This is a genomic window from Methylobacterium sp. WL119 (assembly GCF_008039875.1).
Classification (GTDB): Bacteria; Pseudomonadota; Alphaproteobacteria; order Rhizobiales; family Beijerinckiaceae; genus Methylobacterium.
Map to the genome: position 1 here is coordinate 1 of NZ_VRUU01000022.1, position 55,829 is coordinate 55,829.

The following is a 55,829-nucleotide window of genomic DNA, read 5'->3' on the forward strand; positions in this document are numbered from 1 at the left end:
CCCCCCTCGAAGCCGCTGCGCGAGTACCGTATCATCAGCAACAATGCCCGCACGATGCTGGGCACGATCTACCTGCCAGCCGGTCGGCTCATCATCGACGGCAGCGCGGCCGTGAGCGATCAGTCGGCCTACACGGTCATCGTCGTGCAGCTCCTCGACCTTTACGACGGTCCAACACTGTATCTGAACGCCAACTACGACGCGACGAGCGTGCCGGTGCCCAAGGGTGTCGGGCCCGTCAACGGCAAGGTCGTCCTTACACAATAGAACACAGGCCGGCGGAGATCTATCCAACCCGACCGTAGGCCTTTGCCTCGTCGACAGTCGCAAGCGACCTTTCTGATGTTTGCAAGGGATCGAATGCGAACCCTCGATGTGGGTATCACCCGTCAGGGTTCGACCATCAACGAACGCCCCCCCGGCGCCCGGCGAACGAAAACGCCGTCGCACGGATCACCTCGGCGGCCCGCTCGGCGCCGGCGCGGTCGACGTCGAGATGGGTCGTGACCCGGATCTGGCTGCCGATGGCGCGGATGCGGACGTCGTGCGCGAGGCAGGCCTCGGCGAAGTCCGAGGCGGTGACGCCGAGGCCGGCGACGCCGAAGCACAGGATGTTCGATTGCCCGGCCGTCGGGTCGAAATGCAGGCCGGGCACGTCGGCGATCGCCGCGTGGATCAGCCGGATATGCGCGTTGTCGGTCTTCAGCTGATCGACGTGGTGGTCGAGCGCGTAGAGGCCGGCGGCCGCGATCACGCCGGATTGGCGCATGGCGCCGCCGAGGCGGTACTTCCAGCGCCACGCCTCGACGACGAAGTCGCGGGAGCCGCACAGCACCGCGCCGACCGGGCAGCCGAGACCCTTGCTGAGGTCGAGCCAGACGCTGTCGAACCCCTCGGCGTAGTCCTTCGCCGGGATGCCGGTGGCGGCTACCGCATTGAGGAGACGGGCGCCGTCGATGTGCGCCTTGAGGCCGTGCGCGCGGGCGATGTCGCGGATCGCCCGCATGTCGGCCAGGTCCCAGACCGAGCCTCCGGAGAAGCTGGTGGTCTGCTCGATGGAGACGAGGGCGCTGCGCGGCGCGGTGCGCGCCGGCGGACGGATCGCTGCCCGGAACGCCTCGGGCGTGTAGACGCCCGCCGACGTCGGGAGCGCCCTCACCGAGACGCCGCCGATCGCGGCCGAGCCGGCGGCTTCCGTGTTGTAGATGTGCGACTGGTCGTCGACCACGATCTCGTCGCCGGCCCGGGTCTGCACCAGGATCGAGACCAGGTTGCACATCGTGCCGGAGGGCATGAACACGCCGTCCTCCTGGCCGAGCAGCGCCGCGACCCGGTCGCAGAGCTCGCGCGTCGTCGGGTCGGAATCCGACTGCTCGTCGCCCACCACCGCGCGCGCCATCGCCTCCCGCATGCCCGGCGTCGGCCGCGTCTGGGTGTCGCTGTAGAGATCGATCGTCACGGGAAGGCTTGCCTCTGGGCGGGGTTGCGGCGCCATAGTGCCATGGCCGCGCAGGATCGCGAAGGCGATGCGCGCCATCTTTCCCTAAAAATGAATTTTGAATACATTTAGGAGAGGCGGCCGCGTTCGGTCGCACGGAGGGCCGAGCAGGTGGCGGTTGGAACGGCGCCCCAGGGTGCACGACAGGGCGCACGCGTCGCGGGGCGGAACGGAGCGGGTCTGGCGCGGCGTCTCGCCGAGGCGTTGCAGGGCGAGGCCCGGTTCGACGCCTTCACACGCGGACGCTACGCGACGGATGCCTCGATCTACCAGATCATGCCGGCCGGCGTGGTGCTGCCGCGGAGCGCGGCCGACATCGCCGCGACCCTGACGATCGCCGCCGAGCACGGGGTGCCCGTGATCATGCGCGGCGGCGGCACCTCGCAGAACGGGCAGCCGATCGGCTCCGGGCTGGTCGTCGACTGTTCCCGTCACTTCAACGGCATCCGCGACTACGACGCCGAGGCCGGCACCGTCACCGTCGAGCCGGGGATGGTGCTGGAGCGCCTGAACACCCGCGTGAAGGCCGACGGCTGGTTCTTCCCGGTCGAGCCCTCGACGGCGACCCGCTGCACCATCGGCGGCATGGCCGGCAACAATTCCTGCGGCGCCCGCTCGCTGCGCTTCGGCAAGATGAGCGACAACGTGCTCGCCATGGAGGCGCTGTTCCACGATGCGGAGGCCTTCGGCTTCGGGCTGACCGGCAACGCGTCCGACGGCGTCACCGGCTCGGCCCGCGCGGAAGACCTCGCGCGCAAGATGATCGCGCTTGCCGAATCGGAGCGCCAGGAAATTCGAGACAAATACCCGAAGGTCCAGCGCCGGGTCGGCGGCTACAACCTCGATGCGCTGATCGAGGCGCGGCCGAACCTCGCCCACCTGCTGGTCGGCTCCGAGGGCACCCTGGCGGCGACCACCTCGGTGACGCTGAAGCTCTCGCGGCTGCCGGCGCACCGGGTGATGGGGGTGTGCCACTTCCCGTCGTTCCGCGCCGCGATGGAGACCACGCGGCACATCGTCGACCTCGACCCCGTGGCGGTGGAGCTCGTCGACAACAACGTGCTGGTGCTCGGCGCCGACATCCCGCTGTTTCGCGCGACGCTCGCCGACATCACCCGCGGCACGCCGAACTGCCTTCTGCTCGCGGAGTTCGCCGGCGAGAATCTCGCTGGGCTGAAGCGCGACCTGAAGCGCCTCGACGCCTGCATGGCCGACCACGGCTTCCCCGACGCGGTGGTCGAGATCCACGAGCCGTCGCGCCAGAAGTCCGTATGGGAGGTGCGCGAGGCCTGCCTCAACATCATGATGTCGATGAAGGGCGACGCGAAGCCGGTCTCGTTCATCGAGGATTGCGCGGTGCCGCTCGAGCACCTCGCCGACTACACCGACGCCGTCACCGACGTGTTCACCAAGCACGGCACGCGGGGCACCTGGTACGCCCACGCCTCGGTCGGCTGCCTGCACGTCCGCCCGATCCTCGACATGAAGCTGGGCGGCGACGTCGCCAAGATGCGCGCCATCGCGGAGGAGACCTCCGAGCTGGTGCGCCGCTACAAGGGCTCGTATTCCGGCGAGCACGGCGACGGCATCTCGCGCTCGGAATACATCGCGCCCCTGTTCGGGCCGCGCCTCGCCCGCGCCTTCGATGCGGTCAAGGACGCGTTCGACCCGGAGAACCGCCTGAACCCGGGCAAGATCGTGCGCCCGCTCAGGATGGACGACCGCACGCTGATGCGGTTCGCGCCGGACTACCGGGTGAGCGAGCCGCAGGCGACGGCGCTCGACTGGCCCGAGGCCGGCGGCTTCGGCGGCGCCGTCGAGATGTGCAACAACAACGGCACCTGCCGGAAGCTCGCCGGCGGGGCGATGTGCCCGTCCTACCGCGTCACGCGCGAGGAGCAGCACCTGACCCGCGGACGGGCGAACTCCCTGCGGCTGGCGATCTCGGGCCAGCTCGGCAAGGACGCGTTCACGTCGCCCGAGATGAAGCGCACGATGGACCTCTGCGTCTCGTGCAAGGCCTGCCGCCGCGAATGTCCGACCGGCGTCGACATGGCGCGGATGAAGGTCGAGTTCCTGCACCACTACCACGCCCGCCACGGCCTGCCGCTGAAGGACCGGCTGATCGGCGCGATGCCGCACTACGCCGGCATCGCCGCCCGGCTCGCGCCGCTGCTCAACCTGCGCGACCGGGTGCCGGCGCTGGCGCGGATCTCCGAGCAGGTCGCCGGCCTCTCCGCCCGGCGCTCGCTGCCGCGCTGGCGCAGGCCCTGGAAGGAGACCGGCGAGCCGGCCCATCCGCAGGACGTGGTGGGCGAGCACCGCGACGTGATCCTGTTCGGCGACACCTTCAACCGCGCCTTCGAGCGCGAGAACCTGGAGGCGGCCGAGCGGGTGCTCGTCGCCGCCGGCTATCGGCTGCACCGCGTCTTTCCCGCCAAGGGCAAACGCCCGCTCTGCTGCGGGCGGACGTGGCTCGCCTCGGGCCAGACCGACCGGGCGCGGGCCGAGGCGCGACGGACGCTGGACGCGCTCCTGCCCTTCGTCAGGGCCGGCGCCCGCGTCGTCGGCCTCGAACCGTCCTGCCTGCTCACCTTCCGCGACGAGTTCGTCGCCCTGCTGCCCGGGCCGGACGCGAACCTGCTGGCCAAGCAGAGCCTGCTGATCGAGGAGCTGCTCGCCGCCGACCTCAAGGCCGGCCTGATCGCGCCGGACTTCGCCGACCAGGGCGGCCGCGTCGCGCATCTGCACGGCCATTGCCACCAGAAGTCCTTCGGCGCGATGGGCGCGGTCGAGAGCGTGCTGCGCAGCGTGCCCGGGCTCGACGTGCGCCCGATCGAATCGAGCTGCTGCGGCATGGCCGGCGCCTTCGGCTACGGCGCCGAGACCGTCGACACCTCGCTGGCGATGGCCGAGCTGTCGCTGTTTCCGGCCTTGCGCAAGGCCGGCCCCGGCGATCTCGTGGTCGCGGACGGCACCAGCTGCCGCCACCAGATCCACGACGGGCTCGGGTTGGAGGCAGAACATGTGATCAGGATCCTGGACCGAGCCCTGATGCCTCGACACTGATTTCGGAGGCGCCTAAACAGGGGCGCCTCCTGCTCGCCCGCGATTGCATCGAACGCATGAACAAGATCGATCCCGGCCTCGGCATCAATCGACGTTATCTTCACGACGAGGTGGCGGACCGGATCCGGGCGCTGATTCAATCCGGGGAGATGGAGCCCAAGGCGCGCGTCAACGAGGGCGAGCTCACCGAACGCTTCGGCATCTCGCGCACGCCGCTTCGCGAGGCGATCAAGATCCTGGCCACCGAAGGCCACCTCGAGCTGCTGCCCAATCGCGGGGCGCGGGTCGCCAGCATCTCCCAGGTGGAGATCGAGGAGATGATGGAGGTCATCGCCGGCCTCGAGGCGACGGCCGCCGACCTCGCCTGCCGCACCGTCACCGAGGACGAGATCGCCGCGATCCAGGCGGATCACGACGCGATGGTCGGGATGTGGAAGGCCTCCGACGAGGCCGGCTACTTCCGCCTCAACCGCCAGATCCACGAGGCGATCATGGCCGCGAGCCGCAACGCGACGCTGGCGGGGATCTATCGCAGCCTGTCGGGCCGCATCCAGCGCTCGCGCTACTCCGCGCACCAGACGCCCGAGCAGTGGACCCGGGCGATCGAGGAGCACGACCGCATGGTGCAGCTTCTGCGGGCCCGCGACGGCACCGCGCTCTCCCAGCTGATGCGCGAGCACATCCGCGGCAAGAAGCCGGTGATCGCCGCCAATTTCGGCGAGGCCTCCGCCGACCTGCCGGCGGACGCCGCCGACTGAGGCTTTAGTCGGCGTCCGTCATCTCGAACCAGAACGAGGCGCCCGGCAGGCCGGTGTCGTTCGGGTAGTGGAACGGGATGTCCGGGCCGCCGGCGCGCGCCGCGAACACCCGTTTCACCCGCTCGCCGAAGCCGGCATCCTGGCAGAGATAGGTGATCGGCGCCGTGACCTTGAACGGCGGCCGTCCGCACATCAGCATCGCGGCGAGCAGATATTGCTCGTTGTAGAGCCGGTAGTTCCAGGCGGTCGGGTAGTCGTCGGGGATGAAGATGTCGTGGATGTGCACGATCACGCCCGGGACCAGCCGCGGCAGGATCTCGAAGAAGAACACCACCACGTCGGAGTTGGCGAAGGCCCGGTGCGACCCGTCGAAGAACAGCACGTCGCCGGCCTGCAGCGCGTCGAAGACCGCGAGGTCGCAGACCTCGAGCGGCTGGCGGATCACCCGGTCGCAGATCTGGTCGATGTGCCGGCGCGGGTTGGGATCGATCGAGGTCATCCGCGTCGGCAGCGACAGGGCCTCGACGGCGTAGCGGGCGAAGCAGGTTGAGGTGCCCGAACCGATCTCGACGTAGCGCGCCGGCCGTTTCCAGGCGAGGAAGGTGACGAGGGCCGCCGCATCGAGCGCCGTGAACCAGGTGTTGTTCCAGCACGGCGCGGTCGGGTTGGCGATGTCGGGCGCGTGGGCGACCCCTTGGATCAGCGCCGCGTGGTCCTCCAGCGCCGACACGAAGCGCTCGTAATCCGGGCGGCCCTGGTCGAGCACCGTTCGCAGGCGGCTGTGCGGAAGGGTCTGCGGCTGCCAGCGTGCCTGCGGGGCGACCGGATAGTAATCGTGGACGGTGTGGCTCCACCGGAACGGATCGGTGCTCGCCCGGAAGATGTCGAGACCCGCCTTCCGGCCCGCGGTCTTCACCAAGTGCTTGAGCATCGACGACTCCGACCCGCACGCCCCAGGACGAAGGATCGTACCATCAAAAACAATCTGTGGTTGAGTTGTTCTGCGTAGACGCCCGCTCCGATCGCAATCGCGGTAAATGCAATTCCCGCTGCCCGCCCGAGCCAAATGGTTCCGTCCGGTCGGTGGCTCAGGCGGCGTTGCCGAGGGAGCGCAGGCCGGCGACCAAGTCTGAGAAGCGGTCGCCCTGCACCACCACGTGCGTCCGCAGCCGTTCGGCGGCCGCCGCGTCGTCGCCGCCGACGATCGCCGCGACGATGCTGTCATGCTCCGCCAGCGACTGACCGAGCCGATGCCGCGTCCGAAGCTGCAGGCGGCGATAGGGCGCGAGCCGCCGGCTAAGCAGGCGCGCCTGCTCGGCGAGGAAGGCGTTGCCGCAGGCGCCGTAGACCACCGCGTGGAAGACGTGGTTCTCCGCGTAGTAGCCTTCGGTGTCGCCGGCCGCGGCGGCGGTCTCGCAGGCCGCGAGCGCCGCCTGCAGCGCAGCCTCGTGGTCCGGCGTCAGGCGCCGGGCCGCGAAGCGGCCGCAGGCCGCCTCCAGCTCGGCCATGGTCTCGAACATCGCCAGCAGGAGCTGCGGCTCCGGCGCGCTGACGATGGTGCCCTTGCGCGGCTTGGTCTCGACGAGCCCGGTGACCGCCAGTTGCAGCAGCGCCTCGCGGATCGGCGTCCGGGACACCCCGAACCGCTCGGCGAGAACCACCTCGTCGAGGCGCGCGCCGACGGCCAAGCGGCCGGCCACGATCTCGTCCTCGATGGTCTGCCGCAGGCGCTGTGCCTGGCTCATCGCCGAACCCCTCCCGGGCGCAACGTTTTCTCTCCGCTCATTATGCAGGGGCGTTGACAAAATATACAAGAGCCCCTTCAATGTATACCAAGCGTTGCATCCCGTATATTGTGCGGCGCAAAACAATACAGTCGCGATTGTGCGACGCGGGAGAAACATCATGATGCCGACCCGACGCGCCCTCCTCGCCGGCGGCCTCGCCGCGCCGGCCCTGCTGCGCTTCGGCCTCGGCGCGGCCCAGGCCGCGACCGTGCTGAAGCTCTCGCATCAGTTCCCGGGCGGCACCATTGACGAAGGCGACTTCCGCGACCGCATGTGCCGGAAGCTCGCGAAGGCCGTCGGCGAGCGCTCAAAGGGCGCGCTGGAGGTGCAGGTCTATCCCGGCTCGTCGCTGATGAAGACCAACGCCCAGTTCGGCGCGATGCGCAAAGGCGCGCTCGACATGTCGCTCTACCCGTCGCCCTACGCCGGCGGCGAGATCCCCGAGCTGAACATCGGTCTGATGCCGGGGCTGGTGACCTCCTACGCGCAGGGCGTCGCCTGGAAGGCGGCGCCGGTCGGCCGCAAGCTCACCGAGATCCTCGACGCCAAGGGCATCATCCTCGTCTCCTGGGTCTGGCAGGCGGGCGGCGTCGCCAGCCGCGAGCGCCCGCTCTACGCGCCGGCCGACGCCAAGGGCCTCAAGGTCCGCGGCGGCTCGCGCGAGATGGACCTGATGATGAAGCAGGCGGGGGCGGCCACCCTCTCGATCCCGTCGAGCGAATCCTACGCCGCGATGCAGACCGGCGCGTGCGACGCGGTCATCACCTCCTCCACCAGCCTGATCTCGTTCCGCCTCGAGGAGCTGTCGAAGGCGCTCACCTCCGGCCGCGAGCGCTCGTACTGGTTCATGCTCGAGCCGATCATGATGTCGAAGTCGATCTTCAGCGGCCTGCCGAAGGACCAGCAGGACCTGATCATGACCGTCGGCGCCGAGCTCGAATCCTTCGGCCAGGACGGCGCCAAGGCCGACGACACCCATGTCGAGCAGGTCTTCGCGAAGGCCGGCGCCAAGGTGCAGAACCTCGACGAGAAGACCATGGGGCAGTGGCGCGACATCGCCCGCGACACGGCGTGGAAGGACTACGCCTCCAAGAACGCGCAGTGCGCCGAGCTCCTGAAGCTCGCGGAGCAGGTCGCATGAGCGCGATGCAAGCGCAGTCCTGGCCATCCGGCCAACGGCCGGCAAGCGCGAATGCGCGCCGCGGCCGGTGCCGCGGAACGCTCCCGAGGCGTCGGCATCGGGAGCACACACGATGAGCCACGCCTTCGACGCGGCCTCGGCCGCCTCCGAGACGAAGGCGGTCGCCGAGCCCCGGATCCCCGGCGCGCTCGGCGTCATGGATCGCGCGATGAAGCGCCTGAACGGGGTGATCATGGTGCTCGGCGGGCTGGCGCTCGTCGGCGCCTGCCTCGTGCTGAGCTACAGCGTGGTGATCCGCTACGTCCTGCACGAGCCGACCGACTGGCAGGACGAGATGGCCGTGTTCCTGATCGTCGGCGCGACCTTCTTCTCGGCCGCCGCGGTCCAGGCCAAGCGCGGCCACGTGGCGATCGAGGCGCTGACCGGGTTCCTGTCGCCCAAGGTCAACCGCGCCCGCCTGCTCATGGCTGACGTGATCAGCTTCGTCTTCGTGGTGTTCTTCGCCTGGAAGAGCTGGACGCTGTTCCACGAGGCCTGGGTCGACGGCCAGGTCTCGCAATCGAGCTGGGGCCCGCCGCTCGCCATCCCCTACGCGCTGATGGCCGTCGGCATGAGCCTGCTCGGCATCCAGTTCGCCGTGCAGATCGTCCAGGCCCTGACCTACGGCCCGAACTCCGCCGGCTGGGTCGCGCCGAAGATCGGCGTCGGCGCCGACCTGAACAAGGACATGCACGAGCGGCCCGACGCGACGCCGCGCGGCACCGACCCGATGGGCGACACCGTCGACACCGCGAGGATCACCCGATGAGCACCGCCGCGATCGGCTTCCTCTATGCCGGAGCCACCCTCTCGGCGATGCTGGCCGGCATCCCCATCGCCTTCGCGCTCGGCTTCGTCGCGCTGGCGTTCATGTTCTTCTTCATGCCGTCGGCCTCGCTCGATACCGTGGCGCAGAACGTCTACGAGGAGATGGCCTCGATCACCCTGCTCTCGATCCCGCTCTTCATCCTGAAGGGCGCCGCGATCGGGCGCTCGAAGGCGGGGCAGGACCTGTACTCGGCGATGCATGCCTGGATGCACCGCATCCCCGGGGGGCTCGGCATCGCCAACGTCTTCGCCTGCGCGCTGTTCGCCGCCATGGCGGGGTCCTCGCCCGCGACCTGCTCGGCGATCGGCTCGGCCGGCATCCCCGAGATGCGCAAGCGCGGCTACTCGCCGGGCTTCGCCGCCGGCATCATCGCGGCCGGCGGCACGCTCGGCATCCTGCTGCCGCCGTCGATCACCATGATCCTCTACGCGGTGGCCGCCGAGCAGTCGCTCGGGCGCCTGTTCCTGGCCGGCATCGGGCCGGGGCTGCTGCTGGTCGGGCTGTTCGCGGCGTGGGCGATGTTCCGCTTCCGCGCCGAGTACGCCACCGCGAAGGCCGCCTACGAGCGGGGCGGCGTCCAGTCGCCGATCCTCGCCGAGGACACCTACAGCATGCGCCAGCGGTTCGAGACGCTGCCGCGGGTGCTGCCCTTCGTCGTGCTGCTCACCGGCGTGATGGTCGCGCTCTACGGCGGCTACGCGACGCCCTCCGAGACCGCGGGCCTCGGCGGCCTCCTGGCGCTCGGCCTGATCGCGGCGATCTACGGCGTCTGGCGCCCGCGGGACGTCAGCCCGATCCTCACCGCGACCCTGCGCGAATCGACCATGCTGATGCTGATCATCGGCATGTCGCTGCTCTACGCCTACGTGATGAGCTACCTGCACATCTCGCAGTCGGCCGCCGCCGCGATCGTGGCGATGCAGCTCTCGCCCTGGGTGCTGCTGGTCACGATCCTCGGGCTGGTGATCGGGCTCGGCTTCTTCCTGCCGCCAGTCTCGATCATCCTGATGACGGCGCCGATCATCCTGCCGCCGCTGAAGGCCGCGGGCTTCGACCTCGTCTGGTTCGGCGTGGTGATGACGATCACCATGGAGATGGGCCTGATCCACCCGCCGGTGGGGCTCAACATCTTCGTCATCAAGAACATCGCCCCCGACATCCCGCTCTCGGACATCATCTGGGGCACGCTCCCCTTCGTGGTGCTGATGGCGGTCGCGATCCTGATCCTGTGCCTCGTGCCGGGCATCGCCCTGTGGCTGCCGGACCTGCTGCTGCCGTCGACGCGGTAGCGCGGCCCTTCTCCCCTCTCCCCGCACGCGGGGAGAGGCCCGAAGGCACCTCGTCGTGCCTGCGGGAAGCGGAGGCGAAGCCGTAGCGAGGGTGAGGGGGTGGGGACGAACGAAGCTCCTTCGTCGAAGCCCCCTCACCTTCGGCTGCCGCCTCGCCGCGCCGACGACGAGGTCGTTGCGGCCCTCTCCCCGCAGGCGGAGCGAGGGGATGCGTGGCGAACGGGCGACCCAATGCGGATCGAGCGAGGTTCGATCGCCCGTGCGGGAAAGCGGATCAGCGCCCCTGCCAGTCCGGCGTGCGCTTGGCGAGGAACGCCTCCATGCCCTCGCGAAAGTCGCGGCTCATGTAGCAGCTGAGGATCAGGTCGTCGCCGGGCTGCGGCTCGCCCTCGGGGGCGGCGGCCTCCTCGGCGAGCCGCCGCAGGCCTTCCTTGGTGGCCTGCATCGTCAGCGGGGCGTGGCCGGTCAGGAGCGTCGCCAGCTCCGTCGCGCGCGCGGCCAGGGCGGCGGCATCGGCCACCACCTCGCCGACGAGGCCGATGGCGAGCGCCTCCTCGGCGCCGACGAGGCGGGCGGTGAAGATGATGTCCTTGACCCGCGCCGGGCCGATCAGGTCCGACAGGCGCTTGAGGTTGCCCTGCGACAGGCAGTTGCCGAGCGTGCGGGCGATCGGGAAGCCGAAGCGGGCGTCGCGCGTGGCGATGCGCAGGTCGCAGGCGGCGGCGATCGCCGCCCCGCCGCCGGTGCAGGCGCCCGCGATCGCCGCGATGGTCGGCACCCGCATCCGCTCCAGCGTGCCGAGCACCCGGTCCATGAAGCGCTCGTAGCCGAGCGCGTCCTCGGCGGTCTCGAAGCTGCGGAACTGGGCGATGTCGGTGCCGGCGGCGAACGCCTTCTCGCCGGCACCGGTGATCACCAGCGCCTTGACCGAGGCGTCCTCCTGTATCCGCAGGCACTGCGTGACCAGGCCCTCGTACATCGCGAAGGTCAGCGCGTTGCGGGCGTGGGGCCGGTTGAGGACGATGCGGGCGATCGCGCTGTCCTGGGAGGCCAGCAGCTCATCGGTCGGGGCGGCGTCGCTCATGGTGGAAGTCCTCTCCAATCGTCACGCCGTTGTCTCACCCACGACGCCCGCCGCGATCAAGCCGTCGATCGCCGCCGCGTCGTAGCCGGCCCCGCGCAGGATCGCGCGCGAGTGCTCGCCGAAGAGCGGTGCCGGGCCGTGGACCTTACCCGGCGTCGCCGAGAACTTCACCGGCAGCCCGAGCGTCGTCATCGTCCCGGCGCGGGGATGATCGACCGGGACCACCATCTCGCGGGCCAGCGTGTGCGGGTCGCGGTGCATCTGGTTGACGTCGAGCACCGGCCCGGCCGGCACGCCGCCCGCCTCCAGGCGCGCGAGCCACGCCTCGGAGGTGGCGCTGCGGAAGAACGGCGCCAGCGCCTCGGCGAGGGCGATCCGATGCTCCATGCGGCCGGCGTTGAGGGCGAAGCGCGGGTCGGCGGCGAGTTCCGCGGCGCCGAGCACGTCGAGCAGGCGCAGCCAGTTGGTCTGGTTGGCCGCACCGATGGTGATCCAGCCGTCTTCGGTCTCGAACGCCTCGTAGGGGGCATTCAGCGGATGGGCCGAGCCCATCGGCCCCGGCGCGATCCCGGTCGCCATGGCGATCGCCGACTGCCAGTAGGTCAGGGTGATGCCGGCCTCGAACAGCGAGGTGTCGACCACCTGGCCGAGGCCGGTCTTGAGCCGGTGCGTGTAGGCGGCGAGCACCCCCATCGCCGCGAGGATGCCGGCGGTGATGTCGGTGACCGGCGGCCCGCACTTCATCGGCGGCTCGCCCGGCCCGGCGCCGGTGACGCTCATCAGCCCGCTCATCCCCTGCGCGACGAGATCGAACCCGGCGCGCTCGGCGTAGGGGCCGGAGCGGCCGAAGCCGGAGAGCGAGCAATAGACCAGGGCGGGGTAGCGTTCGCGCAGGGCCTCGTAGCTCAAGCCCAGCTTCTCCATCGTGCCGGCGCGGTAGTTCTCGATCAGCACGTCGGCATCGGCGAGCAGGCGGTGCAGCACCGCCTTGCCGGCCTCGCTCTTGAGGTCGAGGGCGAGGCCGCGCTTGCCGCGGTTCATCATCATGTAGGCGGCGCTCTCGCCCTCGATCGCGGGCGGCACCGAGCGGCGGGTGTCGTCCCCGCCCGGGATCTTCTCGACCTTGATCACCTCGGCGCCCATGTCGCCGAGCATCAGGCCGCAGACCGGGCCCGCCATGATGTGGGCGAGCTCAACCACCTTGACGCCCGCGAGCGGGCCTTCGCGTCGGGTCTCCGTCATAGGCATCCCCTCAGCGCGCCGGAAGGGTCGCCCCCGGCGGGACGAGACCGGCCTCGGCCGGCTCCACGAAGGGCCGCTCGGGATGCATGGTGAAGGCGGCGGCCGCGCCGAGCAGGCACAGGCCGATCGAGCCCGCGAACGGCAGCGTCCAGTCGCCGGTCGCGTCGACGATGAGCCCGAACACGATCGGCGAGACGATCGCCGCCACCGCCGACCCGGTGTTCATCAGCCCGCTCGCAGTGCCGGCGAACTTCGGCGCGATGTCCATCGGCACCGACCAGATCGGCCCGATCACCAGCTCGGCGAAGAAGAAGCCCGAGGACAGCAGCAGCGCGACGTAGGTGAGGTCGCGGGTGAAGAACACGCCGGTCAGGCTCGCCGCCGCGCCGAGAAAGCCGATCACGACGATCGAGAGGCGCGCGAGCTTGAGGTTGCCGGTCTTCTCGAAGATCCGGTCGGAGAGCACGCCGCCCAGCGTGTCGCCGACGACGCCGGCGAAGAACACGCCCGAGGCGAACAGCGCCGAGTTCTTCAGGTCGAGGCCGTAGCTCTGCTTAAAGAAGCTCGGCAGCCAGCCGAGGAACAGCCACAGGGTCCAGCCGTAGCAGAAATAGGTGATCGTGACGGGCAGGATGCGCCTAGTCAGCGCGCCCCACGGCACCGACTGCTTGGCGCCGACCTTGCGCGGGGGCGGCAGCTGGTCGAGCTCGGCTCGGGTGATCGACTTGTGGTCGGACGGGTCGTCGCGGAAGTACAGGTACCAGACCACGACCCAGACGAAGCTGATCGCGCCGAGGATGACGAAGCTCGAGCGCCAGCCGAAATGGTAGATCAGGAAGGCGACGATCGGCGGCGCGACCGCGTTGCCGAGCCGCGCGAAGGCGTGGGTGATGCCCTGCGCGAAGCCGCGCCGTCCGGGCGCGGTCCAGTTCTGCATGGCGCGGGTGGCGGTCGGGAAGGTCGCGCCCTCGCCGAAGCCCAGCAGCACGCGGGCGAGGAACAGGCTGACGAGGCCGCCGACGAACCCGGTGAGGATCGTCGCCGTGGCCCAGATCAGGCCGCAGACCAGCAGCGTGCGCCGCGCGCCGAACTTGTCGCCGACCGAGCCGCCGATCACCTGGAAGATCGCGTAGGGGTAGGCGAAGGCCGAGAGGATCAGGCCGAACTGGGTGTTCGACATGCCGAGATCCTTGATGATCACGGCGCCCGCGGTGGCGATGTTCACGCGGTCGAGATAGGTGATGAAGTACATCAGGCAGAGCAGGAACAGCACGCTGTTCGTGGCGCTCAGGCGCTTGATCATGGCGTCGATCCTCCGGCAGGATTTTTGTCGCAGCCGCCTTGTGGCGGTCCTCGCCGGCACCCTGGCCTCGCGACCGGATGCGACGTTTCGCATTACGTATTCAGTACGCTCGGCCGATGCCGGAGTGCAACCGTCGGTGACAAAGACCCGGTTTTTTCCGCAGGCGCAATCCACCGCGACGTCGGCCGACGGCGGCGTCGGGATGGCTCGGGCAGCGCGAGCGAGGCGGGGGCGGGTCGATCGCACCCGTGGCGGGCCGAGCACGGCACCGGACTGCGCGTCCCTCGCGCCGGGCTGAGGCAGAGACCGCGACGGTCGCATCTCGCCGTCCCCGCTCGCCCTTCTCGCCGTCGGCTGGGGGCGAAACGAAAAACGGGGGCCGAAGCCCCCGTGCTAATCCGTGACGATGGTGGAGGGTTCAGGCCGTGGCGGCGCGCATGCCGTCGTTCGCGGCCGGGGTGGCCGACGGATCGAGCACCTTGCCGCGCGGGCCGACCCAGGTGCCGACCCACTTGCGCTGCCACAGGAACAGGCAGCCGAGCACGATCCCGGCGAAGACGGCGTAGACGACGAAGCCGGTGGCGAAGGCGCCGGTATACTGCTTCGAGAAGCCCATGACGTTCGGCAGGATCGCGCCGCCGAGCGCCCCGATCTCGCCGATCATCGAGCCCGACACCGCGGTGTTGGTGGGGTAGCGCAGCGGCACGAGCTGGAACAGCGCACCGTTGCCGGCGCCGAGCGCGGCGAAGCAGAGCATGAACAGGATCGTGGTCGCGGCCAGCGACGGCGTCGCGGTCAGCGCCAGGAACGAGGCGATCGAGGCGAGCAGGACGACCGAGAGCACGGCGATGCCGCCGAGGCGGTCGGCGAAGTAGCCGCCGAGGATGCGGATGCCCGAGCCCATGAAGGCGGCGAGCATGGTAAGCCGGCCGGCCTCGACCTTGGTCACCGCGAACTGCTCGTAGAAGAACGTCGGCAGGAAGTTCGACAGGCCGATGAAGCCGCCGAAAGTGATGACGTAGATCAGCGAGAAGGCCCAGCCGTCCTTGGTGAACAGGCACGAGATGTGGTCCTTGAAGGACTGGTGCTCGAGATCCGGGGGCTCCTTGGCGAGGACGATCATCACGATGAGCGGGATCGCCATGACGCAGCCGGCAAAGCCGTAGACCGCCTGCCAGCCGTAGGCCTGGGCGAGCGGCGGCGCGAACAGCACGGCGAGCACGGTGCCGGAATTGCCGGCGCCGGCGATGCCCATCGCGAGCCCCTTGTGCTCCGGCGGGAACCAGCCCGAGCCGAGCGACAGGGCCACGCCGAACGAGGCGCCGGCGATGCCGAGCAGCACGCCCATGGCGAGCACGTCGTTGTAGCTGGAGATGAAGAAGAACCCGTAGGCCATCGCCAGCATGATGACGCTCATCTCGGTGATGGCGGCGTTCTTCCGGCCGATGTACTGGGCGAGCACCCCGAGCGGGAAGCGCATGATCGCGCCGGCGAGGATCGGCAGCGAGATCATGAACCCGGTCTGGGCCGGCGAGAGCTTGTAGGTCTCGGTGATGAACGGCCCCATGGCGCCGTTGAGGACCCAGATCGCGAAGCAGAAGTCGAAGTAGAGGAAGGCGGCGAACAGCGTCGGGGGATGTCCCGACTTCATCACGGTCTTGAAGGAGGCCATCGTGGGTGCTCGTCTTGATCGGGCGGGCGCTCGGGCGCAGCCGCTCATGCCGGAGGAACCGGACTCACACCGTCCGCATTGCGAGGCTTCGTTGCCCAGCGTGCCGCGCATGGCGCAGCGCACCACCCCAAGCAGCAACCGTGCCAGACGCGGACGCGACGCCGGATGCCCCCGGCCTGATGAACCGGCGCTCCGGAGGGTCGAACCTTCGGGGTGCAATGGGCCCGGCGACGGGACGGCATGCGGCCGTCCCGCGAGCACCCGGTGCCGGGTTTCAGGGCAACGATGCCTGGGCAGGATGCGATCGCCGAAATCCACCCAATCCACGGGCATCCCGTGCGGGTGCATGGCCCGCGGATCAACCGATCACGTCTCCGAGATCGGATGCCGGATCGCAGCCTCAATGGCAGGTGGTGATGGTCTTCACGATCCAGCCCTGCTCGGGCTGCCACAACTTGCGGCGGGCACGCGTGCAATCCGGCGGCGCGGTCCCCGCCGTCCAGGCGGCCTTCGGCTCGGACGCGTCCGGCTCGACGGTCTGGACCGGGCGCGGGCGCTCCGGACGCTTCGCGGCGTCCCGGGCGACGGCCGGGACCGCGACGACGCAGGCGAGCGCCAGGAGCGACGCCGCGAGGCGCGCGCGCAAGTTCGAAGCGGATGACACGGGTCGATGTCCGAAGATGGTGTGATCTGCGATACTGTTGGCGCCAAGAGGGGCGACAAATCAATCGCGTCTCCGCAACTTGTCCCCGCTCTGCCGGGAACGATCGGGCATGGTAAAGGGCGGGTGCCGACGGGCGCCCGGATGCTGCCGTCCAGCTCTCGCCTCGCGTTCCGGCCACGCGCCCGCTCTACACTGCAGATCTCGCGACCCCGCAGATTCCGGGAAGACGAGAGCGCGCTCGGGGCCGACCGTTGCAAGGAATCGACGGCACGCGATGAAACGGCGTCCGGGACGCTGCGGAGGATGACGCGACGGGCCGGGACTTGCTAAGCCTTGGATCGTCACCACCGGATCGCGGCCGCCGCTGCACGACCGCGTGACTCAAGGTTCCGTGCCGGCCCCGCGCCGACCCGGGGACCTCGGATCAAGGACGTTTCGAACCGCCATGTCGAATACCCTGCGAAGCCTTCTGCTCGTCGGCGCGATGACCAGCCTCGCGAGCCTGTCCGCGACCGCGCCCGGTCACGCCCAGGGACGGGGCGCCCTCGCCTCGAGCGCCATCGACGGCGTCGGCGACGACGACCGCCTGTTCCAGGACCAGACCGGCGCGCTCTACCGCCTCCGCGCCGGCCGCTACGAGCCCTATGCCGGCCGCGTCGAGTTCGGCCGCGCCGTTCCCGATCGCGCCGCGACGTCCGAGCGCCGCCTCGCCCCCGAGCGCCAGCAGCTCGCCGAGCGCCCGCCCGAGACGCTGGCCGAGAGCCCGGCCGACGCGCCCGCCGCGCCGCTCACCGTCGGGCCGAAGCCCGGCGCCAACCAGCTCTCCCCGGCCATGGCCGCCGCGATCAACCGGCCGATCGACAACGGCCCGATCAGCTACGACAAGGCCTATGCCGCGATCGCCGACGATGCGTTCCCGGTGGCGGCGTTCAACTGGAAGAAGACCAACCCGGCGTTCCTGCGCCAGGAGATCGCCTATACCGGGCCCTACGAGCCCGGCACGATCATCGTCGACCCGCGGGCGCACCAGCTCACCCTCGTCCAGGCCGACGGCCGGGCGCGGCGCTACGGCGTCGGCGTGGGCAAGCAGGGCTTCTCGTGGTCGGGCACCGCCACGGTGAACCTGAAGCAGGCCTGGCCCGACTGGTACCCGCCCAAGGAGATGATCGCCCGGACGCCGCACCTCGCCCGCGAGGTCGACACGCTGCCGAGCGGCGTCGGCGTCCCCGGCGGCAACCGCAACCCGCTCGGCGCCCGGGCCATGTACCTGTGGCAGGGCAACAAGGACACGCTGTTCCGCATCCACGGCACCCTCGATCCGAACTCGATCGGCAAGAGCGTCTCGTCGGGCTGCATCCGCATGATCAATCAGGATGCGATCGACCTGTTCAGCCGCGTCAACGTCGGCACCAAGGTCGTCGTCCTGAACTGATCGGGTAAACGACCGCGCCGTCCGCAGGGGAAGCCTCCGCGGACGGCGTTCGCGCATGCTCAGTCGACGTTGCGCTCCGTGCGGCGGTGCTCGCCGAGGATGCGCCGCACCGTGCCCGTGGCCGAGCGATAGACCACGGTCTCGGTCTCGATCACGCCGGGCCTGAAGCGCACGCCGCGCAGCAGCGCGCCGTCGGTGACGCCGGTCGCCGCCACGATGACGTCGCCCCGGGCGAGGTCGGTGAGCTCGTATTTCCGGTTCGGGTCGCCGATGCCCATGTCCTGCGCCCGCCGGCGCTTCTCGGGCGTGTCGAGGATCAGCCGGCCCTGCATCTGGCCGCCGATGCAGCGCAGCGCGCCGGCCGCGATCACGCCCTCGGGCGCCGCGCCGGTCCCGAGATAGATGTCGACGCCGGTCTCGTGGGGCGAGTTGGTGAAGATGATGCCGGCGATGTCGCCGTCCGAGATCAGGCGGACCCCGGCGCCCGCCGCGCGGATCGCGGCGACGAGGTCGGCGTGGCGCGGCCGGTCGAGGACGATCGCCACGATCTGCGATGCCGGCACGCTCTTGGCGCGGGCGAGCGCAGCGATGTTGTCGGCGGGGCTGGCGTCGAGGTCGACGATCCCCGGCGGATAGCCCGGGCCGATCGCGATCTTCTGCATGTAGACGTCGGGGGCGGCGAGGAGCGAGCCGCGCTCGGCCATCGCCATGATCGCGATGGCGCCCGGCATGTCCTTGGCGCACAGGGTCGTACCCTCCAGCGGATCGACCGCGAGGTCGACGCGCGGCCCGCCGCCGCTGCCGAGGCGCTCGCCGATGAACAGCATCGGCGCCTGGTCGCGCTCGCCCTCGCCGATCACCACGGTGCCGTCGATCGGCAGCGCGTTGAGCTCGGCCCGCATCGCGTCGACGGCGGCCTGGTCGGCGGCCTTCTCGTTGCCCTGCCCGCGCAGGGCCGCCGCGGCGATGGCCGCGCGTTCGGTCACGCGCGCGAGTTCGAGGGTGAGCGTGCGCGCGACGACGCTCCGCGAGCCCTGCATGAGCGCCTCGTCCATCGTTTCCCAAGCCCTTCCCGCGGCCCGAACGTTTTCGGTGCCCTGCTCCTACAGCTTAGCGCAGGCAGGATGCACGAAAATAACTCAGGTTTCCGAATTTCCAGCGAAGAGGAACGATAGTGCTTATCCTTCGAGCGCCGAGGAGGCTTATTCCCGCTCGATTCGGATGAGCTGCGGCGCCTCAGCCAGCAGCCCGTCGGCGGCGATGGCGTCGAGCGCCGCGCGGATGTTGCCCTCCGTCGCGGCGTAGGTGATCAGCACCAGCGGCACCGGCTGCCCGGAGCGCCCGTGCGGATCGCTCTCCGCCGTCTCCCCGGTGCGGCGCTGCAGGATGCTCTCCAATGAGATCTCGCGCTCGGCCATGCGGGTGGCCACGCCCGCCGCGACGCCGGGCCGGTTGTGGACCGTGAGGCGGATGTAATAGCCGCCCTCGTGGCGCTGCATCTCGACCCGCTCGGCGGGGCGCAGCTGCGCGGTCGGGCAGCCGAAGGTCGGGCGGGTCAGGCCGGCGGCGAGGTCGGCGATGTCGGCGACGACCGCCGACGCCGTGGCCTCGCCGCCGGCGCCCGGGCCGATCAGGGTCAGCTCGCCGACGGCGTCCGCGTCGATCGTCACCGCGTTCGTCACGCCCATCACCTGGGCGATGCTGGAGGATTTCGGCACCATGGTCGGGTGCACGCGCTGCTCGATCCCGGCCTCCGTCGCCTGCGCGACGCCGAGCAGCTTGATCCGGTAGCCGAGCTCCTCGGCCATCAGCAGGTCCAGCGGCTTCACGCCGGAGATGCCCTCGACCGAGACGCCCTCGGCGTCGATCGCGGTGCCGAAGGCGAGGCTCGTCAGGATCGCGAGCTTGTGGGCGGTGTCGAAGCCCTCGACGTCGAAGGTCGGGTCGGCCTCGGCGTAGCCCAGCGCCTGCGCGTCCTTGAGGCAGGCCTCGAAGGTCAGGCCCTCGCGCTCCATCCGGGTGAGGATGTAGTTGCAGGTGCCGTTCATGATCCCGTAGACGCGGCTCACCGCGTTGCCGGCCAGCCCCTCGCGCAGCGCCTTGATCACCGGGATGCCGCCGGCGACCGCCGCCTCGTAGGCTAGGGCCACGCCCGCGGTCTCGGCGGACGTCGCCAGCGCCGCGCCGTGCAGGGCGAGCAGCGCCTTGTTCGCGGTGACGACCGGCTTGCCGGCGGCGAGCGCCGCCTCGACGACCGCCTTGGCCGGCCCTTCCGAACCGCCGATCAGCTCGACCACGCAGTCGACCTCGGCCGAGCGCGCCATCTCCACCGGGTCGTCGAACCAGTGCAGCCCGGCGACGTCGAACCCGCGGTCGCGCGTCCGGTCGCGGGAGGAGACCGCGACGACGCGGATGTCGCGGCCGGTGGCGGCGGCGAGCGCCGCCGAGCGGCGCGCGATCATGCGGACGACGGCGGCACCGACCGTGCCGAGACCGGCGACACCGAGGCGGAAGCTCTGGGACATGCTGGTTTTCGTAGCCTTCTGCCCTGCGCCGTCGGCGGCCTGTCGGCCAGCGCGGACGGGCGCGGGGTACGCCGCGCGCCCCATCGGCTGCGGCGGCGTCCTTCTGCCTCGATTTGCCGGGAGGCGCAAGAAATCGGCCGGTCGCGCGGTCGTCTCCGGGCGCCCCCCGTCACCGGCGGCGCGACGCCGCCCGATGCCGCACGGCGGCGACGACCAGGCCGAAGAGGATGCCGGCATTCAGCAGGTGCCAGAGGGCGTGGGTGCCGACGGGCACGCGCGCGCAGACGCTGCGGTCCATCGTGCGCAGGGCGAGTGAGACGCCGAACAGGAGCGCCAGCGCGGCGAGCCGCCGGGCGGTCGACGACGGGTCGCCGAGCCATCGCAGCCCGACCGCGACGCCGAGGAGCGCCAGCACGGCCGGCAGGTAGTCGACCGAGCCGTCGGTGAGGGCCTCGACCGAGCGCCCGGCGGCGGCATCGAGGGCGGGGACGAGCCCGAAGCCGAAGCCCGCGAACGCCAGGGTCGCCGCCGCCGCCGCCTCGAGCCCGAATCGCAGGAACCGCACCATCGCCAGGAAGAAGTAGGCGTGGATGAACACGGCGATCGGCACCACGTCGGCGAGCATCGCCCAGCGCACGGCGAGGGTGTGGAACAGGAAGGATCCGACGCCGACGATTGCCGTCAGGAGCGCGAGAGCGGCGGCGGGCCGATCGTCCACCGTGCGGGCACGCCGGAACGCGACGGTGCCGGCGACGAGGAAGGCGGCGTTGGAGACGGCGTTGACCGGCTCGGCCCAGAACGCCGGGCTCCCGCGCTCGCAATAGCCGGCGATCGGCTCGAACCAGTCCACCGGCGACCTCGTTGCGGGACGGACGACGATGCGTCCGGCCTTCCGCTTGTCAGGGCGGTGCGAAGGCCCGATGACGGGCTCCGCTCTCCAGGACGCCAGCGATGCGCATCACCACGTGGAACGTCAATTCGATCAAGCAGCGGGTCGGGCACCTGCTCGCCTTCCTCGACGAGGCCAAGCCGGACGTGGTCTGCCTGCAGGAGCTGAAGTGCCAGGAGGAGGCGTTTCCGCGCGCCGAGATCGAGGCTGCGGGCTACGCCGTCGAGGCCGTGGGCCAGAAGGCCTATAACGGGGTCGCGCTGCTGGTGCGCGCGCCGCTGACCTACGATCCGGAGACCGTTCTGCGCGCGCTTCCGGGCGACGCCGAGGACGAGCAGTCCCGCTACGTCGAGGCGCTGGTCGCCGGGGACGGCGTCGCGCCGGTTCGGGTGGCCTCGATCTACCTGCCGAACGGCAACCCGGTGGCGAGCCCGAAATACCCCTACAAGCTCGCCTTCCTCGAGCGCCTGCGCCTGCATGCCCGCGCGCGGATGCGCGAGGAGACCGCCCTGGTGCTGGCCGGCGACTACAACGTCATTCCCGAGCCGGAGGATGCGGCCGAGCCCGCGGCCTGGGCCGACGACGCGCTCTACCTGCCCACGACGCGCGCGGCGTTCCGGTCGCTCCTCGCCGAGGGGCTGACCGACGCGGTCCGCGCCTGCGACCCGCGCCCCGGCCTCTACAGCTTCTGGGACTACCAGGCTGCCGCCTGGTCGCGGAACTTCGGCATCCGCATCGACCACCTGCTGCTCTCGCCCCAGGCCGCCGACCGCCTGGTTGCGGCCTCGGTGCAGAAGCACCTGCGCGGATTGGAGAAACCATCGGACCACGTGCCCGTGACGGTGGAGCTGACGTGAAGGCCGGATCGGCCCGGCGTCCGATATCGTAACCCTTCCGCGCTACGCCCCACGGATTCGATGGCGACATAATCCCCGCCGCCGCAACGAACTTATGCGGTCAAGGTTGTCCCCGGTCGATCGGAGTCGCAGGCAGCCATGGAACGACCGAACCCCATCCACGGCGAGGACGCGTCCGCCGGCGCCGAGACCGGCCAGGACCACGCGGCCGCGGACGAGGCCGCCGAAGCCGGCGTCCTGGAGCCGCTGGCCGACTACCCGCACATCGATCTCCGCGCCGGCGGCGAGCCCTGGGACAAGCGCCGCGCCGCCGGCAAGCGCCTGCGCGAGGTGGTGGACCATGCAGCTCACGCCGCCCTCGACCTGCCCGCCGACCGGCCCGATCCGGTCGACCTGATCGCGGGCGCTCACGAGGGCCGGCAACCCGAGCTGGTGCCGCTGCGCGTCGCCCGCATGGCGAGCTCGCCCTTCGCCTTCCTGCGCGGGGCGGCCCACGTCATGGCCTGGGATCTCGCGCACAGCCCGCGCAGCGAGATCATGGTGGTGATGAACGGCGACGCGCACATCTCGAATTTCGGCCTGTTCGGGACGCCGCAGGGCGACGTCGTGCTCGATCTCAACGATTTCGACGAGGTCACGATCGGCCCCTGGGAGTGGGACCTGAAGCGCCTCGTCGCCAGCATCGAGGTCGCGGCCCGCGAGGACGGGGTGCCCGCCGACCAGCGCCGGCAGGCGGTGATGGCCGCCGTCGGCGGCTACCAGCACACGATGCTGGACCTCGCGCCGCAGGGGTCCCTCGACGTCTGGCAGCAGGCCACCCGCGCCGACGAGCTCGATTTCTCCGGCGTCCGCATCGACGAGGCGTCCCAGGCCGTCGTGCGCAAGGCGGTGGAGAAGGCGCGCAAGAAGAACAACCAGAGCCTGCTCGCCCGCGTCGGCGAGCGCCGCGTCGACGGAGGCTGGCGCTTCCGCGAGGACGCCCCGATCCTCACGCGCGTCGACGACGACACCCGCGAGTCGGTGATCACCGGGCTCGAGCACTACGCCGAGACGCTGCCGCGCGAGCGCCGGTTCATGCTGAGCCGCTACCACGTGGTCGACGTCGCCCACCGCGTCGTCGGGGTCGGCAGCGTCGGGACCCGCGCCTACGTGGCGCTGCTCTGCGGCAACTCGGACCAGGACGTGCTCTTCCTGCAGGTGAAGGAGGCGGTGCGCCCGGCCCACGCCCCCTACCTGCCCGGCATGCCGGAGCCCTATGCCAGCCACGAGGGCGAGCGGGTGATCTACGGCCAGCGCCTGCTCCAGGGCGTCGGCGACCCGCTGCTCGGCTGGACCACGATCACCGACCGCCCATTCTACGTGCGGCAGATGAAGAACATGAAGGGCGAGATCCCGGTCTCCTGCATGACCGGGCAGCCGCTGCTGTACTTCTCCTGGGCCTACGGCGCGCTGCTCGCCCGCGCGCATGCCCGCACCGGCGACGCGGCGGCCATCGCCGGCTATTGCGGCAAGGACCGCCACGCCGACCTGCGCGAGGCGCTGGCCGACTGGGCGCACGCCTACGGCGACCGGAACGCGGCGGACTACCAGGCCTTCCTTGCCGCGATCGAGGCGGGCCGGCTCGAGGCGGCACCCGATCCCTGCCTGTGACCCGGCGCGGCCCGCGCCGCGCCCGCTCCCTGCTACCGCTTCGTCAGCCCGCCGAGCACGTTGCGCAGGATCGCGTTGCCGACTTGGGTGCCGACGCTTCGCGCCATGGAGCGCGCCGCGTTCGACACGACCTGCTCGGCAAGGCTCTGCGGCGCTTTGCGGCCCCCCTTGCCGCCACCCTTGGCGGCGGGCGTGCCGAACACGCTGCCCATGATGCCGCCGAGGAACCCGCCGAGGCCGCCTTCCGAGGCCTGCGCCGCTTCCGCTGGGGCGGCGTCGAGATTCTTGCGCTTGGCCAGCATCTCGTAGGCGCTCTCGCTGTCGATCGCCGCATCGTACTTGCCGCGCAGGGGGCTCCGGGCGATCAGGTCGGCGCGCTCGGCCGGCGTCAGCGGGCCGACGCGCCCCTGGGGCGGCGCGATCAGGGCGCGCTCGACCACCGAGGGCGTGCCCTTCGGCTCCAGGAAGCTGACCAGGGCCTCGCCGACGCCGAGCTGGGTGATCGCCTCCGCGACGTCGAAGCCGGGATTCTGCCGAAAGGTCTCCGCGGCGGCCTTCACCGCACGCTGGTCGCGGGGAGTGAAGGCGCGCAGCGCGTGCTGGACCCGGTTGCCGAGCTGGCCCAGCACCGTCTCGGGCACGTCGAGGGGGTTCTGCGTCACGAAGTAGACGCCGACGCCCTTCGAGCGGATCAGCCGCACCACCTGCTCGACCGCGTCCAGCAGCGCCTTCGGCGCATCGTTGAACAGCAGGTGCGCCTCGTCGAAGAAGAACACCAGCTTCGGCTTGTCCAGGTCGCCCACCTCGGGCAGCTGCTCGAACAGCTCGGAGAGCATCCACAGCAGGAACGAGGCGTAGAGCCGGGGCCGCTGCATCAGCTTGTCGGCGGCCAGGATGTTGACGACGCCGCGCCCGTCGCGGTCGGTCCGCATGAAGTCCTCGAGGTTGAGGGCCGGCTCGCCGAAGAACCGGTCGGCGTTCTGGTTCTCGAGCATCAGGAGCTGGCGCTGGATCGCGCCGACCGACGCCGCCGAGACGTTGCCGTACTGGCCGGAGATCGTCTTGAGGTTCTCCGAGCAGAAGGCCAGCAGCGCGCGCAGGTCCTTCAGGTCGATCACCGGCCACTGGTTCTCGTCGGCGACGCGGAAGGCGATGTTGAGGACGCCCTCCTGCGTGTCGTTGAGCTCGAGCAGCCGCGCCAGCAGCAGCGGCCCCATCTCGGTCACGGTGCAGCGGATCGGATGGCCCTGCTCGCCGAACAGGTCCCAGAACACGGTCGGGAAGCGGTCGGGCTCGTAGGCGATGCCGAGTTCCTCGGCGCGCTTGACGAAGACGGGCTTGGATTCCCCGGCCGCCGCCAGGCCCGAGAGGTCGCCCTTCACGTCCGCCGCGAAGACCGGGACGCCGGCATTGGAGAAGCCCTCGGCCATCACCTGCAGCGTCACGGTCTTGCCGGTGCCGGTCGCGCCGGCCACCAGCCCGTGCCGGTTGGCGAGCTTGAGCGTCAGCACCTCGGGCTTCGGCGCGCCGGTCTTCGGGATGCTTTTTCCAACGAGGATGCTGCCGTCGCCCGCCATCACGCCCAATCCCCTTCGCACCACCGGTGAAGGTTATGCCGGCCGAAGACCGGCTTTGCCAGATGCGCGGCCGTTTTGCTTGATTTCTGCTTCCCTAAGCCCGAAGGACGAGGAAACACCTCGGGAGCTGCCGATCATGGAAGAACTCATCGCCCGCGTGACCAACCGCACCGGGCTCGATGCCGCGACGGCGCAGACCGCGATCGGGCACATCCTGGCGTTCCTCCAGAAGGAGGGCCCCGCCACGGAGGTGAGCCAGCTGATGGCGGCGATGCCGGGCGCCGAATCCCTGGTCGCGACCTCGAACGCCGACGAGGGCGGCGGCGGCCTCATGGGCATGCTCGGCGGCATGATGGGCGGCGGCGTGATGGCGCTCGGCCAGAAGTTGATGGCGGCCGGCGTGCCGATGGGCCAGATGCAGCCGCTCGGCCAGGAGCTGTTCGCCTACGGCCGCGAGAAGGCCGGCGAGGACGTGATGGGGCCGATCGTCGGCTCCGTCCCCGGCCTCAGCCAGTTCGTCTGAGACCGGACGGCCTTCGGGCTCGCGGGACGCTCACGGGCGCCGGCGCGGGCCTGTCATAAAAGCGTGCGGCCTTCGTGATTGTGTCCGGTTCCAGGGCCTGGAGCCGGCCGCCCCGCGGGGGCGCGCTCCCGACCCGGAATGGGCGTCGACCATGGTCGCGAAGTTTACGCGTGGGGCCTCCGCCGCTTGGGACGCGATCCGGGCCAACGGCTGGGACAGCGTCGAGTCCCCCATCGCGAAGCTGAAGCGCAAGTCGGCCGACGGCACCCTGCCCGGCTTCGGTGGCCGCAGCCTGACCCCGCCCGGCGCCACGCCGATCCGCTTCAAGGCCAAGGGTGCGGGCAAGCCCCTCCCCGAGCTGGGCCCGAGCCTCGGCCGCATCGGCAGCCTCGAGGTGTGCCTCGCCACCCGCAAGTCCGAGATCCGCCGGGCGCAGCGGCTGCGCTACCAGGTGTTCTACGAGGAGATGTCGGCGATCCCCAGCGGCATGGCGATGCTGTCGCGGCGCGACGTCGACGCCTACGATGCGGTCTGCGACCACCTCCTGGTGATCGATCACGCCGCGACCGACGCGAAGCCGTTCCGCAAGGCGCGGCCCAAGGTGGTCGGCACCTATCGCCTGCTCCGCGGCGAGGCTGCCGAGCGCCATTTCGGCTTCTACTCGGCCTCCGAGTTCGACATCGCGCCGCTGCTCGCGGCTCATCCCGGCAAGCGCCTGCTCGAGCTCGGCCGCTCCTGCGTGCTGAAGCCCTATCGCACCAAGCGCACGGTCGAGCTGCTCTGGGCCGGCATCTACGCCTACGTGCTGCACCACCGCATCGACGCGCTGATCGGCTGCGCCAGCCTCGACGGCACCGATCCCGCCCGCCTCGCGCTGCCCCTGAGCTTCCTGCACCACCATGCCCGTGCGCCCGACGGCTGGCGGGCCCGGGCGCTTCCCGAGCGCTACGTGCCGATGGACCGGCTCGACCGCGAGGCGATTGACCCGAAGGCCGCCCTGCAGGCGCTGCCGCCGCTGATCAAGGGCTATCTCCGCGTCGGCGCCACCTTCGGCGACGGGGCGGTGATCGACCGCCAGTTCGGCACCACCGACGTCTTCGTCGTGCTGCCGGTGACGGCGATCGGCACGCGCTACCTCGGCCACTTCGCGCCGACGGCGAACGCGCGGGCGGCGTGAGCCCCCGCGGCGAGCGACGCCGGCGACGGTCCGTTCCGGACCGCGCCAGCATCGCCCCGTCGGTCAGTTCGGGTGGAACACGACCTTCACGCAACCGTCCTTCTTGTCCCGGAACGTCTTGTAGAGGTCCGGCCCGTCGGCGAGGTTGGTGGAGCGGTGGGTGATCATCGACGTCATGTCGATCTTCCCCTCCTGGATCAGCTTGGTCAGCGTCTCCAGGTAGCGCTTCACGTGGGTCTGCCCGCTCTTCATGGTCAGGCCCTTCTGGACGATCATGCCCATGTTGACCGGGATCGGGCCGCCGTAGACGCCGGGCACCGAGACGATGCCGCAGGGGCGCACCGCCTTGATCGCCTCCATCAGGGCGTAGGGCCGCTCGGTCGAGGTCAGCTTCTCCTGGATCTTGTTGACGAGGCTGGCGACGCCATGGCCGGCGCTGGCCTCCATGCCGACGCAGTCGATGACGCCGTCGGCGCCCTCGCCCTTGCTGATCTCCTTGATCCGCTCGAACACGTCTTCCTTCGCGTAGTCGATGATGTCGGTCGCGCCGTAGGTGCGGGCGAGCGCCAAGCGCTCGGGCACCGTGTCGATCGCGATGATGCGCTCGGCGCCCATGATCTTGGCGGACTGGATCGCGAACAGGCCGACCGGGCCCGCGCCCCAGACCGCGATGACCTCGCCGCCCTTGATCTCGCAATGCTCGGCGCCCTGCCATCCGGTCGGCAGGATGTCGGTGAGGAACAGCAGCGACTCGTCGTCGACGCCCTCGGGCGCCAGCATCGGCGCGACGTCGGCCATCGGCACGCGCACGTACTCGGCCTGCCCGCCGCCGTAGCCGCCGGTGAGGTGCGAGTAGCCGAACAGGCCGGCGGTGGTGTAGCCGAACTGGGCGGCGGCCATGGCGGCGTTGCGGTTCGAGCGCTGGCAGACGGAGTAGTTCCCGAGCCGGCACTGGCGGCATTCGCCGCAATTGATGTTGAACGGCACGACCACGCGGTCGCCCTTCCTGAACTTGGTGAAGCCCTGCCCGACCTCGACGACCTCGCCCATGAACTCGTGGCCGAGCACGTCGCCCGCCTCCATGGTCGGCATCTGGCCGTCCATCAGGTGGAGGTCCGAGCCGCAGATGGCGCAGGACGTCACCTTGATGACGATGTCGCGCGCATCCTCGATCCGCGGATCGGGGACCGTGTCGCAGCGGATGTCGCCCTTGCCGTGCCAGCACAGCGCTTTCATGGAAATCCTCTCGTGACGGCGGAATCGCGGCCCACGGAGGTGCGGGCTCGTGCGGGTAAGTGCCCGATCGTACGGCCAAGTTCCGATGGCCCGTCGAATGGCCGCAGCGGTCCGACCGCATCCGGGGGGGCCGGTCGCGGCCGTGCCGACGGGATCCGTGCTACGAGACGCCCTCCGCAAACCCGATGGGTCCAGAACCAGCATGATCGTCTACGGCACCGGCTATTCGCCCTACGTCCGCAAGATCCTCGTGGCGCTCGCTGAGAAGGGCGTGCCCTACGAGCACGTGCCCTGCATGTTCCACGCGCCCGATGCGGCGTTCCAGGCGGCGAGCCCGCTCGGCAAGATCCCGGCGATCGACGACGACGGCTTCAAGCTTGCCGATTCCTCCGCGATCCTGTGGTACCTCGAGCGCAAGCACCCGGACCCGGCGCTGATGCCGGCCGACGCGAAGGCGCTCGGCCGCGCGGTCTGGTACGACAAGTTCGGCGACACGGAGCTGTTCGGCCCGCTGGTCGTGGCGTTCCGCGAGCGGGTGCTGAAGCCCAACATGATGGGCAAGCCCTGCGACGACGCCGCGGTCGCCAAGTCGCTCGACACCGACCTGCCGCCGCTGTTCGACCACCTCGAGGGTCGGATCGACGGCGCGTTCCTGGTCGGCGACGCCTTCTCGATCGCCGACATCGCGATCGCGACCGGCTTCTACAACTTCCACCTCGCGGACGCGAAGATCGACGCCGCCCGCTGGCCGAAGCTCGCGGCCTACGTCGACGGCATCCTGGCGCGCCCGTCCTTCGTCACGGCCATGGCCGCGCGCAAGGGCTGAGCGCCGTCCGATAGACCGCGTTTCTGATGGACTCGGTTCAGCGCGTCTCCCTCCCCCCTCGGCGGGGGAGGGAGGAACCCGTGCCGGGTTCGATTCGCGTCGCAGGATATGACGTCGCGCCGGCCGGGCCGTCGTGCCCGCCCGGGTTCAGCGGCGGCGCTTGATCGAGCCCACCGTCTGCACCTGGGCCTGCGCCTCGGCGCGGTCCTCGTCGCTGGCCGCCGCCCAGTTCTTCTCGTAGAGCGCGACGATCCACGCGTCCTTGCGCCCCTCGACGCCCTCGCGGGCCAGCGAGAGCCACATCAGGCCGCGGGCGCGCTGCACCGGCACGCCGCCCATGCCGTTCATCAGCATGTCGCCCAAGAGCGCCTGGGCCGGGTGGTGGCCCTTCTCGGCGGCGAGGTTGAACCAGCGCGCGGCCTGACGCGCGTCGGCCTCGACGCCGGTGCCGTCGAGGTAGAGGCGGGCAAGGTTGTACTGCGCGTTCGGGTCGCCGAAATACGACGCCGCGTAGTTGAACATGTCGTAGGCCCGCTCGGGGTTCGGGCGCACGTAGGTGCCCTTGATCCCGTCGAGGAAGTAGCTGCCGAGCGCGGTGAAGGCGCTCGCCGTCACCGCCGAGGTCTGCGCGTCGGGCCCGTCGTCGGTGCCGGAATCGGCGATCCGCGAAAAGAACTCGAACGCCTTCAGGTCGTCGTGCGGGACGCCGTCGCCCTCGGCATACATCCGGCCGAGCTTCCACAGGGCGAGCGCGTGGCCCTGATCGGCGGCGTATTCGAGCGCGCGAGCCGCGCCCTCCTTGTCGCCGGCATTGTACTCGCGCACGCCGGCCCGCAGCGCGTCCTTGGCGCTGCGGTAGCTCTTCTCCGGCACGGGCGTGCGGACGCTGGCGTCGAGCGCCTCCGTCGCCGGCGTGCCGGCGAGCAGGGTCGCGACCGCCGTCGCGGCGAGCGCGAGGCCGCGCAGGTGCACGTTCAGCCCGCCGCGGGACCGACGGGGATCGGCCCGGTCCGGCCGGTCGCGGTCGGTCCTAGACGTCCGCATAGCTCTGGATCTCCTCGGCGCCGCCCGGATGGGTCACGGCGCCGTTCACGGCGGGTCCGACGGTCTGCGCGTACTTCCAGAGGTAGCCGGAGGTCGCGGAATTGGTCCGCGGCGTCCACGCCTTGCGGCGCGCGTCGAGCTCGGCGTCGGAGAGCGCCACGTCGAGGGTGCCCTTAATCGCGTCGAGCGTGATCATGTCGCCGTCGCGCAGCAGGCCGATCGGCCCGCCCACCGCCGCCTCGGGCCCGACATGGCCGACGCAGAAGCCGCGGGTGGCGCCGGAGAAGCGCCCGTCGGTGATGAGGGCGACCTTGTCGCCCATGCCCTGGCCGTAGAGCGCGGCGGTGGTGGACAGCATCTCGCGCATGCCGGGGCCGCCCTTCGGGCCCTCGTAGCGGATCACCAGGACCTCGCCCTCCTTGTAGGTGCGCTTCTGGACGGCCTCGAAGCAGGCCTCCTCGCCGTCGAACACCCGCGCCGGGCCGGTGAAGACCTGCTTGTCCAGCGGCATGCCGGCGACCTTCACGATCGCGCCCTCGGTGGCGAGGTTGCCCTTGAGGCCGACGACGCCGCCGGTCGGGGTGATCGGGCTGCCGGCCGAGCGGACCACGTCCTGGTCCGGGTTCCAGCGGACGTGCTCCATGTTCTCGGCGATGGTGCGGCCGGTCACCGTCATGCAGTCGCCGTGGATGAAGCCGTGGTCGAGCAGGGTCTTGATCAGGAGCGGGATGCCGCCGACCTCGAACATGTCCTTGGCGACGTAGCGGCCGCCCGGCTTCAGGTCGGCGACGTAGGGCGTGCGCCGGAAGATCTCGGCGACGTCGAACAGGTCGAACTTGATCCCGCACTCGTGCGCGATCGCCGGCAGGTGGAGCGCGGCGTTGGTCGAGCCGCCCGAGGCCGCCACCGCGGCGGCGGCGTTCTCCAGGGACTTGCGGGTGACGATGTCGCGCGGGCGGATGTTCTTGGCCAGCAGCTCCATCACCTTCTCGCCGGCGGTGGCGCAGAACTGGTCGCGGATCTCGTAAGGCGCCGGCGCGCCGGCCGAGTAGGGCAGCGCAAGGCCGATCGCCTCGGAAACGGTGGCCATGGTGTTGGCGGTGAACTGCGCGCCGCAGGCGCCGGCCGAGGGGCAGGCGACCTGCTCGAGCTCGTCGAGGTCGTCGAGGCTCATGTCGCCGACGGCGACCTTGCCGACCGCCTCGAACAGGTCCTGCACGGTGACCGGGCGGCCGCGGAACGAGCCCGGCAGGATCGAGCCGCCGTAGATGAAGATCGACGGCACGTTGAGACGCACCATCGCCATCATCATGCCCGGCAGCGACTTGTCGCAGCCGGCGAGGCCGACCAGGGCGTCGTAGGCGTGGCCGCGCATGGTCAGCTCGACGGAATCGGCGATGACCTCGCGCGACGGCAGCGAGGCGCGCATGCCGGCGTGCCCCATGGCGATGCCGTCGGTGACGGTGATGGTGCAGAACTCGCGCGGGGTGCCGTGGGCGGCCGCGACGCCCTTCTTCACCGCCTGCGCCTGGCGCATCAGCGAGATGTTGCACGGAGCGGCCTCGTTCCAGCACGACGCCACGCCGACGAGCGGCTGGTGGATCTGCTGCTTGGTCAGGCCCATCGCATAGAGATACGAGCGGTGCGGCGCGCGGTCGGCCCCCTCCGTGACGTGGCGGCTCGGCAGCTTCGACTTGTCGTTCGTAGGCGCGTCCATGACCTGTCCCGCACCCCCGGGTCCGCTACGCATCGGCCGATCCCCGGCAGGGTGCGAACGACCGTCCCGCAGCGTCGACCGACGTTGCGCGAGGAGGCTCGACCACGCTCTTGGAATCGCTCGCAACCGAGCGGTAACCGGTTGGGGGAAAAGCCGTTTACCGCGGATGCTGAGGTGGTCCCGGTTTATGGCGGGATCGCGGCGGTTGAAGGCAGGTCTCGGGGCAAACCCGGGATGCTTTCGCGGTGTTGCGACCCCGCCACAGCCGCGTTTGGCTTGCTCGGCGCCCAGATATTCAGACGTGCGGGCCGGTGATCGTTCTGGACACGTGAGCGGTCGGCACTGCGTATGCTCGCATTGACGACGCATCTGTGCGAGCCATGGCCGAAGACGAAAGACGACCCTTGCGCGGAGGGCGGATGTTCACCCGCGATCCCTGGTTCGGCTTGCGAAGCCGACCACGGTTCGACGAGTTTCGACGATGGTGGCACCGCGAAAAAGCGAGGGCTGGGCTCGGCGATTTGACGACGCGGCGGGAGGCGGAGGATACTTACGCGGACTGGGCCAGTTCACATCCGCCGAAGGAGCGGTCGTAACGCATGGTCTCAAACACGCTCGTTCTGCCCCGGCAGTCTTCCGTCGCGGATGCCGCAGGCTCCGGTGATGAGGAAGCCTTGGTAGCCACGCTCGAAGACCTGAAGGGCCACGCGCCCTCCCCCGACGCCTTGAGGGACGTGGCGGAGATCCTGCAGTCCACACGATCCCGCCGCGTGCGGAATACGGCTGCGTTGGCGCTGGCGGACTGCGGTCTTGCGGAGATGTCCGAGCCCATCGTCACGACCTTGCGGGACGAACGGGTCGCCGGAGAAGCGGGAACGCTTCTGTTCGCTCTCAGCGAGCTGGGCGGCACCCTGCCGCTTGACTTGGCCGCTCGGCTGATCGCGAAGGGATCGTACGAAGCGCGTGCCGAAACGCTGATCTTCTTCGAGCTTGGCCGCGTCGATCGCGCCGACGAGGAAACGTACCGATCGGCGAAAGCCGCGTTGGCGGCCTTATTGACCTCCGAGAACGCTGAAGTCGCAGAAGCGGCGGATCTTGCCCTTTGCCTGCTGGATGCAACCGCCTGACGGGTATCGCTTACACGTCGATCATGTTCGCTTCTTGAGCCGCGGCGAGCGCGGCGTCGCTCTCGTCCTTCAGGGACACGCCGGTCAGCCCGCGGGCGAAGGCCTGGGTCAGGAGCCAGTCGAGCTTGAACGCGGCGAGCGGGTGCGAGAGCCCGGCGGGGCGGACGTTCGAGATGCAGTTGCGCTCGGCGTCCGAGCGGCCGGGGCGCGGCGCGAAGGTGAGGTAGATCCCGAGGCTGTCGGGCGAGGACAGGCCGGGACGCTCGCCGATCAGCACAGCCACCGCGCGGGCCTTGAGGGCGCTGCCGACGGCGTCGCTGAGCGCGACGCGGGCCTGCGTTGCGACGACCACCGGCGCGAGCCGCCAGCCGGCCCGGTCGGCATGCGGCTTGAAGGCCGCAAGGAAACCGGCCGCGCCCTCGTGCACGGCACGGGCCGACAACCCGTCGGCGACGACGATCGCGAGATCGATTGGATCGCCGGCGGCCTGCTCGAGGGCCTGGCGGCCCTCCTCCGCCAAGGCGCGCCCGAGGTCGGGCCGGCGCAGGTAGGTCGCGCGGTCGGCCGCCCGCGAGGCGACCCGGAGCGTCGCGAAACCCAACGCCGCGATCGCCCGTGCGATCGCATCGGCATCCATCGGCGCGTGCACGGCGTCGCGGGCCTGGGCGTGGGCGAGGCCGAAGCGCAAGACCTCGCGGGTCGGCAAGCCGCTCCCGGCCCGCCCGAGGCCGATCCGGGCGGGCGTCAGCCCGGCGAGCCGCGCCCAGACCTTTGCGTCCTCGCTCATGCGGCGAGCCCCGAGGCGTCGGCGAGCAGCGGCGATCCCGGCTCGGCGGGCAGCAGCGTGCCATGATCGTCCGTCATCCCGAGGGCGTGCAGCCACGCCTCGAACTCGGGGGCGCGCTTGAGGCCCAGAACCTCGCGGACGTAGAGGGAGTCGTGGAACGAGGTGGATTGGTAGTTCAGCATCACGTCGTCGGCGCCGGGCACGCCCATCACGTAGGTGCAGCCGGCCGCCCCCAGCAGCGTCAGCAGCACGTCCATGTCGTTCTGGTCGGCCTCGGCGTGGTTGGTGTAGCAGACGTCCACGCCGAGCGGGACGCCCATCAGCTTGCCGCAGAAGTGGTCCTCGAGCCCGGCGCGGATGATCTCCTTGCCGTCGTAGAGGTATTCCGGCCCGATGAAGCCGACGACGGTGTTGACGAGAAGCGGCCGGAACGGGCGCGCCACCGCGTAGGCCCGCGCCTCCAGCGTCTGCTGGTCGATGCCGTGATGGGCGTTCGCGGACAGCGCCGAGCCCTGCCCGGTCTCGAAGTACATGCCGTTGTCGCCGACCGTCCCGCGCTTCAGCGCCAGCATCGCCTCGTGCGCCTCCTTCAGGATCGCCAGCGTGACGCCGAACCCGGCATTGGCGCCCTGCGTGCCGGCGATCGACTGGAACACGAGGTCGACCGGCAGCCCACGGTTCATCGCCTCGAGGGTGGTGGTGACGTGGGTCAGCACGCAGCCCTGCGTCGGGATCGCATGGCGCTGGATGATCGCGTCGAGGAGGTGGAGGAGCTTGCCCAGCGCGGCCACCGAGTCCGAGGCCGGGTTGATGCCGATCACCGCGTCGCCGCAGCCGTAGGACAACCCGTCGAGGATCGCCGCCGTGATCCCGGCGGGATCGTCGGTCGGGTGGTTCGGTTGCAGCCGCACGGCCATCGTGCCGGGCAGGCCGATGGTGTTGCGGAACCGGGTCACCACCCGGCACTTCCGGGCGATCAGGATCAGGTCCTGATTGCGCGAGATCTTCGAGACCGCCGCCGCCATCTCCGGCGTGATCCCGGGCGCGATCCGCGCAAGCGTCTCGCTGGTCGCGACAAGCAGGAATTCGCGAAAGTCGCCGACGGTGAGGTGCGCGATCTCGGCGAACGCCGCCGCATCGTGGCCGTCGAGGATCAGCCGGGTGACATCGTCGTCCTCGTAGGCGATCAGGGGCTTGGCCAGGATCTCGCGCAGCGGCACGTCAGCGAGGCACCAGCGTGCGGCCGACCCCTCCTCCGCCGATTCCGCGGCGAGCCCCGCGAGCCGGTCGCCGGAGCGGACCGGCGTCGCCTTCGCCATCAGCTCGGCGAGGTCGGCGAACGCCCAGCTGCGCGGGCCGACGACGTGGCGGTAGGCCATGGGAGTCCTTTATCGAACCAGCGGCAGGCCCTCTCCGCGAGGGAAAAAGAAGCATATGCCCTCCGTGTTCGATGGCGAACCCTACGCCGCGCCCGCATGCGGCGCCGGCACCTCCGTTGAGATCGCGTCGACCGTGCGCTGGGGCGGGCTGCCGAGGCCGTCCGAGCGCGTGATGCGGATCTGCTGGTTGACCGGCTGCATGTTGCCGTAGGGCGTCGAGAACGCGATCTCGGCGGCATCCCGGCCGACGCCGATGCGCACCAGGCCGTCGAGATCGGCCTGGCGGGTCGCGTCGAACAGCCACCAGCGCCCGTCGAGATAGGCCTCGAACACCGCGTGGAAGTCGCTCGGCACTAGGCCGTGCGCGTAGCAGGACACGAAGCGGGCGGGGATGCCCAGCGCGCGGCAGAAGGCGGTGCCGATATGCGCGAAGTCGCGGCACACGCCCGCGCGCTTGAGCAGGCTCTCGTCGGCGGTGGTCTCGCCGTCGCTGGTGCCCGGCTTGTAGGTCATGTGGTCGTGGATCCAGTTGCAGATCTGGTTGACCCGTTGATGCCCCTTCGGCAGCGCGCCGAACTCGGCCTGGGCGAACGGCGTCAGCCGATCGGACGAGACGAAGCGGCTCGGCAGCAGGAACGGCAGGATGTCGAGCGGCAGCGCCGAGATCGGCGTCTCGTTGATCGTCGCCGGGTCGGCCCGGTGGACGGTGAGCTCGACCTCGGCGTTGTATTCCAGCGCGAATTGGCCCATCGGCACGTTGACGCCGAGGTAACGGTTGAGCAGATCGGGCGTCGTGTAGATGTCGCGCTTCAGGTTCCGCGTCAGCACGAGGGATTCGCTGAGAATCTCAAGGCTTCGCAGGCGCGCGACCTCCAGGTTGAAGATGAAGGTCGTGTCCGAAAGGATGTTGTAGGACAGGCTGCAGCCGAGAGTGTAGCGCATCGGGCCTCCGTAGCGTTGCCGAGGGTCTAGCCCAAGCAAGGAGCACGCCCGTTCCGAGGTTCCCCGAGCTCGACGGCGCGATCGATCAGGCGGCCCGAACGTCGCCGCGCGGCAACAGGACGACGGTCAGCGAGCGCACGCCCTGCGCCCCGTGGATCAATACGCCCTCGATGTCGGCGGTGGCGGAGGGGCCGGTGTGCAGGACGGCGTAGGCCGCCCCGGCGAAGTCCGGCCGCTTGTAGGCCGCCTGGACGTTGACGACGATGTCGGCGGGGTCGAGCAGCACCACGAGGTGCTGGGCGAGGTAGGCCACCGCGTTCACCACCAGCTCGGCCTCGGTGAACAACACCGATCCGGTCTCGGCGATGCCGAAGCGGGCGCGCACGATCGCGACGTCGACGTCGTCGACCGCCTGCGGCCGGGTGACGGCGGAAAGGTCGCGGTTGCCGGCATGTTCCGGCACGGCGGAAGCGACGACCTTCGCCGCGTCCAGGCGCTCGCGCACGTGGCCGAGCGGATCGCCGGCGGGGCCGGCCTCGACCACGCGCCCGCCCATGCGCTTCAGTGCCTCGGTGAAGGCCGCGACGTGGTCGTCGGCGACCAGCGGGGCGAAGACCGGGACCTGCGGCAGCGGGTGGTCGCCGGCCGGCCGGTTCCGGCGGATCGCGGCCAGCGTCGCCGCGCGGGTGCCGGCGCTCACGACACGTCCTTCTTCGCCGCGCCGGCCATGCGGTTCTGCTTGTACCAGGCGTGGAAGCTCTGCTTCGGGGCGTCGGGCATCTCGCGCTTCTTCCCCCAGGTGTTGAGCGGGTTGTAGACGGCGAAGCGCGGCAGCGCGCGCAGCGCCGAATCCGCCGTGCCGATCGCCGCGCGGTAGGCGGCCGGGCGGCTCAGCACGGCGCCGGCCGCCTTCATCATGCCCTGCTTCAGGAGCGGGATCTGGTGCTCCTCGGCCAGCACCTTGCGCCAGGCGAAGATCTGCTCATGGATGTTGATCTTCACCGGGCAGACGTTGGTGCAGGAGCCGTTCATCGTCGAGGAGAACGGCAGCGTCGAGTATTTCCGCTTGTTGAAGGTCGGGTCGATGATCAGGCCGATCGGCCCGGCATAGGTCGCCCCGTAGGAGAGCCCGCCCGAGCGGCGGTAGACCGGGCAGGTGTTCATGCAGGCGCCGCAGCGGATGCATTTCAGCGAGGTCCAGAACTCCTCCATGCCGAGGCGCTCGGAGCGGCCGTTGTCGACCAACACGTAGTGCATCTCGGTGCCCGGCCGCGGCCCGCGGAAATGCGAGGTGTACTGGGTGATCGGCGAGCCGAGCGCCGAGCGCGACAGCAGGCGGATGAAGACGCCGAGATCCTCGATGCGCGGAATGATCTTCTCGATGCCGATCGAGTGGATCTGCAGCGGCGGCACGTTGCCGGAGAGGTCGGCGTTGCCCTCGTTGGTGCAGGTGACGACCGTGCCGGTCTCGGCGATGGCGAAGTTGCAGCCGGTCATCCCGGCATCGGCGTTGAGGATGTAGGGGCGCGTGGTCTCGCGCTGGCTCTCGGCGAGGTAGTGTGCGTCGTCGTTGTCCGGGTCGGTGCCCAGCGTCTTCGCGAAGACCTCGGCGACGTCCATCCGGGTCTTGTGGACGGCCGGCGCCACGATGTGGCTCGGCTCCTCGTTGTCGAGCTGCTGGATGCGCTCGCCGAGATCGGTCTCGATGATCTCGATCCCGCTGGCCGCCATGTGGTGCCGGAAGCCGCACTCCTCGGTGAGCATCGACTTCGACTTCACCAGCGTCCTCGCGCCGTGGCTGCGGAGGATCTCGAGCACGATGCGGTTGTGGTCGGCCCCGTCCGCGGCCCAGTGGACGTGGACGCCGTTGGCCTTCGCCGCCGCCTCGAACTGCTCGAGATAGGTATCGAGGCGGCTCAGCGTGTGCGCCTTGATGCTCGAGGCGATCTCGCGAAGCTCCTCCCATTCGGGGATGCCGTGGGCCGAGACGTCGCGCTTCTTGCGCAGGTCCCACAGGCGCTCGTCGTGCGCCGCCTGATGCAGCGGCGCGGCGAGGAAGCGCTCGGCGGCCTCGCCCTGGTCGATCGGCCGGTTGCCGCGGATCTTGGCCCCGCGCGGCTGCGGCTCGCGCGTCTTCGGCGCGGCGATCGGCTTCGAGGCCGCCTCGGCGTGCTGGAGGCGGCCGCCGTCCTGGTGGCGCTCGCTCTCGTCGACGGGCGCGCGGACCTCGGGATGGATCATGCCGCCGGTCTCGCGGGGCGTGAGATCTTCGATGCTCATGCGGCGGCTCCGTTGAGGACCTGCGCGATGTGGATGTACTTCAGCGGCACGCCGAGGCGCTCGGCGCAGCCCTTCTGATGCATCATGCACGAGGAATCGGCCGAGACGACGTAGGCCGCCCCGGCGCGCGCCTGATCGGTCACCTTGTCGTAGCCCATCTTGGCGGAGACCGCCGGCTCGAACACCGAGAAGGTGCCGCCGAAGCCGCAGCACTCGTCGGGCCGCGTCAGCGACACGATCTCGATGCCCTTCACCTTGGAGAGCAGGTCGAGCGGCTTCGAGTAGGGCGGCGCGACGATCTCGGAGGGCCGGGCGTGGTGGATGCCGCGCAGGGCATTGCAGTTCGAGTGGTAGGCGACCTTGTGCGGGAACGACGCCCAGGGGAACTCCTCGATCTTCAGCACGTCGTGCAGGAACTCGACCAGCTCGAAGGTCTTGCGCCGCACGCCGACCACCTCCTCCGTCTGCGGGATCGCGGTGAGGTGCTCGCGGACCTGGTGCACGCAGCTGCCCGAGGGCGCGACGACGTAATCGAACGGGGCGAAGTTCTTGACGAACAGGGCTTCCGTGGCGGCGGCCTCCGCGTGGCAGCCGGTGTTGGTCATCGGCTGGCCGCAGCAGGTCTGGTCGAACGGGTACGCCACGTCGAGCCCGAGTCGCTCCAGCAGTTCGAGCGTGGCGATGCCGACCTCCGGCTCGAAGGCGTCGACGTAACAGGGGACGAACAGTCCGATCCGCATGTTCCTGCCATCTTCCTCGGCCGATTCCCCCGGCCGTCCGCGTCGGCCGCTCGCCGACGCCCTCAGGCGCCGACCTCGACCAGCAGCTTGCCGAAGTTGCCGCCGGTGTAGAGGCTGTCGAGGTGCTCGAGCGCCCGCTCGAGGCCCGGCCGGACGTCCTGCCGGGTCTTGATCCGGCCTTCCGCCATCCAGCCGCCGAGCGCCTGCACCGCCTCGTCCCAGCGCGCGGCGTAGTCGGTGACGATGAAGCCCTGCACCGTGAGCCGGCGCATCAGCATCTGCCGCCACGCCGCGGACGCCGCCGGCCCCGGGCGCTCCGCGGTGTCGTTGTAGGAGGCGATCAGGCCGCACAGCGGCATCCGCCCGAAAAGGCGCATCCGGGCGAACACCGCGTCTGAGACCGCCCCGCCGACCTGCTCGAAGTTGATGTCGACGCCGTCGGGCGCCAGCGCGTCGAGGCGGGCGCCGACATCCTCGCTGCGGTAGTCGATCGCCGCGTCGAACCCGAGCTCGTCGACGACGAACCGGCACTTCTCCGGGCCGCCGGCGATGCCGATCACCCGGCAGCCCTTGATCTTGCCGATCTGCCCGACGATCTGGCCGACGCCGCCGGCGGCGGCCGAGACCACCAGGGTCTCGCCGGCCTTGGGGCGGCCGATGTCGAGCAGGCCAAAATACGCCGTCGGGCCGACGAGGCCGAACACGCCGAAGCCCACCGAGAGCGGCACGCCCGGCGGCAGGGCGAGGGGCTGCAGGCCCTGGCCGTCGGTGACCATGTGGTCGGCCCAGGCGCCCATCCCGGCATAGAGCGCGCCGACCTCGACCCCGTCCTTCCGGCTCTCGACCACCCGGCCGGCGACGAGGCCCCGCATCGGCTCGCCGAGGCCGACCGGCGGCATGTACTGTTCGGCGTCGCTCATCCAGATCCGGTTCGTCGGATCGAGCGACAGGTACAGGACCTGCAGCAGGAACTGCCCGGGCTGCAGCTCGGGCAGCGCCTCCGAGCCGTAGGCGAGGTCGCCCTCGGCGATCGTGCCGACGGGGCGGCGCGCGAGGCGCCAGATGTTCCGCTGCCGGGCCATGCGCGCCCTCCCGTATGTCTCGAACGCGCCATGCGCGCGCCGCGGCGCGCCCTGGAACGATTTCAATCCGGTCTATCGAATCAGGTTGGTCTTGGCGAGGTCGAGGACCGCGTCACCGCGTCCGCTCATCACCGCGCGCAGCATGTAGAGGCTGAAGCCCTTGACCTGCTGCCCGTCGATCTTGGGCGGGATCGACAGCTCGTTGCGCGCCACCGCCACGTCGAGCAGCGACGGGCCGTCGAAGGCCAGGAACTCGCGGATCGCGCCTTCCAGTTCGCCCGGATCCTCGACGCGGATCGCGAAGATGCCGGCCGCCCGCGACATCGCGGCAAAGTCGGGGTTGTCCAGCGCGACGCCGGTCTCGAGGTAGCCCGCGGCCTTCATCTCCATCTCGACGAAGCCGAGCGAGCCGTTGTTGAACACCACCACCTTCAGCGGCAGCCGATGCTGGCGCAGCGTCAGGAAGTCGCCCATCAGCATGCTGAAGCCGCCGTCGCCGCACAGCGCGATCACCTCGCGCCGGGGCGAGGCGGCCTGGACGCCGATACCCTGCACCATGGCGTTGGCCATCGAGCCGTGCACCCAGGAGCCGATGAGGCGGCGCCGGCCGTTCATCTTGAGGTAGCGCGCCGCCCAGATCGTCGGGGTGCCGACGTCGGCGGTGAAGACCGCGTCGTCGGCGGCCGCCTCGCTTAAGAGACGGGTGAGGTGCTGCGGGTGGATCGGCTTGCGCCCGGGCTTGCCCTCCGCCAGCTCGTCGAGGCCGGCGCGCGCCTTGGCGTAGTGCTTGAGGCTGCCGTCGAGCCAGGCGCGGTCGGTCTTGACCGCAAGCTTCGGCAGCAGCGCCTGGATCGTGGCGCCGACGTCGCCGACGAGGCCGAGGTCGAGCCGGCAGCGGCGCCCGAGCTCCTCCGGGCGCAGGTCCACCTGCGCCACCTTCGCGTCGGCCGGGTAGAACTGCTTGTAGGGAAAGCCGGTGCCGAGCATCAGCAGGGTCTCGCAGCCGTGCATGGCCGCGTAGCCGGACGAGAACCCGATCAGCCCGGTCATGCCGACGTCGTAGGGGTTGTCGTACTCGACGTATTCCTTGCCGCCGAGCGCGTGGACGATCGGGCTCTTCAGGGCCTCGGCCAGCTGCAGCAGCTCGGCATGCGCGCCCGCGCAGCCTCGCCCGCAGAGCAGCGTGATCTTCTTCGCGCCGTTGAGGAGCGCGGCGAGCGCGTCCAGGTCGGCCTCGGCCGGCCGCACCACGGGCTTCGGGGGCACGAGGCCGGCCTTTGTCGCGACCGCGCGGGCCGGCGCGTCCTTGAGCGCGACGTCGCCGGGGATGACGACGACCGCGACGCCGCGCTGCCCGATCGCGGCGCGCATCGCGTTCTCCAGCACGTAGGGAAGCTGGGCGGGGTCGGAGACCTGCTCGCAGTAGTGGCTGCAGCCGCGGAACAGCTCGGTCGGGTGCGTCTCCTGGAAGTAGCCCGAGCCGATCTCGGCCGACGGGATGTGCGCCACGATCGCCAGGACGGGCGTGCGCGAGCGGTGGCAATCGTAGAGGCCGTTGATGAGGTGGACGTGGCCGGGGCCGCACGAGCCGGCGCAGACCGCGAGTTCGCCGGTGATCTGGCTCTCGGCGCCGGCCGCGAAGGCCCCGGATTCCTCGTGGCGGACGTGGATCCACGCGATCACGCCGCGGGCCCGGATCGCTTCGGTGATCGCGTTCAGGCTGTCGCCGACGACCCCGTAGATGCGCCGGACGCCGGCTTCCTGCAGGGTCTCGACGACGTGGTCGGCGACGGTGGTGATCCGCATCGGTTCGGCTCCGGTTTTCGGAGGGCGAACCTTTTGCGGTGCAGCGCGGTTCCGGCTCGTGGATCGGGGCCGGTGACGGCTCAATCGCCGATGTCGCTCACGCGCGGCGCCACGACGGCGAAGAGATCGGCGAGCGCGGCGAGGCTCGCGGCCTGCACCGCGGCCGCCGCCACCACGGATCCGTCGGGTGCCGGCAGGTCGCGGGTGGCTGTGGTCGACGCGACCACCGTCGGCTTGAAGCCGAGGCTGAAGGCGGCGCGCGCCGTGGAGTTGACGCACATATGCGTCATGAAGCCAGCGACGATCAGGTCTGTGACACCGAGCGCTTTCAACCGCGCTTCGAGATCAGTGCCGACGAAGGCGCTCGGATAGGCCTTCGTGACGATCGCCTCGTCACCCTCGGGCGCGACCGGGTCGGCGAACTGTCCGATCGGCGCAGTCAGGTCGTAGGGCGAGCCCGGCCCGGCATCGTGCCGAACGTGGATGATCGGAATGCCGGCGCCCCGCGCCCGCGCGAGCAGCCCCCTCGCCTCCGCGATGGCGGGCTCGACGTTCTCGAGGCGCATCACGCCATCCAGATAGGTGTTTTGAAGGTCGATCATCAGCAGGGCCGAACCCGCGAGGCCCGCCGGCTCAGCGCCGAGACCAGACAGACCGCGCAACGTCTTGAGATCGGTCACCGCGCGTCTCCCGCCTCGATCGGTCTGCCGCTTTCAGCGCTGAAGCGTAGGGCCGAAAAGCTCAATCGTCCATCTTCAGCGCGGCGATGAACGCCTCCTGCGGGATCTCGACGCGCCCGAACTGGCGCATCTTCTTCTTGCCTTCCTTCTGCTTGTCCAGGAGCTTGCGCTTGCGCGAGATGTCGCCGCCGTAGCACTTGGCGGTCACGTCCTTGGACAGCGCCTTGATGGTCTCGCGGGCGATGATCTTGCCGCCGAGCGCCGCCTGGACCGGGATCTGGAACAGGTGGCGCGGGATCAGGTCCTTCAGCTTCTCGCACATGGCGCGGCCGCGATGCTCGGCGCGGGAGCGGTGGACCAGCATCGAGAGGGCGTCGACCGGCTCGGCGTTGACGAGGATCGACATCTTGACGAGGTCGCCCTCGCGATAATCGGAGATGTGGTAGTCGAACGACGCGTAGCCCTTCGAGATCGACTTGAGGCGGTCGTAGAAGTCGAACACCACCTCGTTCAGCGGCAGGTCGTAGACGACCATGGCGCGCTTGCCCACGTAGTTGAGGTCGACCTGCGTGCCGCGCCGGTCCTGGCACAGCTTGAGCACGCCGCCGAGGTAGTCGTCCGGCGTGAGGATGGTGGCGCGGATCCACGGCTCCTCGATCGCCGTGATCTTCATCACGTCGGGCATGTCGGCCGGGTTGTGCAGCTCCTTCACCGTGCCGTCGGTCATCTGAAGGTGGTAGACGACGGAGGGCGCGGTCGAGATCAGGTCGAGATTGAACTCGCGCTCCAGGCGCTCCTGGATGATCTCGAGGTGCAGGAGCCCGAGGAAGCCGCAGCGGAAGCCGAAGCCGAGCGCGGCGGAGGTCTCCATCTCGTAGGAGAACGACGCGTCGTTGAGCCGGAGCTTGCTCATGGCGCTGCGCAGGGTCTCGAACTCGGCCGCGTCGACGGGGAACAGCCCGCAGAACACCACCGACTGCACGTCCTTGAAGCCCGGCAGCATCTCCTTGCACGGGCGCTTGTCCTCCGTGAGCGTGTCGCCGACGCGGGTGTCGGCGACCTCCTTGATCGAGCCGGTGAAGAAGCCGACCTCGCCCGGCCCGAGCTCGCCGATGTCGGCCATCTTCGGCCGAAACACGCCGATCTTGTCGACGCCGTGCACCGCGTCGGCCCGCATCATGCGGATGTTCATGCCCTTCTTGAGCACGCCGTCGACGATGCGCACCAGCACGACGACGCCGAGGTAGACGTCGTACCAGCTGTCCACCAGCAGCGCCTTGAGGGGCGCGTCGCGGTCGCCCTTGGGCGGCGGCAGGCGCTTGACGATGGCCTCCAGCACCGCCTCGATGTTGAGGCCGCTCTTGGCCGAGATCGCGACCGCTTCCGAGGCGTCGATGCCGATCACCTCCTCGATCTGCGCGCGGATGCGCTCCGGCTCGGCGGCCGGCAGGTCGATCTTGTTGAGGACCGGGACGATCTCGTGGTTGGCGTCGAGCGCCTGGTAGACGTTGGCCAGCGTCTGCGCCTCGACGCCTTGGCTCGCATCCACCACCAGCAGCGAGCCCTCGCAGGCGGCGAGCGAGCGCGAGACCTCGTAGGCGAAGTCGACGTGGCCGGGCGTGTCCATCAGGTTAAGGACGTAGTTCTTCCCGTCCTCGGCCTTGTATTCCAGGCGCACGGTCTGCGCCTTGATGGTGATGCCGCGCTCCTTCTCGATGTCCATCGAGTCGAGCATCTGCTCGCTCATGTCGCGCAGCGCCACGGTGCCCGTCGTCTGGATCAGGCGGTCGGCGAGCGTCGACTTGCCGTGGTCGATATGCGCGACGATCGAGAAGTTGCGGATGTTGTCGATCGGCGTAGTCGTCATCGATGCGGATCTCCGGCGCGCGTGCGGCCGGCCGAAGGGCCATCGCTGCGCGCCGTCTGATGTGAGGAGGCGGTGTCGGTCGCCCGCGGGATAGCAGCCGCGGGGGAGAGCGCCAAGCGCGGGCGTCGTCGCGGGGCGAAAGAGGGCGTGCAGACCCGCTCAGCGCCGCGCTCCGCGCCTCGGCCCTTCGGTTTCCGCACGTTCCGCCCTATCTAGAGAGCTTCCCTCCGCGCAATCCCGTGCCTTGGGCTACGAAGCGGAAGGCCCCCGAATGGCTCGCACTCCCCCCAACGGGCGCTCGCCCAGCATCTCGATGTCGGACTTCAACGCGCGGGTGAAGCGCGTGTTGGAAGGCAACGAGGAAGTCACCCGCGGCGCGCCGCGCGCGACGCCCGGCTGGAGCCGCCGCCGCACCCGGCCCTCGCCCGGCGCCGAAGCTCAGCCCGAGCCGGAGGCCGCCGAAGCCGAGACCGAGGACGCCGAGACGGACGGCGACGAGGCCGAGACGGAAAAGCCGGCCGCCGAAGAGGTCTGAGGCCCCTCCCCCCGTCGTCGGCCCGCGCGGCATGCCGGCCAAGCGGGGATGCCTGGGCTTCAGGGTCGCGGCGTCTCGGCCGCCGCCCTCGCTTCGGCGGCCATGACCACGAGGACCTTGCGCAAGGCGCCCATGTCGCGGACCGTGTCCGGGAACGTCACCCGCGCGGTCCGGTCGCCGGCCAGCAGGTCCATGCCCTCCGGGTCGAGCCCGGTGAGGCGCCACGCGGCCGTTCCCTCCGAGGCCGCGTAGAGCGCCAGCGCGTCGGCGTGGTCGGCGTTCATGTGCTCGATCGCGCCGCACTCGCCGGCCACGATCGCCTCCGCGCCGGCGAGATCCAGAAGCAGCTCGGCCCGTGTCAGCGTCGCCGCCTTGGCGAAGCCGCCGTTGAGGTGGCCCGCCGTCGGCGCGATCGCGAAGAACCCGAAATCGGGGAAGTCGGCGTAGAGCGCGGCCTTCGGGTGCCGGGCGAGGAAGCGGGCCCGCGCGCGCGGCTCGTCGGTCCGCACGCCCCGCCCGACGACGGTCAGCCGCGGGTGGGCGAGCGGATCGCCCTTGCCGCCGGCCGAGAAGAGCAGCGAGCAGCGCGGGTCGGCGAGCAGGTTGCGGGTGTGGGCCGAGAGCTGCGACAGCAGCATCAGCGGCGTGCCGTCGACGTCGGTGGCGATGGTCACCAGCGAGGCGAACGGCGTGCCGTCGGCATCGAGGGTCGCCAGCGCGCCGGAGCGGATGCCGCGCAGCAGGCGCCGCGACAGGCCGATCGCGTCGAACGGGGCCTGCGCCGCCGGAAGCGGCCGCGCCGGCCCGCGCGGCCCGCTCGATTCGGCCCCGCCCACGCTGTCGGATGTCTCTGCCATCGCGCCCGTCGCTCCCCGAAGCGGCGTCGGAAAAACGCCGCGCCCGCCGCATCATAGGGCGAAATCGCGGCCGCCGACGAGGCCGGGGGGACGCGGCGCATCGCCCGGATACGGCCAAGCTACCATGGCCGCTCGCTTTTTTCGAAACTTCGGCTTAAAGCACCAGACCTTCCGCGCGAAACGGACACGGTCATACGACTCGTCGTCGCGTTCGCGTTTTTGCCTGCCCCGTCCGGGGCCGGAGGCGGCGACGCAGGCCCTCGTCACGCGCCCGCACGGCCCCGATCAGTCAAGGAACGCGCATGCCGACCATCGCCCTCGTCGACGACGACCGCAACATCCTCACCTCGGTGTCGATCGCCCTGGAGACCGAAGGCTACCGGATCCAGACCTACACCGACGGCGCCTCGGCCCTCGACGGGCTCAAGCACTCGCCGCCCGACCTCGCGATCTTCGACATCAAGATGCCGCGCATGGACGGGATGGAGCTTCTCAGGCGCCTGCGGCAGAAATCGGACCTTCCCGTGATCTTCCTGACCTCGAAGGACGAGGAGATCGACGAGCTGTTCGGCCTCAAGATGGGCGCCGACGACTTCATCCATAAGCCGTTCTCACAGCGGCTGCTGGTCGAGCGGGTGAAGGCGGTGCTGCGCCGCTTCGCCCCGAAGGACGGCCCGGGCGCCGCCGCCCGCGAGGCGGACGCCGCCGCCCGCTCGCTCGAGCGCGGCTCGCTGATGATGGACCCGGAGCGCCACACCTGCACCTGGAAGGGCGAGCCGGTGACCCTGACGGTGACCGAGTTCCTGATCCTGCAGGCGCTCGCCCACCGTCCGGGCGTCGTGAAGAGCCGCAACGCGCTGATGGACGCGGCCTACGACGACCAGGTCTACGTCGACGACCGCACCATCGACAGCCACATCAAGCGCCTGCGCAAGAAGTTCAAGGTGACCGACACCGCGTTCGACATGATCGAGACGCTCTACGGCGTCGGCTACCGCTTCAAGGAAGGCTGAAGCTCCGCGCCCCGCCCCGAATGCCTCGATCGCTTCTCGAACACCGGACCGTCGTGACGTCGCAGACCGATGAAGAGCCGCGCCGCGGCCCGCTCGCATGGCCGCGGGCCTCCTGGGATGCGATCGGTCAGCGGGCCTCGTCGAGCCTGACCCGCCGCATCGTCGTGCTCAACCTCGTCGGGCTGATCGCGCTGCTCGTCGGGTTCCTATACCTGAACCAGTTCCGGCAGGGGCTGATCCAGGCCCGCGTGCAGAGCCTGGCGATCCAGGGCGACATCATCGCCGGCGCCATCGCCTCCTCCGCCTCGGTCGATACCGGGACGATCCGGATCGACCCCGACAAGCTGCTGCAGCAGCAGGCGGGCGAGGGCAGCAACGCGCCGGACGAGGAATCGCAGCCGCTCGCCTTCTCGCTCAACCCGGAGCAGGTCGCGCCGCTCCTGCGCCGCCTCGTGACCCCGACGGGCAACCGCGCGCGGGTCTACGACAGCGAGGGCGGCCTGCTGTTCGACACGCGCTCGCTGTTCAACCGGCCCGAGGGCGCCGCGGGTACGCCCCAGATCCGCAAGCGCTCCCTGCTCGAGCGCGCCTTCGAGGTCGCGCAAGCGTGGAGCTTCGGCCTGTTCGGCGAGCGGGTGAAGCCGCAGGAGGAGATCGGGCCGACGAACGGCCATTCCCTGCGCGAGGTCCAGACCGCCCTGAACGGCGCCCGCGGCAGCCTGGTGCGCCGCAATGGGCTCGGCGAGACCACGGTGTCGGTCGCCGTGCCGATCCAGCGCTCGGGGGCGGTGCGCGGCGCGCTGCTGCTCTCGACGCAGGGCGACGCGATCGACCGCGTCATCGCCTCGGAGCGCTTCGGCCTGTTCCAAGTCTTCCTCGTCGCCGCGATGGTGATGGTGGTGCTCTCGATCCTGCTCGCCGGCGCCATCGCCGGCCCGGTGCGGCGGCTGGCGGAGGCCGCCGAGAAGGTGCGCATGGGGATCAAGACCCGCGAGGAGATCCCCGACTTCACCAGCCGCACCGACGAGATCGGCCACCTCTCGGGCGCCCTGCGGGACATGACGCAGGCGCTCTACCGGCGCATCGACGCAATCGAGAGCTTCGCCGCCGACGTCAGCCACGAGCTGAAGAACCCGCTGACCTCCCTGCGCAGCGCGGTCGAGACCCTGCCGCTCGCCCGCAACGACGATTCGCGCAGCCGGCTGATGGCGATCATCCAGCACGACGTGAAGCGCCTCGACCGCCTGATCAGCGACATCGCCGACGCCTCGCGGCTCGACGCCGAGCTCGCCCGCGCCGAGGCGCGCAAGGTCGACCTGCGCAAGCTCCTGGCCACGGTGGTCTCGGTCGCCAACGAGCGCAAGCGCCCCAAGGACTGCCTGATCCAGCTCGACGTCGACGCGCCGGCCGGCGACCAGGACACGCCGTTCGCGATCATCGGGCACGACAGCCGCCTCGGCCAGGTGGTGAACAACCTCCTCGACAACGCCCGCTCGTTCTCGCCGACCGAGGCGAAGGTGCGCGTGGCGCTGCGCCGGGTGCGCGGCGACATCGAGCTGATCTGCGAGGACGAGGGGCCGGGCATTCCCGAGCACGCCCTCGAGCGGATCTTCGAGCGCTTCTACACCGACCGTCCCGAGCAGGGCTTCGGCCAGAACTCGGGGCTCGGCCTCTCGATCTCCCGTCAGATCGTCCAGGCGCATCGCGGCTCGATCCGCGCCGAGAACCGCCCCGGCCCGGCGGACGAGGACGGCGAGCCGACGGTCCGCGGCGCCCGCTTCATCGTGCGGATCCCGGCGGCGCCGCGGCAGTTGTCGGCGGCGTGATCGGGCCGGTGCGCCGCGCATCGCACGATGCGACGGATGCGGAGCGTGTCACCGTGCACGCCACCTGCGTCGTGGTCGGCGAGGCGGGCGTGCTGCTCCGCGGCGAGGCGGGCGCCGGCAAGTCGAGCCTCGCCCTGGCGCTGATCGAGCGGGCCACCCTTCGGGGCGGCTTCGCGGCCCTGGTCGGCGACGACCGGGTGCGCCTCGCGCGGTGCCACGGGCGCGTCGTGGCACGCCCGCATCCCGCCATCGCCGGGCGGATCGAGATCCGCGGCCACGGGATCGTCGCGGTGGAGAGCGTCGAGGCCTGCGTCCTGCGGCTCGTCGTCGACCTCGTCGCCGGCGAGCCGCGCCTGCCCGATGCGCCGGATGGCGAGGCCACGATCCTCGGCATCGCCCTGCCCGCGCTCCGGATCGACCGCGCGGTGCGCGAGGCCGGCCTCGCACCCGGCCTGGTGCTCGCGGAACGGGCATTGGCCGGGCTCAGCGTGTCTTCGCAGTCGCACACGCCGCTTCCCGTCGACCGGACCCGCGCGGCCCCGTAGCGCGGTGCTCACTTGCGTGGCATGATCGCGGCGACGGGCGATCAAAACGTCGCGACTGCCTTGAGCCTGTGCGTGCAATGCACAACATGGCGGACTCGTTCACAGGACACCGGAATACGTGTCGATGATTGGCATGGTGCTCGTCACCCACGGACTGCTCGCGACCGAATTCAGGGCCGCATTGGAGCACGTGGTTGGCCCTCAGAAGCAGATCGAGACCATCACGATCGGTCCGGAAGACGACATGGAGCTTCGGCGGCGGGACATCATGTCGGCGGTCGGCCGGGTGAATACCGGAACCGGCGTCGTCGTGCTGACGGACATGTTCGGCGGCACGCCGTCGAACCTCGCGCTGTCCTGCATGAACGGCGGCGCCGTCGAGGTGGTGGCGGGCATCAACCTGCCGATGCTGATCAAGCTCGCCAGCGTCCGCGATGCGGAATCCCTCGGCGACGCGGTGCTCCACGCCCAGGAAGCCGGCCGCAAGTACATCAACGTCGCCTCGCGCGTTCTCGCCGGCAAATAGTCTTCCCCGTCATCTTGCCGTCCCGACCGCCAACCCGCTACGCACGGTGAGGGCCGCGCCGTGCGCGCGCCGATTCAGGCCGACGCGAATCGCAGCGCGGCGACGGACAGGGAAGCGCGCCGGGGAATGGACGACCTCTTCGAGCCCGACGACGAGCCGCCGCCCGTGCCCGACGGCGGCTTCCTGCGGCGCCTGCCGATCATCAACCGACGCGGCCTGCACGCGCGGGCATCCGCCAAGTTCGTCCAGACCGTCGAGCGCTTCGACGCTCAGGTCACGGTGACCCGCGCCGGCGAGACGGTGGGCGGCCGCTCGATCATGGGGCTGCTGACGCTCGGCGCGGCGCAGGGCACCCACGTGATGGTCACCGCCGTCGGAGCCGACGCCGAGCTCTGCCTCGCGGCAATCGAGGCGCTGCTCGCCGACAGGTTCGGCGAGGACGAGTAGCGCGTCACACCCGCGCCGCGCGCCGCCAGACCACGGCGCGGGCGCCCGCGCCGAGGTGGAGCGTGCCGGCGACGAGTTCCCCGGCGCGGCGGGCGAGCTCGATCCGCATCTGCCCGCGGCGGGCGAACAGGCGGGTCACCACCCGCACCATCGACGCCTCCGACGGATCGGCGATGATCGGGCGCGCCGCGTGGCGCGCGTCCAGCGCGAGAAATTCCTCGACCGCGGACAGGATCAGGCCCGGGGCGGACACCTGTTCGACCTCGGCCGCCGCGTCGTCCCCGGCGCGCACGCCGATCACGCAGTCGGCGGGAATGGTCCGGCACCGGCCCTCATGGGTGGCGGCGAGGACCGGGCGCGGGGCGCCGCCCTGGGTCGGCAGGCGCGTCGGCGCCCCGAGCCGCATGGGCCGGCGCAGGCCCGCGAGCCGGCCGCGGACCGCGGCCTCGACGGCCTCCGACCGCGCCCCGTCGATCAGGGCGGCCGGGTCCGGGAGGCCCGGCGGCTGCCACAGGTCGGCCCGGCCCCGCCCCCAGATCGGGTGCGGCATCGCCATCGGCATCACCCCGTGGAGCGCCGCGCGGCCGTTGCCGTCCCGGTCCCAGGCCAGGGCGAAGGCGATGGTCCGGCCGCCGGATTGATGGCGGGCCGCGCTCAGCACGTAATCCGGATCGACCCGCGGATCGGTGATCGCGTTGCGCGTCATCAGCGCCCGCCAGGGGGCGACCGCATCGTCGTCGACGGTGCCGGCGCGGCGCAGATCGACGCGCCAGCGCGACGCCGCATGTCCGTTCGAAGCCGCCTCCTCGGACGCCCGCACGACGGGATGGCCGATCGCCGCCGCGTCGGGGACCGCCTGCCCGCCCTGGATGACCGTGAAGCCGTGCATCATGGCACCTGCGTCCCGCATTCGAGAGGAACCGTCCCACTCTGGAACGTTCGGCACCCCTGGAGGCGCCCTTTAGGGTGCGGGCTTCAAGGATGATGCCGCGGGAGCCGTCAGCCGCCGGGAATGGCAAGCGGGTTGTCGGTGAGCGCCGCCGCATCCGGCGCGTCGATCCGCGGGCGGCCGAGGAAGGCGTCCCAGAGCCGGAGGACGAAGTCCGGGTCGAGGTCGCGGACGATCAGGACGAGGCGCGAGGTGCGGTCGTCGTCGGGCCAAGCCGGCAGGGTGACGGGGGCGTGCACCACGTGCTGGACGCCGTGGACCACCACCGGCCGGTCGGGATCGTCGGCGATCGCGACGAGGCCCTTCAGGCGCAGCAGCTTCGGGCCGTGGCTTCCCCGAAGCAGGTCGAGGAACATCTCGAAGGACGCGCGGGGCACCGGCACGTCGCTCGTCAGCGAGAAGGCGCGGATCGCCGCGTCGTGCCGGTTCACGTCGTGAGCGTGCCCGTCCGCCTCCGGCACGGCTCCGAGCCAGGCCTGCACGTCGGCGGCCTTGCCGTCGAGGCCGAACAGGCCGCCGAGCAGCGTCTCGGCGGGGACGTCGGGCGGATCGATCGGTGCGGCCGGGTTGAGGGCGTGCAGGCGCGCCCGCAGCGAACCGGTGTCGCCGGCCAGATCCGCCTTCGCGAGGACGATCCGGTCGGCCACCGCCACCTGCCGCACCGCCTCCGGGTGGGCGTCGAGCGTGTCGAACCCGTTGACCGCGTCCACCACGGTGACGACGCCTTGCAGCCGGTACCGCATCACGAGGTAGGGGTGGTAGATCAGCGCGTGCAGGATCGGCGCGGGGTCGGCGAGGCCGGTGGTCTCGATCACGACCCGGCGGAACGGCGTGATCCGGCCGTTGTCGCGCTTGCGCAGCAGGTCTTCCAGCGTCGCGATCAGGTCGCCGCGCACGGTGCAGCACAGGCAGCCGGCGCCGAGCAGGACCATGTTCTCGTCGATCGCCTCGATCAGCAGGTGATCGAGGCCGATCTCGCCGAACTCGTTGACGATGACGACCGTGTCGGCGAGCGCCGGATCGCGCAGCATCCGGTTGAGCAGCGTGGTCTTGCCGGCTCCGAGGAAGCCGGTGAGCACGGTGAGCGGGATCGGGTCCGGTCGGCGGGGAGCGTCGGTCATGCCGCCGGCCTAGCGCGGCCGGGCGGCGGGCTCAATCGCGCGCGCCGATCACTCGTCCGCGGATTCGGCCGACTTGGCCGCGTTGGGCTTGGGCTTCGCGCCGGCCTTCGGCTTGGTCTGCACGGATTTGGCCACCGCGGGCTTGCCGCCCTTCTGCGTCACCGCCGTCGCCGGCTTGGCGTGGGTCGGCGGCTTGTGCTTGGCCTCCGGCATGCCGGACACGTCGACCGAGGTGTAGGCGCTGGCCGCGCGGGGCACGGCGCCGGCGATCGCGGCCTTCGCCTTGCCCTGGTCCTTCCCCGGGGCCTTTGCCTGGGTCTTGGCTTCCGCGGCCGCGGCGCGCTTCTGCTTGGCCGCCTCGAGCGCCGCCTCGCGCTTGGCCTTGGCGGCCTCGAGCTTCGCCTCACGCGTGGCGGCGGCGGCGGCCTTCTCGGCCTCGGCCTGCTCGTTGAGCATGATCTGCCCCTCCGCCGGGTCGCGGCCGATCCAGACCAGGATCGGCTGCAGCGGGGCGCGCGGCGGCAGGGTGCGGTTGCGCGCGGCGGCGCCGTTGAGCGTTGCCAGGGTCAGCGCGGGCGAGGACAGGCCGGCGGCGCCGAGGAACTGCGCGCCGGCGTTGTCGGCGTTTCCGGCGATGGCGCCGGGGCCCTCGTCGATCGGCATCGGCTTCTTGCGGTCGCAGATGTAGGGCCGCATGTCGGGCGGCGCGCCGATGGCGGAGGCGGGCAACGCGTCGAGCGTCTGCGCGGTCCATCCGGCCGACTGGCCGAAGCCGTAATCGAACAGGTCGGCGGCCTTGAGGTCGCGCTCGCGCGCGCTCGGGCTGCCCATCACGATGGTGAGGATGCGCCGGCCGTTGCGGTTGGCGCTGGCGACCACGTTGAAGCCGCCGGCGCAGATGAAGCCGGTCTTCATCCCGTCGACGCCGGCATAGCGCCCGAGCAGGCCGTTGTGGTTGGCCATCACCGAGCGGCCGAACTGGATCGCCGAGATCGAGAACAGGTCGTGCGAGTCGGGGAAGTCGCGCAGCAGCGCGCGGCCGAGCACCGCCATGTCGCGGGCCGAGGTCCATTGCCGGGGGTCGGGCAGGCCGTTCGGGTTGTACCAGCGACTCTCGCGCATGCCGATCCGGCGCGCGGTCTCGTTCATCGTGTCGGCGAAGCCGTCGATCGTGCCGCCGAGGGTCTCGCCGATCGCCCAGGCCACGTCGTTGGCCGACTTGACCATGATGATCTTCAGCGCGTTGTCGAGGGTGAGCTGCGTACCCGGCTTGAAGCCCATCTTCGAGGGCGGCTCGGCGGCGGCGGCGGCCGAGATCGTGATCAACGAGTCGAGCGAGACCTTGCCCTGCCGCACCAGGTCGAGGGCGACGTAGGTGGTCATCAGCTTGGTGATCGAGGCCGGGTACCAGGGGTCGGTCGCGCCCTGCGCGTAGAGCACCTTGCCGGAATCCACCTCCACCACGAGGACGGGTGCGGTCACGGCGTCGGCCGCCTGCGCAGCGAGCAGGCCGGCGAGCGTGGCGAGCCCCAGGGTGAGGCGCCTCAGGAAACGGTTCGACATCGACCCCGACTCAAAGCAGTGGAACGCCGCGCCGGCACCGGGCCCGATGCCGTCCCTCTCGCGGCCGCGAAGGAGGGCCCTGAGAACGTCGGCCGTTCAACGCGGGCACCGTGGCGAGAGCATGGCGGATCTTCGCGCGTCCACCGCCGCGATGTGGCGTTGCGGCACCGGCGCGCCTATGTGCTGTCGCGCGACGATCTTTTCAGGACAGGACGATGCCCCGGCCGTCATCGGCTCGGGCCCGGCGGGACGATGGCGTACGCGGTCAAGGAACTCTTCCACACGCTCCAGGGCGAGGGCGCGCAGGCCGGGCGGGCCGCGGTGTTCTGCCGGTTCGCCGGCTGCAATCTCTGGTCCGGCCGCGAGGCGGACCGGGCCGAGGCGGTCTGCCGGTTCTGCGACACGGCCTTCGTCGGCACCGACGGCGAGGGCGGCGGAAAGTTCGCGACCGCCGACCACCTCGCGGATGCGATCGCACGGACCTGGGAGGGCGGTCCCCACGCGCACTACGTCGTCTTCACCGGCGGAGAGCCGCTGCTGCAGCTCGACCCGGAGCTGATCGCGGCCGTCCACGCCCGCGGCTTCGCGATCGCGGTCGAAACCAACGGGACGCTCGCGGCACCGGAAGGGATCGACTGGATCTGCGTCAGCCCCAAGGCCGGTGCGCCGCTGGTGCAGCGACGCGGCGACGAGCTGAAGCTCGTCTTCCCGCAGGCCGACCTCGCGCCGGAGACGGTCGCCGACCTCGATTTCCACCATCGCTGGCTCCAGCCGATGGACGGGCCGGACCGGATCGCCAACACCGGCGCCGCCGTCGCCTATTGCCGCGCGGATGCCCGCTGGCGACTCTCGCTCCAGACGCACAAGATGATCGGGATCCCGTGAGCGCGCGCCCGCCGAGCCGATCCGTCGGCGGCCCGATTTCACCGGGCGGTTAACCCCATGGTCAACTTCTAGTTGTAATTTCAGGCGCGTGCTGGGATCGTTGCTGTCATGGCCCGGATCCGTCGGTTCCCACGGATTGCCGAGCCTTGACAGCCCCGGGGAATGTTCGGAAGCCCCGTCGCGATGGGCGGGACAGGCGCCGAGGCTCGGTCCGGGGCGGTGTCCGGCGCGAGCGCGGCGCATTCGGGGGAGCGTGCGATGGACGTGATCGAGACCCGGGTTCCGGGGGTGATGCGGGTTGTCCCGAAGCGGTTCGGGGACGCGCGCGGGTGGTTCTCGGAGACGTTCCGCGTCGACGCGCTGGCGCGGGCGGGGATCGCCTGCGCCTTCGTGCAGGACAACCAGTCGTTCTCGGCGCCGAAGGGGACGATCCGCGGGCTGCACTTCCAGGTCGCGCCACAGGCCCAGGCCAAGCTCGTGCGGGTGCTGGCCGGGGCGATCCTCGACGTGGCGGTCGACCTGCGCCGTGATTCCGCCACCTACGGCCGGCATGTGGCGGTGACGCTCGATGCCGAGGGCGGCGAGCAATTGTTCATCCCGCACGGCTTCGCCCACGGCTTCTGCACCCTGACGCCGGACACGATGGTGGCCTACAAGGTCGACACCTACTACAGCCCGGCCCACGACCGCGCCCTGGTCTGGAACGACCCGGACGTCGGCATCGACTGGCCGGTCCTGGCCGCGGAGGCGATCCTGTCCGACAAGGACCGGGCGGCGCCGCGCCTGTCGGACCTCGGACCGGTGTTCTGAAGCCCCGGCGCGCGAGCGCCATCGACGACGTGAAGGAAAGGCCCGACATGCGCATCCTGGTGACCGGCGGCTGCGGCTTCATCGGCTCCGCCCTCGTGCTCCACCTGGTGCGCGACCTCGGCCACGACGTGCTGACGCTGGACGCGCTGACCTACGCGGCCAACCCGGTGTCGCTGGCGCCCCTCGCCGAGGATCCCCGCCACCGCCTGGTCGAGGCCGACATCTGCGACGCCG

At 70.6% G+C, this 55,829-nt stretch carries 50 protein-coding genes and 2 pseudogenes; 23 read left to right on the forward strand and 29 right to left on the reverse strand.

Annotated elements, in window-relative coordinates; all coding sequences use genetic code 11:
* Positions 1-267 (forward strand): annotated as a pseudogene (locus FV227_RS10865) (hypothetical protein); the annotation flags it as partial.
* Positions 268-403: 136 nt separating this feature from the next.
* On the opposite strand, the gene FV227_RS10870 reads toward FV227_RS10865, so the two are convergent.
* Positions 404-1,495 (reverse strand): threonine aldolase family protein, encoded by a 1,092-nt coding sequence (locus tag FV227_RS10870; RefSeq protein WP_147858926.1) that lies wholly within the window; start codon positions 1,493-1,495, stop codon positions 404-406.
* A gap of 114 nt (positions 1,496-1,609) precedes the next feature.
* On the opposite strand from FV227_RS10870, the gene FV227_RS10875 reads away from it, so the two are divergent.
* On the forward strand, positions 1,610-4,567 hold the full coding sequence (locus FV227_RS10875) for an FAD-binding and (Fe-S)-binding domain-containing protein (RefSeq protein ID WP_147858914.1): 2,958 nt from the start codon (positions 1,610-1,612) through the stop codon (positions 4,565-4,567).
* Between the two features lie 56 nt (positions 4,568-4,623).
* Complete coding sequence (locus FV227_RS10880) at positions 4,624-5,325, forward strand: GntR family transcriptional regulator (RefSeq protein ID WP_147726689.1); 702 nt, start codon at positions 4,624-4,626, stop codon at positions 5,323-5,325.
* 4 nt (positions 5,326-5,329) lie between these two features.
* On the opposite strand, the gene FV227_RS10885 is transcribed toward FV227_RS10880, so the two are convergent.
* Positions 5,330-6,256, reverse strand: coding sequence for a class I SAM-dependent methyltransferase (locus FV227_RS10885; RefSeq protein ID WP_147726687.1), 927 nt, complete (start codon positions 6,254-6,256; stop codon positions 5,330-5,332).
* A 157-nt stretch (positions 6,257-6,413) separates the two neighbouring features.
* Complete coding sequence (locus FV227_RS10890) at positions 6,414-7,070, reverse strand: GntR family transcriptional regulator (protein WP_147726685.1); 657 nt, start codon at positions 7,068-7,070, stop codon at positions 6,414-6,416.
* 160 nt (positions 7,071-7,230) lie between these two features.
* On the opposite strand from FV227_RS10890, the gene dctP reads away from it, so the two are divergent.
* From dctP to FV227_RS29790, 4 genes and pseudogenes are all read left to right on the forward strand, one after another.
* A complete protein-coding gene (gene dctP / locus FV227_RS10895) occupies positions 7,231-8,253 on the forward strand; it encodes a TRAP transporter substrate-binding protein DctP (protein WP_147726682.1) in 1,023 nt (340 codons plus the stop codon).
* A 112-nt stretch (positions 8,254-8,365) separates the two neighbouring features.
* Positions 8,366-9,061, forward strand: a complete 696-nt coding sequence (locus FV227_RS10900; protein WP_147726681.1) for a TRAP transporter small permease — start codon at positions 8,366-8,368, stop codon at positions 9,059-9,061.
* Positions 9,058-10,410 (forward strand): TRAP transporter large permease, encoded by a 1,353-nt coding sequence (locus FV227_RS10905; protein ID WP_147726679.1) that lies wholly within the window; start codon positions 9,058-9,060, stop codon positions 10,408-10,410. Before FV227_RS10900 ends, FV227_RS10905 begins: the two co-directional genes overlap by 4 nt.
* Positions 10,411-10,417: 7 nt before the next feature.
* Positions 10,418-10,623, forward strand: a pseudogene (locus FV227_RS29790) (hypothetical protein); the annotation flags it as partial.
* Positions 10,624-10,684: 61 nt separating this feature from the next.
* Here the strand turns inward: FV227_RS29790 and FV227_RS10915 are convergent.
* From FV227_RS10915 to FV227_RS10935, 5 genes are all read right to left on the reverse strand, one after another.
* Positions 10,685-11,494, reverse strand: coding sequence for an enoyl-CoA hydratase/isomerase family protein (locus FV227_RS10915; RefSeq protein ID WP_147858915.1), 810 nt, complete (start codon positions 11,492-11,494; stop codon positions 10,685-10,687).
* 21 nt (positions 11,495-11,515) lie between these two features.
* Entirely contained in the window at positions 11,516-12,736 is a 1,221-nt protein-coding gene (locus FV227_RS10920; protein WP_147858916.1) for a CoA transferase, read from the reverse strand.
* A 10-nt stretch (positions 12,737-12,746) separates the two neighbouring features.
* On the reverse strand, positions 12,747-14,039 hold the full coding sequence (locus FV227_RS10925; RefSeq protein WP_147728410.1) for an MFS transporter: 1,293 nt from the start codon (positions 14,037-14,039) through the stop codon (positions 12,747-12,749).
* Positions 14,040-14,457: 418 nt separating this feature from the next.
* Positions 14,458-15,711, reverse strand: coding sequence for an MFS transporter (locus FV227_RS10930; protein WP_147728409.1), 1,254 nt, complete (start codon positions 15,709-15,711; stop codon positions 14,458-14,460).
* A gap of 400 nt (positions 15,712-16,111) precedes the next feature.
* A complete protein-coding gene (locus FV227_RS10935) occupies positions 16,112-16,375 on the reverse strand; it encodes a hypothetical protein (RefSeq protein WP_147728408.1) in 264 nt (87 codons plus the stop codon).
* A gap of 445 nt (positions 16,376-16,820) precedes the next feature.
* Between FV227_RS10935 and FV227_RS10940 the strand changes: the two genes are divergently transcribed.
* Complete coding sequence (locus tag FV227_RS10940; protein WP_147858917.1) at positions 16,821-17,807, forward strand: L,D-transpeptidase; 987 nt, start codon at positions 16,821-16,823, stop codon at positions 17,805-17,807.
* A gap of 59 nt (positions 17,808-17,866) precedes the next feature.
* Here the strand turns inward: FV227_RS10940 and glpX are convergent, their stop codons facing one another.
* From glpX to FV227_RS10955, 3 genes are all read right to left on the reverse strand, one after another.
* A complete protein-coding gene (gene glpX, locus FV227_RS10945) occupies positions 17,867-18,862 on the reverse strand; it encodes a class II fructose-bisphosphatase (protein ID WP_147726672.1) in 996 nt (331 codons plus the stop codon).
* Between the two features lie 147 nt (positions 18,863-19,009).
* Entirely contained in the window at positions 19,010-20,332 is a 1,323-nt protein-coding gene (locus FV227_RS10950) for a homoserine dehydrogenase (RefSeq protein WP_147726670.1), read from the reverse strand.
* A gap of 169 nt (positions 20,333-20,501) precedes the next feature.
* Entirely contained in the window at positions 20,502-21,182 is a 681-nt protein-coding gene (locus tag FV227_RS10955; RefSeq protein ID WP_147726668.1) for a ceramidase domain-containing protein, read from the reverse strand.
* Between the two features lie 101 nt (positions 21,183-21,283).
* Here FV227_RS10955 and xth point away from each other — a divergent pair, with 101 nt between their 5' ends.
* Positions 21,284-22,078 carry an exodeoxyribonuclease III gene (xth, locus tag FV227_RS10960; protein ID WP_147726667.1) on the forward strand — a complete coding sequence of 265 codons (795 nt, stop codon included), beginning with the start codon at positions 21,284-21,286 and terminating at the stop codon, positions 22,076-22,078.
* A gap of 138 nt (positions 22,079-22,216) precedes the next feature.
* A complete protein-coding gene (locus FV227_RS10965) occupies positions 22,217-23,728 on the forward strand; it encodes a DUF2252 domain-containing protein (protein WP_147858918.1) in 1,512 nt (503 codons plus the stop codon).
* A 32-nt stretch (positions 23,729-23,760) separates the two neighbouring features.
* On the opposite strand, the gene FV227_RS10970 is transcribed toward FV227_RS10965, so the two are convergent.
* Positions 23,761-25,305: a helicase HerA-like domain-containing protein gene (locus tag FV227_RS10970; protein WP_147726663.1), complete on the reverse strand. Its 1,545-nt coding sequence runs from the start codon at positions 25,303-25,305 to the stop codon at positions 23,761-23,763.
* A gap of 136 nt (positions 25,306-25,441) precedes the next feature.
* On the opposite strand from FV227_RS10970, the gene FV227_RS10975 reads away from it, so the two are divergent.
* Together FV227_RS10975 and FV227_RS10980 are read left to right on the forward strand one after the other, a co-directional pair.
* Positions 25,442-25,828 (forward strand): DUF2780 domain-containing protein, encoded by a 387-nt coding sequence (locus tag FV227_RS10975; protein ID WP_147726661.1) that lies wholly within the window; start codon positions 25,442-25,444, stop codon positions 25,826-25,828.
* Positions 25,829-25,979: 151 nt separating this feature from the next.
* Complete coding sequence (locus tag FV227_RS10980; protein ID WP_147726659.1) at positions 25,980-27,005, forward strand: GNAT family N-acyltransferase; 1,026 nt, start codon at positions 25,980-25,982, stop codon at positions 27,003-27,005.
* Between the two features lie 63 nt (positions 27,006-27,068).
* On the opposite strand, the gene FV227_RS10985 is transcribed toward FV227_RS10980, so the two are convergent.
* On the reverse strand, positions 27,069-28,241 hold the full coding sequence (locus FV227_RS10985) for a zinc-dependent alcohol dehydrogenase (RefSeq protein WP_147726657.1): 1,173 nt from the start codon (positions 28,239-28,241) through the stop codon (positions 27,069-27,071).
* Between the two features lie 202 nt (positions 28,242-28,443).
* Between FV227_RS10985 and FV227_RS10990 the strand changes: the two genes are divergently transcribed.
* On the forward strand, positions 28,444-29,067 hold the full coding sequence (locus FV227_RS10990) for a glutathione S-transferase family protein (RefSeq protein WP_147726655.1): 624 nt from the start codon (positions 28,444-28,446) through the stop codon (positions 29,065-29,067).
* Between the two features lie 147 nt (positions 29,068-29,214).
* On the opposite strand, the gene FV227_RS10995 is transcribed toward FV227_RS10990, so the two are convergent.
* Positions 29,215-30,111, reverse strand: a complete 897-nt coding sequence (locus FV227_RS10995; RefSeq protein ID WP_147842963.1) for a tetratricopeptide repeat protein — start codon at positions 30,109-30,111, stop codon at positions 29,215-29,217.
* Positions 30,098-31,828, reverse strand: coding sequence for a dihydroxy-acid dehydratase (ilvD, locus tag FV227_RS11000; RefSeq protein ID WP_147726211.1), 1,731 nt, complete (start codon positions 31,826-31,828; stop codon positions 30,098-30,100). The genes FV227_RS10995 and ilvD overlap by 14 nt, the downstream gene beginning before the upstream one ends.
* A gap of 599 nt (positions 31,829-32,427) precedes the next feature.
* Here ilvD and FV227_RS11005 point away from each other — a divergent pair.
* On the forward strand, positions 32,428-32,955 hold the full coding sequence (locus FV227_RS11005; RefSeq protein WP_147726212.1) for a hypothetical protein: 528 nt from the start codon (positions 32,428-32,430) through the stop codon (positions 32,953-32,955).
* Positions 32,956-32,965: 10 nt separating this feature from the next.
* Here the strand turns inward: FV227_RS11005 and eutC are convergent, their stop codons facing one another.
* The 10 genes from eutC to lepA form a co-directional block, all read right to left on the reverse strand.
* Positions 32,966-33,742 carry an ethanolamine ammonia-lyase subunit EutC gene (gene eutC / locus FV227_RS11010; protein ID WP_147726213.1) on the reverse strand — a complete coding sequence of 259 codons (777 nt, stop codon included), beginning with the start codon at positions 33,740-33,742 and terminating at the stop codon, positions 32,966-32,968.
* Positions 33,739-35,121: an ethanolamine ammonia-lyase subunit EutB gene (locus tag FV227_RS11015; RefSeq protein ID WP_147858919.1), complete on the reverse strand. Its 1,383-nt coding sequence runs from the start codon at positions 35,119-35,121 to the stop codon at positions 33,739-33,741. Before FV227_RS11015 ends, eutC begins: the two co-directional genes overlap by 4 nt.
* Positions 35,122-35,202: 81 nt before the next feature.
* On the reverse strand, positions 35,203-36,063 hold the full coding sequence (locus tag FV227_RS11020) for a transglutaminase family protein (protein ID WP_147726215.1): 861 nt from the start codon (positions 36,061-36,063) through the stop codon (positions 35,203-35,205).
* An 85-nt stretch (positions 36,064-36,148) separates the two neighbouring features.
* Entirely contained in the window at positions 36,149-36,763 is a 615-nt protein-coding gene (locus FV227_RS11025; RefSeq protein WP_187274757.1) for an LUD domain-containing protein, read from the reverse strand.
* Complete coding sequence (locus FV227_RS11030; RefSeq protein WP_147726216.1) at positions 36,760-38,343, reverse strand: lactate utilization protein B; 1,584 nt, start codon at positions 38,341-38,343, stop codon at positions 36,760-36,762. Before FV227_RS11030 ends, FV227_RS11025 begins: the two co-directional genes overlap by 4 nt.
* Positions 38,340-39,083, reverse strand: coding sequence for a (Fe-S)-binding protein (locus FV227_RS11035; protein WP_147726217.1), 744 nt, complete (start codon positions 39,081-39,083; stop codon positions 38,340-38,342). The genes FV227_RS11030 and FV227_RS11035 overlap by 4 nt, the downstream gene beginning before the upstream one ends.
* 62 nt (positions 39,084-39,145) lie before the next feature.
* Entirely contained in the window at positions 39,146-40,165 is a 1,020-nt protein-coding gene (locus FV227_RS11040) for an NADP-dependent oxidoreductase (RefSeq protein ID WP_147726218.1), read from the reverse strand.
* A gap of 72 nt (positions 40,166-40,237) precedes the next feature.
* Positions 40,238-41,971, reverse strand: coding sequence for a ubiquinone-dependent pyruvate dehydrogenase (gene poxB, locus FV227_RS11045; protein WP_147842985.1), 1,734 nt, complete (start codon positions 41,969-41,971; stop codon positions 40,238-40,240).
* 80 nt (positions 41,972-42,051) lie between these two features.
* Positions 42,052-42,651 carry a cysteine hydrolase family protein gene (locus FV227_RS11050; RefSeq protein WP_147726220.1) on the reverse strand — a complete coding sequence of 200 codons (600 nt, stop codon included), beginning with the start codon at positions 42,649-42,651 and terminating at the stop codon, positions 42,052-42,054.
* A 61-nt stretch (positions 42,652-42,712) separates the two neighbouring features.
* On the reverse strand, positions 42,713-44,518 hold the full coding sequence (lepA, locus tag FV227_RS11055; protein WP_147726221.1) for a translation elongation factor 4: 1,806 nt from the start codon (positions 44,516-44,518) through the stop codon (positions 42,713-42,715).
* 271 nt (positions 44,519-44,789) lie between these two features.
* Between lepA and FV227_RS11060 the strand changes: the two genes are divergently transcribed.
* Positions 44,790-45,053, forward strand: coding sequence for a hypothetical protein (locus tag FV227_RS11060; RefSeq protein WP_147842983.1), 264 nt, complete (start codon positions 44,790-44,792; stop codon positions 45,051-45,053).
* A gap of 59 nt (positions 45,054-45,112) precedes the next feature.
* Here the strand turns inward: FV227_RS11060 and FV227_RS11065 are convergent, their stop codons facing one another.
* Positions 45,113-45,910: a DUF2470 domain-containing protein gene (locus tag FV227_RS11065; protein WP_147858920.1), complete on the reverse strand. Its 798-nt coding sequence runs from the start codon at positions 45,908-45,910 to the stop codon at positions 45,113-45,115.
* Between the two features lie 302 nt (positions 45,911-46,212).
* Between FV227_RS11065 and FV227_RS11070 the strand changes: the two genes are divergently transcribed.
* The 5 genes from FV227_RS11070 (at position 46,213) to FV227_RS11090 (ending at position 50,267) form a co-directional block, all read left to right on the forward strand.
* Positions 46,213-46,923 (forward strand): response regulator transcription factor, encoded by a 711-nt coding sequence (locus FV227_RS11070; RefSeq protein WP_147728688.1) that lies wholly within the window; start codon positions 46,213-46,215, stop codon positions 46,921-46,923.
* A gap of 53 nt (positions 46,924-46,976) precedes the next feature.
* Complete coding sequence (locus FV227_RS11075) at positions 46,977-48,749, forward strand: sensor histidine kinase (RefSeq protein ID WP_246686529.1); 1,773 nt, start codon at positions 46,977-46,979, stop codon at positions 48,747-48,749.
* Between the two features lie 8 nt (positions 48,750-48,757).
* Entirely contained in the window at positions 48,758-49,294 is a 537-nt protein-coding gene (locus FV227_RS11080; RefSeq protein WP_147728690.1) for a hypothetical protein, read from the forward strand.
* A gap of 124 nt (positions 49,295-49,418) precedes the next feature.
* Positions 49,419-49,820, forward strand: coding sequence for a PTS sugar transporter subunit IIA (locus FV227_RS11085; protein ID WP_147728692.1), 402 nt, complete (start codon positions 49,419-49,421; stop codon positions 49,818-49,820).
* 126 nt (positions 49,821-49,946) lie between these two features.
* Positions 49,947-50,267: an HPr family phosphocarrier protein gene (locus FV227_RS11090; RefSeq protein WP_147858922.1), complete on the forward strand. Its 321-nt coding sequence runs from the start codon at positions 49,947-49,949 to the stop codon at positions 50,265-50,267.
* 4 nt (positions 50,268-50,271) lie between these two features.
* Here FV227_RS11090 and FV227_RS11095 read toward each other — a convergent pair whose 3' ends face one another.
* The 3 genes from FV227_RS11095 to FV227_RS11105 all read right to left on the reverse strand — a co-directional run bounded on the left by FV227_RS11095 (position 50,272) and on the right by FV227_RS11105 (position 53,900).
* On the reverse strand, positions 50,272-51,159 hold the full coding sequence (locus FV227_RS11095; protein WP_147858923.1) for a hypothetical protein: 888 nt from the start codon (positions 51,157-51,159) through the stop codon (positions 50,272-50,274).
* Between the two features lie 107 nt (positions 51,160-51,266).
* The gene (locus FV227_RS11100; protein WP_147727789.1) at positions 51,267-52,337 is read right to left on the reverse strand and encodes a GTP-binding protein; all 1,071 of its coding nucleotides are present in this window, start codon (positions 52,335-52,337) and stop codon (positions 51,267-51,269) included.
* A gap of 48 nt (positions 52,338-52,385) precedes the next feature.
* Complete coding sequence (locus FV227_RS11105) at positions 52,386-53,900, reverse strand: D-alanyl-D-alanine carboxypeptidase family protein (RefSeq protein WP_147858924.1); 1,515 nt, start codon at positions 53,898-53,900, stop codon at positions 52,386-52,388.
* A gap of 252 nt (positions 53,901-54,152) precedes the next feature.
* Here FV227_RS11105 and queE point away from each other — a divergent pair, with 252 nt between their 5' ends.
* From queE to FV227_RS11120, 3 genes are all read left to right on the forward strand, one after another.
* Positions 54,153-54,785: a 7-carboxy-7-deazaguanine synthase gene (gene queE / locus FV227_RS11110; RefSeq protein ID WP_147727791.1), complete on the forward strand. Its 633-nt coding sequence runs from the start codon at positions 54,153-54,155 to the stop codon at positions 54,783-54,785.
* 258 nt (positions 54,786-55,043) lie between these two features.
* Positions 55,044-55,595: a dTDP-4-dehydrorhamnose 3,5-epimerase gene (gene rfbC, locus FV227_RS11115; protein ID WP_147858925.1), complete on the forward strand. Its 552-nt coding sequence runs from the start codon at positions 55,044-55,046 to the stop codon at positions 55,593-55,595.
* A gap of 47 nt (positions 55,596-55,642) precedes the next feature.
* Positions 55,643-55,829 (forward strand): NAD-dependent epimerase/dehydratase family protein (locus FV227_RS11120; protein WP_147858754.1); only part of this gene is annotated, 187 nt, incomplete at its 3' end.

What these genes read in the sequence shown, in the direction of transcription:
- FV227_RS10870 (WP_147858926.1), bottom strand. Translation starts at nt 1,495, where the DNA reads ATGGCGCCGCAACCCCGCCCAGAGGCAAGCCTTCCCGTGACGATCGAT.
- FV227_RS10880 (WP_147726689.1), top strand. Translation starts at nt 4,624, where the DNA reads ATGAACAAGATCGATCCCGGCCTCGGCATCAATCGACGTTATCTTCAC.
- FV227_RS10885 (WP_147726687.1), bottom strand. Translation starts at nt 6,256, where the DNA reads ATGCTCAAGCACTTGGTGAAGACCGCGGGCCGGAAGGCGGGTCTCGAC.
- FV227_RS10890 (WP_147726685.1), bottom strand. Translation starts at nt 7,070, where the DNA reads ATGAGCCAGGCACAGCGCCTGCGGCAGACCATCGAGGACGAGATCGTG.
- dctP (WP_147726682.1), top strand. Translation starts at nt 7,231, where the DNA reads ATGATGCCGACCCGACGCGCCCTCCTCGCCGGCGGCCTCGCCGCGCCG.
- FV227_RS10900 (WP_147726681.1), top strand. Translation starts at nt 8,366, where the DNA reads ATGAGCCACGCCTTCGACGCGGCCTCGGCCGCCTCCGAGACGAAGGCG.
- FV227_RS10905 (WP_147726679.1), top strand. Translation starts at nt 9,058, where the DNA reads ATGAGCACCGCCGCGATCGGCTTCCTCTATGCCGGAGCCACCCTCTCG.
- FV227_RS10915 (WP_147858915.1), bottom strand. Translation starts at nt 11,494, where the DNA reads ATGAGCGACGCCGCCCCGACCGATGAGCTGCTGGCCTCCCAGGACAGC.
- FV227_RS10920 (WP_147858916.1), bottom strand. Translation starts at nt 12,736, where the DNA reads ATGACGGAGACCCGACGCGAAGGCCCGCTCGCGGGCGTCAAGGTGGTT.
- FV227_RS10925 (WP_147728410.1), bottom strand. Translation starts at nt 14,039, where the DNA reads ATGATCAAGCGCCTGAGCGCCACGAACAGCGTGCTGTTCCTGCTCTGC.
- FV227_RS10930 (WP_147728409.1), bottom strand. Translation starts at nt 15,711, where the DNA reads ATGGCCTCCTTCAAGACCGTGATGAAGTCGGGACATCCCCCGACGCTG.
- FV227_RS10940 (WP_147858917.1), top strand. Translation starts at nt 16,821, where the DNA reads ATGTCGAATACCCTGCGAAGCCTTCTGCTCGTCGGCGCGATGACCAGC.
- glpX (WP_147726672.1), bottom strand. Translation starts at nt 18,862, where the DNA reads ATGGACGAGGCGCTCATGCAGGGCTCGCGGAGCGTCGTCGCGCGCACG.
- FV227_RS10950 (WP_147726670.1), bottom strand. Translation starts at nt 20,332, where the DNA reads ATGTCCCAGAGCTTCCGCCTCGGTGTCGCCGGTCTCGGCACGGTCGGT.
- xth (WP_147726667.1), top strand. Translation starts at nt 21,284, where the DNA reads ATGCGCATCACCACGTGGAACGTCAATTCGATCAAGCAGCGGGTCGGG.
- FV227_RS10965 (WP_147858918.1), top strand. Translation starts at nt 22,217, where the DNA reads ATGGAACGACCGAACCCCATCCACGGCGAGGACGCGTCCGCCGGCGCC.
- FV227_RS10970 (WP_147726663.1), bottom strand. Translation starts at nt 25,305, where the DNA reads ATGGCGGGCGACGGCAGCATCCTCGTTGGAAAAAGCATCCCGAAGACC.
- FV227_RS10975 (WP_147726661.1), top strand. Translation starts at nt 25,442, where the DNA reads ATGGAAGAACTCATCGCCCGCGTGACCAACCGCACCGGGCTCGATGCC.
- FV227_RS10980 (WP_147726659.1), top strand. Translation starts at nt 25,980, where the DNA reads ATGGTCGCGAAGTTTACGCGTGGGGCCTCCGCCGCTTGGGACGCGATC.
- FV227_RS10985 (WP_147726657.1), bottom strand. Translation starts at nt 28,241, where the DNA reads ATGAAAGCGCTGTGCTGGCACGGCAAGGGCGACATCCGCTGCGACACG.
- FV227_RS10990 (WP_147726655.1), top strand. Translation starts at nt 28,444, where the DNA reads ATGATCGTCTACGGCACCGGCTATTCGCCCTACGTCCGCAAGATCCTC.
- FV227_RS10995 (WP_147842963.1), bottom strand. Translation starts at nt 30,111, where the DNA reads ATGCGGACGTCTAGGACCGACCGCGACCGGCCGGACCGGGCCGATCCC.
- ilvD (WP_147726211.1), bottom strand. Translation starts at nt 31,828, where the DNA reads ATGGACGCGCCTACGAACGACAAGTCGAAGCTGCCGAGCCGCCACGTC.
- FV227_RS11005 (WP_147726212.1), top strand. Translation starts at nt 32,428, where the DNA reads ATGGTCTCAAACACGCTCGTTCTGCCCCGGCAGTCTTCCGTCGCGGAT.
- eutC (WP_147726213.1), bottom strand. Translation starts at nt 33,742, where the DNA reads ATGAGCGAGGACGCAAAGGTCTGGGCGCGGCTCGCCGGGCTGACGCCC.
- FV227_RS11015 (WP_147858919.1), bottom strand. Translation starts at nt 35,121, where the DNA reads ATGGCCTACCGCCACGTCGTCGGCCCGCGCAGCTGGGCGTTCGCCGAC.
- FV227_RS11020 (WP_147726215.1), bottom strand. Translation starts at nt 36,063, where the DNA reads ATGCGCTACACTCTCGGCTGCAGCCTGTCCTACAACATCCTTTCGGAC.
- FV227_RS11030 (WP_147726216.1), bottom strand. Translation starts at nt 38,343, where the DNA reads ATGAGCATCGAAGATCTCACGCCCCGCGAGACCGGCGGCATGATCCAT.
- FV227_RS11035 (WP_147726217.1), bottom strand. Translation starts at nt 39,083, where the DNA reads ATGCGGATCGGACTGTTCGTCCCCTGTTACGTCGACGCCTTCGAGCCG.
- FV227_RS11040 (WP_147726218.1), bottom strand. Translation starts at nt 40,165, where the DNA reads ATGGCCCGGCAGCGGAACATCTGGCGCCTCGCGCGCCGCCCCGTCGGC.
- poxB (WP_147842985.1), bottom strand. Translation starts at nt 41,971, where the DNA reads ATGCGGATCACCACCGTCGCCGACCACGTCGTCGAGACCCTGCAGGAA.
- lepA (WP_147726221.1), bottom strand. Translation starts at nt 44,518, where the DNA reads ATGACGACTACGCCGATCGACAACATCCGCAACTTCTCGATCGTCGCG.
- FV227_RS11060 (WP_147842983.1), top strand. Translation starts at nt 44,790, where the DNA reads ATGGCTCGCACTCCCCCCAACGGGCGCTCGCCCAGCATCTCGATGTCG.
- FV227_RS11065 (WP_147858920.1), bottom strand. Translation starts at nt 45,910, where the DNA reads ATGGCAGAGACATCCGACAGCGTGGGCGGGGCCGAATCGAGCGGGCCG.
- FV227_RS11070 (WP_147728688.1), top strand. Translation starts at nt 46,213, where the DNA reads ATGCCGACCATCGCCCTCGTCGACGACGACCGCAACATCCTCACCTCG.
- FV227_RS11085 (WP_147728692.1), top strand. Translation starts at nt 49,419, where the DNA reads ATGATTGGCATGGTGCTCGTCACCCACGGACTGCTCGCGACCGAATTC.
- FV227_RS11090 (WP_147858922.1), top strand. Translation starts at nt 49,947, where the DNA reads ATGGACGACCTCTTCGAGCCCGACGACGAGCCGCCGCCCGTGCCCGAC.
- FV227_RS11095 (WP_147858923.1), bottom strand. Translation starts at nt 51,159, where the DNA reads ATGATGCACGGCTTCACGGTCATCCAGGGCGGGCAGGCGGTCCCCGAC.
- FV227_RS11100 (WP_147727789.1), bottom strand. Translation starts at nt 52,337, where the DNA reads ATGACCGACGCTCCCCGCCGACCGGACCCGATCCCGCTCACCGTGCTC.
- FV227_RS11105 (WP_147858924.1), bottom strand. Translation starts at nt 53,900, where the DNA reads ATGTCGAACCGTTTCCTGAGGCGCCTCACCCTGGGGCTCGCCACGCTC.
- queE (WP_147727791.1), top strand. Translation starts at nt 54,153, where the DNA reads ATGGCGTACGCGGTCAAGGAACTCTTCCACACGCTCCAGGGCGAGGGC.
- rfbC (WP_147858925.1), top strand. Translation starts at nt 55,044, where the DNA reads ATGGACGTGATCGAGACCCGGGTTCCGGGGGTGATGCGGGTTGTCCCG.